Genomic DNA, 56,768 nt, shown 5'->3' with positions numbered 1-56,768 from the left:
TGCCGCGGCCGGCCTCGCCGCCGGGGGCGTCGCGTCCCTCGTGGAGTCGCTCTGGTTCGCCGACGGCCGGCGGACCTGGCGCCGGCCCTTCCGGGACCTGGCGCGGTGGCGCGTCGAGCGGCGGCGCGGTGAGTGGACGGCACGGCACCGCGCCTACCGGCACAAGTACGACGAGGAGGTGGACGCGGTCCGCTACGGCCGGCCGCGCGACCCCGACGGCCTGGACGCCGCCTACCAGAAGCTGGTCCGTATCGCCCACGAGTGGCCGGACCGGCCGACGTGGATCGGTGACCGGATCAACGCCGTGGTCGTCCGCGTGCAGCGTGACCACGGACTCGATCTGACGCTGGCCTGGCCGTACCTGTTCGTCGTCGTCCCCGAGGCGACGCGCACGGAGATCGTCGCCGCCCGGGCCGGCCTGTCCGGCGCCGCGCGGCTGGCGGCGTGGAGCGTTCTCTACGCCCTGGTCGGCATCCTGTCGTGGCCGTTCCTTCTCCTCGCGGCCTGTGTCGCCACCGCCGCGTGGCGCCGCGGCAGGACGGCCGCGACGGTCTACGCCCGCCTCCTCGACGTGGCCGTGCGCCTGCACGCCACCGAACTCGCCGACCACGTCGGCGTCCAGCACGCAGGCGCCCTCGACACCGCCACCGGGAGCGCGCTCACCGACGCCCTGACACCGTCGCTGCCGCCCGCCGGCCCGTGAGGGGGCGCCGGCCGGGGCCGGAAGGTGAGGGGTGCGCGGGCTGTCGAGGAGTGTGTGCGGGGTGCGGGGGCTGTCGGGGAGTGTGCCGGGTGCGCCGGGCCGCTCCCCGTCCTCGTGGGGCCCTCGTGGGGCCCTCGTGGGGTCCTCGTGGGGTCCTCGTGGGGTCCTCGTGGGGAGGATCGGACGGGGAGCGGCCCGGGCGGTCAGATCGCGTCGAGGTCGCGCCCGCCGGTCTCCGGCAGGGCGAGGACGCAGAGCAGCGACAGCAGGGCCATGCCGCTCATGAACCAGCCGCCCACCACGGGGCTGTAGTTCTCGGCGAGCGCCGTCACGATCAGCGGGGCCGCGGCTCCGCCGAGCACGCCGCCGAGGTTGTACGAGAATCCGGCACCCGAGTAGCGCATGCGCGTGCCGAACAGTTCGGGCATGTAGGCGCCCGCGGGACCGTAGATGATGCCCATGCAGAGCAGGGCGCCGCTCAGCGCGATCGCGATGAGGACGTAGTTCTCCGTGTCCAGCAGCGGGAAGAGGACCGCGCCGGGCAGCGTGCCGAGGGGCTCGCCGGGACCGGCGATGGCCACGTCCTCGATGCCGGTGTCCGCCCGGCCGCACCAGTCGGGACCGGGCTCCAGGAGGTCGGCGAGACGGCGTACCACGTCGCCCAGGGAGGCGCCGCCCGGCACGGGCGGGAGGGAGACACCGAGAGGCATGTCGTGCACCCGAGCAGGGTACGTGCGACGCCTTGGGGAGGAGGCGGTCGAGGCGGAGGCCGCCCGTCCGGTCTCACGCGCCGTGGTGGACGAACGGCGCCCACAGCTCGGGACTGCCCGGGTAGCGGTGGCGCAGGGCGAGCACCGCGTGGTGCAGGGCGTGCGGGACGCGGGCCGGGACCAGCCGCCCGTCCTCGGCCGCGTGGGCGTAGAAGGCGTCCGCCACCCGGGCCGAGGCCAGGTCCGGGACGCTCCACAGGCTGCCGACGACCTGCGGGTACCCGGCGACCTGGAAGCCGGAGGCCAGGTGCACCGACTCGTCGGCGAGGGAGATCCTCGTCTCGCTGGTGCCGCACGCCGACAGATAGGCGAGCGCCGCGCCCCGCAGATCCAGCCCGGCCACCGCCGCGACCGTCAGGGGAACGCCGTCGGCGTCGGCCAGCAGAACGCCGTTGCCCGCCGGGGACACCGTGTCGCCCGCCCCGTGGCAGGCGAAGTGGGCCACCGTGTGCCGGGGCAGCGCGGCCAGCACCGACGCCCGCTCCGCCTCCGCCGCACACAGCAGCCGCGCCCCGCGCAGCCGGCGGGCCACCCCCTCCGCCTCCCGGACCGCACCGGGCAGCGGGCCCACGTACGCCGAGCGAGGCTCCGGCACGGCGACGACCAGCGCGCCGCCGTCCGCCGCGGACACCCGGGAGCGGGCGTACGCCAGGGCCCGCAGGGTCGGTGTGTACGACGACACCACCCGGTCCAGGACGCCGACGGCGCGCTCCGTGCCGTACCGGCCGGCCGCGTGCAGCGGCAGCAGCGCCAGCGCGCCCGTCGGGCACCACCACAGGCGGGAGCCCGGGGCCGGAGCGAGGGCGGTGAGCACCGGCTCGGCGACCGCCTCCCACAGCCACGCCAGGAGCGCGAGCAGATCCCGGCGGTCCAGCGGCTCGCCCCTGCCGAGCGGCTCCCGCAGACGGGCCGCCCACCTCTGTGCGGCGCCCGGCGTCAGCGCGGGCAGCGGGACCACGGTCACCCCGTCGGCGTCGGCGTCGGCGTCGGTGCCCCGGCCGGCGGGTGCGGCTCCGACGACCAGGGCGTGTCCGCCGGCCGGTCCCTCGACGACCATCACGACCGGTCCGCCCGCCGCCGACGCCACCAGCTCCGGCAGCGCGGGCGGGCGCAGGAAGTCCGCGAGGCCGGGGACGTGCCGGATCCGCTCCAGCAGGTCCTCCCAGCGGGCGGCCAGGACGCGGCGCTGCTCGCCCTCCGCCAGGACGGACAGCCGGTCGTCCGGCGGACCGTGCGCCCACCGCGGCGGTACGGCGAGCAGTTCCCGCAGCCGCGCGAACTCCGCCGCCAGGGGCGCGGGCAGCGCCGCCGGGCCGTCGCGGGCCTCGATGGCCTCGCCCAGCAGCACACCCCGGGTGCGTTCCAGCAGTTCCACCGCGCGCCCGGGCCGTCCCGCCGCGAGCGCCGCCGCCACCGCCTGCTGCGGAAGACCGGCGTGCCGCTCCAGACCGCGCTCCCTGCCACTGCGGGCCAGGTGCCGGGGCGCGACGTACGGCAGCAGGCCGACCGCCTGTTCCACGGCGTCCAGCGCCTCGGCGGGACGGCCGGCGGCCAGCCACAGGGCACACAGGGCCCGGGCGCACTCCAGACGGTCCTGGGGGAGGGAGGCGGTGGCGGCGGCGCCCGCCGCGAGGACCTCGGCCGCCTCGGCCCAGGGAGTGGGCGCCTCGGCCCGGGGTGAGGGCGACTCGGCCCGGGGTGAGGGCGACTCGGCCCGGGGTGAGGGCGACTCGGCACCGACCGGGCGACCGTCCAGGGCCGGCCCGTCCGCCAGGGCCAGCGCCGTGCCCAGCGTCAGCGCGACCCCCGCGTGCTCAGCCCGCTCCCGGGGAACGGCCCGCAGCGCGCGCCGGGCCAGGGACACCGCCTCGGCCGCCGCCTCCCTGGCCGCGGCTCCCGAGACGCCCGGCGCGCCGGCCAGCAGGACCAGGGTCCAGGCGAGTTCGCCGGTGCGCCGGCCCCGGTCGGGGGAGTCCTCGGGAGTGCCGGCCAGGGCGCGGCGGGCCGCCGCCACCAGTTCCGTACGCAGGCCGAGGTCGCCGCCCGTCACCCCGTCCAGGTCGCGCAGCGCCGAGCAGAGTGTGCCCAGGTACAGCGGGAGGCGGGGGTCGTCGCCGGCCAGACGCACCGCCTCCCGGGCGGTCGCCACGGCCTCGTCCAGGTACGCGCGGTCGTGGTCGAGCCAGTGGCGGGCGCGCAGCGTGCCGCTCAGGTTGTTCAGCCAGGGCACGCGCTGCGCACCGGACTCCGGGCCCTCCTTGAGTGCCGCCCGGGCGGCCCGCACCGCGTCGTCCAGCAGACCCGGCTCCTGGGTGTGGTCGTAGAGCGTGACCAGCGCCTCCACGAGCACCGAGCGGCAGGCCCCGCGTTCCGGACGGGCCGACGGCAGCGCGTCCAGGGCCTCCTCCACGTCGCGCACCGCCGCTCTCAGCGTCTCGGTGTCTCCGGTCAGCCGGAAGAGGGCCAGGCGGTGGGAGGACAGGGTGCGCAGATGGCCGGGCCGGTCCAGGTGGCCGGGCGCGGTGGCGGCGACGGCCTCGGCGGAGACGGCCACCGCCCGGCGGGCCCACGCGGCGTCCCCGGTGCGTGCGGCCAGGTGGCCCAAGGTTGCGGAGGTGATGTTGAGGTAGGCGGGACGGCGCGGATCGTCGGGCGCGACGCGTTCCAGGGCCCGTTCCTCCAGGGCCAGCGCCTCGTGCGCGTCCGCGAGGTCGCCGCGGGCCAGGTACCGGGTGAGGAGGGCGCCGGCCGCGGACACCTGGTGCAGCGGGTCGCCGAGGGCGCCGGCCGCCGCCCGGCCCAGCGCGCAGGCCTCCTCCAGCGCGTCGAGGTCGCGGGTGGCCTCGTACCGGGCCCGCAGGTGACCGGCGAGGTTGTGCTGGTGGCGGGGGCGCAGCGGATCGTCCGGCGCGAGGCAGGCGAGCGCCTCCCGCTCGGCCGCGACGGCCGCGTCGAGGGCGGCCGGGTCGCGGCGGAACTGGTGGACGCGGTGCAGCACCAGGGCGAGGTTGGACAGACAGCCCGCCCGCGCCGGATGGCCCGGCGGAGTCAGCCGCACCGCCCGCCTGCCGTGCTCCTCCGCCTCGCTGAGCAGCGCGAGGTCCGTCGTCGTCTCGAACAGGGCGACGAGCGCGCCGCACTGGTTGCGGTGGACTTCGACGGGATCGGGATGCCGGCCGTCCAGCAGCGCGTCCCGTCCCAGCGCCACCGCCTCCTGGAGTGCCTCCGTCCGGCCGGACAGCCGCCACCGGTGGTACAGGTGCGAGGACAGCCGGCCTTCCAGCGCCGCCCGCAGCCCCGGCTCCGCCAGGGGCAGTGCCAACGCCTCCCGCACGTCGGCGATCGCCTCCTCCAGCGCCGCCGCACCCCCGACGCCACGGTCGAAACGCTCCCGCGCGGCGAAGGCGCGCCGGGCGAGGGAGAGGGCCCGGGCGAGGGAGGCGCCCGGACGACCGGAAGCCTCCGCCGGTCCGGGGGCGCCCGGGGCGGGGCCGCCCGGGGCGAGAGGGCCCGGCGCGGGAGTCCCGCCCGCGAGCCCGCCTTCGTCCGAGCCGGAGGCCCTGCCTCGACCTGGGCTGGGCCCCCGGCCCAAGCCCGAGCGGGACGCCCGGCCTTCGGCCGAGTGGGACGCCCGGCCTTCGGCCGAGTGGGACGCCCGGCCTTCGGCCGAGTGGGACGCCCGGCCTTCGTCCGAGCGGGACGCCCGGCCCTCGCCCGAGCCGGACGCCCCCTGAGGGGGCGCCGGCGCGATGGCGGTCTCCGGTGACGGCGGCCTCTCGGCCGGGGGCGGCTCCCCGTGACTCATCCGTGCCCCCGGCCCGGCACCCGTCCCCGCTCCCGCCTCGCCGGCGCCCCCCGTCTCAAGCGGAACCCCCCGTCTCCCCGGCGCGCAGAACCGCCTCCAGCAGCCGGCCGGTGTCCTCGGGCAGGAGCTGCTCCGCCTTGGCGGCGAGGGCCGCCGGGCCGGTGCCGAGGTGTTCGATGCGGCGGTGGATGTCGCGGCGGACGGCGTCCAGGGGGCCCGGGGCCTTGCCGGCGGCGGTGGACAGGGCCGCGTGCCAGGCCGTGAGGGCGAGGGCGACGCCCCGGACGCCGAGGGGGTCGTAGGTGACGGCCACCTCGCGTACGCCGACCGTCTCGTCCCAGTGGTCGGTGCGCACGTACCGCTGGTCGTAGCCCGTCACCACCTGCCGTTTCTTCTTCTTGTAGCCGACGAGGACCTCCTCGCTGACCCAGCGCTCGGCGACGAACCCGTCGCCGCCCAGCCAGTTGCCGATGCCGTCCAGGAACTCGTCGAAGTCGCCGGGCGACACCTTCACCTTGCGGCGGCGCGTCTCGTAGACCGGCCGGCTGTAGTCGGTCTCCTTGACCCAGTCGTAGCGCGGCACGTCCTCGTAGACGTCCTTCGAGCGCCGCTCGATGATCGGCTCGGTGGCCACCTTCCGCAGGCCGGCGAGCTCCTTGGCGGTGAGCGCCTCGAAGCGCTTCAGCCAGGGGCCGTGGTTGCGGCGGCCGCCGCCCGCGAGGCGGCCCGCGTACTCCACGAGCCGCCGGGCCGCCGCCACGGGCACCTCGCCGGCCGTGGCGTCCGACGCGGGCGTGACCGACGCGACCTGCGCGGCGAACCGGACCACGGCCTGCTGCACCTCCCGGCGGTACAGGCGCGGCGCCCGTTCGTGCTGGTAGGTGACGATCTCGGTCAGCGCGGTGTTCCCGCCGAGGCAGTCGCGGGCCGCGGACAGCAGCTCCGCCAGCCCCGCCCCGGAACGGCAGTCCATGGGCACGATCCGCGAGGTGTCCAGCCGCCGGCCCGCCTCCTGGTGCCAGCGCGCCAGGGCGGCGTGCGCGTCCTCCAGGTTCTGCGGGGTGGCGAGCCGCCTGCCGCCCTCGTCGTGGAAGAGGTTCAGCACGAACAGGACGCGCTCACTGCCGATCGCGCGCAGCAGGTCCACGATGTACGGCTCCTCGGCCCGGCCGACGCCCCGGTGCGGGGCGCAGAGGTACAGCACGAGGTCGGGGCGGAGCAGGTCGGGCGGGAGACCGGCGGCGGGGTGGGTGTCGTCGGCGACCTGCCGGCGCTCCTCGTACCGCAGGACCCGCAGCGCGTCCACGGTCGGCCACTGCGGTGCCTGCGGCAGACCCAGCGCCGTCCGGTTGAAGTTCTCCAGCCGGTCGTCGCCGGCCACGCCGGGCAGGTCGACGTAGGTGAGCCCGCGGGGGAAGCGCAGGACGTGGGCGGCGTCGGTGCAGTCCTGGAAGCCGGTCGAGCGCAGCAGGTCGTCGGAGCCGACCAGGAGGTTGCCGAGCGTGGACTTGCCGCTGCCGGTCCGGCCGGTGGACACCAGCCGGGGCAGCCGGCCCGCGGTGGTGGCGCGGGCCGTGCCCAGCCGCTTCTGGATGAGGGCGGCGCGCACGTCGCCGAGGGAGGGCTCGTCGAGGGTGAGCAGCGTCTGCCCCCTCGTGCGGGCGCTCATGACGTGGCCAGGAGGCGGTCGAGCAGCACGGCGATCTCCTCCTCCGCGTCGTGGCCCTTGCGCAGCAGCTTCGACAGCTGCGGCTCCGCCCGGTCCAGGACGATCGCGATCCGCTGCCGCTCCCGTTCCACGTACGTGTCGATGCCGTCCCGTCCGTCCTCGGCGAGGCAGTACGCCTCGACGCCCGTGCCGACCGACAGCAGCAGTTCGATCACCGGGAGGCCGCCCTTGAGCGCCTTGGTGCCGATGACGCGCTCGGTGACGTCCACGACCTCCTCGACGGTGGCGAGCACCTTCTCCTGGTAGCCGACGACCTTCTGGCGGATCTCGGTGACCGGGACCTCGACCTCCTCGTGGACGGTGCTCGTGGTCCGGTGCACGGAGTTGCGCCGGGCCCGCTCGCGCAGCGCGTCGTGCTTCTCCCAGCCGCCGCCGCCGAGGGCGTTGTCGATCTGGTCGACGGTGGCCTTGGCGTGCTCCTTCAGCGTGTTCAGGAAGCCGGTGCCGGTGACGTTCTCGACCTCGCGGGTGATCTTCTTCTTCTCCTTGCGGGTCGTCTCCACGAGGTCGAACTGCGGTTCCTTGGTGACGATGTCCCGCTTGCGTGTCGTGAGGTCCTTGGTGACGACCTTCTCGGACTGCTTCTCCCGCACCGACCGCGCCTCACGGTCGACCAGGTCCGCGAGCGCGTCCCGGAGGGCGGCCGCCGCGGCCCCGGCCTCGAAGGTGAGCACCCCGAACTGGCTGACGCCCTTGGCGGCGACCGCCACCAGGTCCTGGTTCCCGGCCTGCTGGTCCACGGTGTTGAGCGCCAGCCGGGCCGCGATCCGGTTGACCGTACGGCGGTAGTGCAGGCTGCGTTCCCGGCGGGCGTGCTCCTTGAGGTCGCCGTCCAGGACGGCCTGCATGCCGCCGAGCTTCTCAGGGGCGATCACCTGGCACAGCGCCCGGGTCAGGTCGTGGACGCCCGTGCCGCTCAGGGCGTCGAACTGGACGAACCGGGGCTCGACCGAGGTGCCGAAGACGTCCTGGTAGACCGACGTGATCTGCCGGCGCACGTTGAGCACGTCGACGTCCCGGGTGGCGCTCTCCCACGTGTTGAGGGCGACGACGACCTTGTCGCCGTACCGCTCCAGCATGTCCCTCAGGTAGTCCTGGTCGGGGCGGAGGAACAGGCGCTGGGGCACCACGAGGTAGACGATGACGTCCGGCGGGTACTTCTCGCCGAACTCCCGGTCGCGGTCGGCCGCCGCGACCTCCGTGCGCAGCACGCCGACCACCTTCTCGCCCTCCAGGGAGGCGTCCGTGAAGTCGAGCAGTTCGAACGACTCCGCCTTCCTGCCCCGTATCTGTTCGAGGCCGAGGGCGAGCCGGGCGAAGTTCTCGTACTGCTCGTCGCCGCCCGCGCCGGGGGTGTCGAAGTACCACAGGTCGCTGCGGAGCCTGAGCATGCCGATGTAGTCGGTGCAGTCCTGGTAGCCGGTCGAGCGCATCGCCCGCTCGCCGAACAGGAGGTTGCCGAGGGAGGTCTTGCCGGCGCCGGTCTGGCCCACGGCGAACTGGTAGACCGGCAGGCCGAACAGCCGGTCGTGGGACTGGATCTCCTCCACCACGCCGCGGCCTTCGAGGTCGCCGAGCGTCACGGCCCGCAGCAGTCCGGGCCGGTCCTGGAAGAGGGCTCTGAGCAGTTCCAGCGTGGTGTCCGGCGAGGGCCGCCGGCTGGTGTCGTCGCTCTGTGTTTCTGTCATGCCCCGACTTCACCCCCGCCGCCGCTTCCGACGACACCACCCCGGTGCTTCCCCGTGCTTCCCGCCGCTTCCGTGCGCTTCCCCTCCGCTTCCCGGGCGGTGCGCGGGTGGGGCCTGCCGGGCCGGACGGTCACGGGCCGGCCCCGGGCGGGCGGCGGTCGTAGGCGGTGAGGGCGGTGAAGTCGCCCGCGGTGAGCCAGTCCTGGCCGTCCGTGTCGACCGGACAGCCCGCCAGCCGCAGCCGGCTCGCGACCTTGGCGCGGAAGCCGGGCGCCCCCGACATCTGGACGAAGTTGCGCCCGCCGAGGTCGCTCACCGGCCGTTGGTCGCCGACGACCACGATGACCGTCCGGTCGGGGTGGGTCACCAGGGCCATGCCCAGTTCGAGCAGCACGTTCGGACGGGCCTGCAACGACCAGCGGGACTCGTGCGCCGCCTCCTGCGCCTCGTGCAGGTCGGGGTGGAGCCGGACGACGTCCTCGGGGGTCATCAGCACCACCACGGCCTGGGTGTACGGCATGGCCCGCGCGATCACCTCGCCCAGGAACGGGGACGCGCTGCCGGTGAGGGCGACCAGGTCCTCCCATTCGAGCGGGCACAGGCCGAGCGCGCGCAGGAAGACGAAGAACGCGTCGCGGGCCGGGGCGTCCCGGCCGTGGACGACGAAGACGTTGCGGGAACGGTCGCCGCCGGGCGCGCCCCCGGGTCCGCTGCCGGGTCCGCCGCCGGGCCCGGAGAGGGGCGCGGCGGGCCCGGAAGCGGGGGCCGCAGGCCCGGGGGCCGGGCCGGCTGCCGGTTCGGCCGCCGCTCCGCGCCCCGCGACGCCGTCCTTCGCGGAACGGTCTGTCGTGGTGCGGTCTGCCGTTGCACGGTCTGTCGTGGGGCGTTCTGCCCTTGCACGGTCTGCCCTTGCACGGTCTGTCGTGGAGCGGTCAGTCGTGGGGCGGTCAGTCGTGGGGCGGTCTGCCGTGAGGCCGTCCGTCGTGACGCCGTCCGGCGCGGCTTCCGCTAGGGGTGGGGCCGGGGGCGGCGGCGTGACGGGCCCGGGGGCCGGGGGAGGGTGGGCCGCGGTCAGTTCCCCGGCGCCGTCGACGGCGAGGCCGAGGTACGCCAGGTCGTCGTCGAGCCGTTCCAGGAAGGAACGGGCGAGGTCGGCGTCGTCGGCGAACGGGGTGCCGGGGGCGGCCGGCCGGGGCAGGTCGACGGCCCGGCGCAGGTTGTCGGCGGCGATGTCCACGGTACGGCGCAGGGCGCGCAGGTCGTTGAGGAAGAGCAGCGAGTCGAGCCTGCGCAACCGCAGCAGTCCGGCCGTCGCGCGGTCGCCGGCGCCGAGCCGGCGCAGTTCCGTGCCCAGCGTCTCCAGGGCGGCCCGCAGCTCCCGGGCCTGGTTGTCGCGCTGCCACACCCGCAGTTGGTAGCGGAGTTTGGCGGCGTGCAGCAGATAGCGGGCGAACGGGGGCAGGGCGGTGTCGCCCCGGGACCACAGCCAGGCGCTCGCCGCCGGATCGTCGTCGGGGGCGACGGCCACCAGGAAGCGGCGCAGGGCGCGTCCGTCGCCGTCGTCCCCGGTCTCCCACAGGGCCAGGCCGCAGGGGTGGGGGATGCCGCGCCGCCAGGCGGGGGAGGCGCGGACCGCCTCGGCGGGCAGCAGGCGGTGCAGCCGTGCGTACAGGGGCGGGGCGCAGGTGCGGACCTCCTCGGCGGAGGGGACGCGCGCCAGGTAGAGGCGGGCCTGGCCCAGCAGGTGCGGGGCGTGCCGGTCGGTGAGGGCGGACCACGCGCGGTTCGGGGCCCGCCAGCGTTCGCCCTCCTCGCCCCAGGCGGGCCCGGTGGGCCCGGCGGGCCGGTCGGACGCCAGGGACACCGACAGGTTGAGGACGTCCTGGTGGAGGCGGAGGACGGCCTGGCAGTCCGTGCCGGGGCGTTCCTGCGCGGCCAGTGCCCGCTCCGCGCCGAGCGGCAGTGCGCCGAGGTCGGCCGGCGGCACGGGCGGCAGTCCGGTCGCCGCGATCGGCTCGGTCATGCCGAAGAGCAGGCGGCAGCCGTTCCACAGGGCGTGCAGGGCGCGGTGGGCGGCGGGCGCGCCGGGGCCCTCGGCGGGGGCGTAGAGGTGGACGACCAGGTGCTGGTCGAGGAGTCCGGCCGGCCCGGTCACGGGCGTCCGCCGGTCCGCTGCCCGCCGCGGGGGCCGTCGTCCCGCGGACGGCCGTCCTCGTCCGCCATTGCGCCGGGGCCGCCCGACAGGGTGTGGATCAGATGGTTCAGTCGCTCCCGGACCGGCGGGGGTGCCGGTGTGGGGGCGGACTCCCGGGCGGAGCCGCGGTGGGTGTCGCCGATGCGGGTGATGCGGACGGGCCCGGCCAGCTCCAGGTCCACGGTGGCCTGGTCGAAGCGGTGCGCGTCGCCCGCGCGCAGGGCGCCCGCGGCCGTGTCGAGCAGGCGGGCCAGCCGCTCCCACCGGTCGGGTGGCAACCGCCACAGCCGGACGTCCCGGAGCACCACGAGGGCCGCCTCGCGCAGTTCGGGGGGCAGCTCACGCAGCGGCTCACTCATCGGCGTACCGTCCGGTGCCGTCCAGGCCTTCGACGAACCGGGCCACGTCCCAGATGCGGATCCGTTCCAGGGACGAGGTGCGGACGACGATGCGCAGTTCGGGCGCGACCGGGGTGCTGCGCGACGCCCGCAGGAAGGTCTCCACGATCATCCGCATGGACTCCTCGTCGCCGAGCCCGTCGATCCGGGCGAGCCGGGAGCCGACGAGCGGGACGGCCACCGGTTTGTACAGGCCGTGCACGGTCACCGACTCCCACAGCCGCTCCAGCGCGGCGCGCAGCTGGTCCTTCGTGCCGCGGGTGACGAGGTCGTTGCCCTGGCGGCAGTAGACGGTGGCGAAGATCCGTCTGCCGGGCAGCGGCAGCGGTACGACCGTGCCGACCGGGTAGCGCACGCGTTTGCCGCGCGGCTTGTCGCGGACGTTCTCCACCCCGGCGGGGGCCACCCCGCGCAGTGCCTTGCGCAGCCGGCGGTCCAGGTCCTCGCGGCTGCCGCCGTACACCCGGTGCAGCAGCTGGCCCTGCACGCTGTCCCGGCTGATGACGACGTCCTCGTCGGTCGAGGTGTCGAAGGTGTCGCCGAACCCGACGACGACATTGGCGTCGTCCTGGTCGAACAGGTCGCCCCGCTTGACCACGATCGTGGTGCGCAGCGGCCGGATCTCGTGGCGCAGCACCTCGTCGCCGTGCCGGGCCCGCAGGCTCTCCCGCAGGGCGCGCAGCGTGCGGGCGGCCTCCGGGTCGCCGGGCGCCTCCCGGGCCAGTGACTCGGCGATCGGCAGGGCCAGGTGCAGTTGCCCCAACTCGGCGTGCACGCGTACCAGTTCGCGGCGGGCCGTGTCGTACAGGTCGGTGAGCCTGCGGACCACGGGCCGGGCGAAGGGGGAGGTGGCCACCTCCTCGAACGGGGTGCCCCGCCACAGCCGCAGCGCCTCGTTCAGCATCGCCGCCGCGTGGCCGGGCGCGGCGTGGGTGGCCTGGTTCACCAGCCGTTCGAACTCCAGGCGGTCCAGCTGGTTCTGGTCCAGCACGAGCCGGTACGCCGACACCGGGTCCCGCCCGGTGAGGGACTGCTCGGTGCGCAGCAGGCCGGCCTGGTCGCCGGGGCGTCCGGCCGCCATGGCACGGCGCAGTTCGTGGACCCGTTTCTGCACCTCGGTGCGGTGCAGGCGGGTGATGCGCAACCCGGGCGGGGCTCCCCACAGTTCCTCGTAGAGCCGCCCGGCCGGAATGGTGTCGCCGTCGGCGGCGACGAGACGCAGCAGGAGTTTCACGGCCTGCGGCGAGAGGCGGACGCGCGCACCGTCGAGTTCGAGACACGCGGAGCCGAGGACCTTCACACGAATGCGCACCACATGGTCTCCAGGTGGCCGGTCTGCCTGCCCGTCCCCCAGACGCGGGCAGGGACGGAAGTCTATAACCTGCCAATGGCACAAATGGGGTTCCTTTGGCGGATCGATCGACAGAACGTGCGTTCCCGTCACAAGAGACACAGCCGCGACAAGAGACACAGTCGTCACCCCGCGCCGGAGCACAGGTGTCAGCAGGGCTTGCGCCACACCCCGAGTTCCGGCTTCTTCTGCATCGACGACAGTCTCAGCCGCCGCGCCTCGGGGCAGAAGGCGGCCGTCGGCTCGGCGTACTCCACGTGGAAGACCGCCTTGCCGGCCTCGATGAACGGGGTGAGCCGCCCGCACTCGTCGTACTGCGCGCACTCCTCGTTGACCGCGAAGTCGAAGTCGGCCAGCAGCTGCGGGATCTGGGGGAGGTCGTTCTTCAGGCCCACCGCCATCCCGCGCTCGTGGGCGAGAGCGGCGATCATGCGGTTGTAGCGGAGCTGGTCGCCGGCGGTGAGCGGGAAGCCGGTGTCGTTGCCGTAGCCCTCCACCAGGTCGGGCTCGACCGCGTCGAAGCCCTTGTCGCGGCACATGTCGAAGCGCCGTTCCATGAGCGGGCGCAGCACGGAGATCCGCCGGATGTCCAGCCAGCGCTCGCCCTCCCAGCCGTTGGGTCCGCCGAGCACCGAGCGGGGGAAGGCGTCGGCGTCGGGCCGGAAGTCCTCCCAGGCGCCCACGTTGACGTAGCAGATGACCTTGCGCCCGTCGCGGTGCAGACGGGCGACGTCGGCCGCGGAGTTCTCGAAGCCGTCGATGTCGTAGACGGGCACGTCGGCCGACGGGTCGACCGCGCCGTCGAGCTGCCACTGCCAGGCCAGACCGGGGCGAGGCTGCCAGCGGGCCTGCGCCGTGCCGCGCCCGTCGGCGGACCCGCGCGAGCCGTCCGAGGCCTCCGAGGCCTCCGAGGCGTCCGAGGCGTTCGGGCCGTCCGGGGCGTCCCGGCCGTCCGTGCCGGAACAGCCGGTCAGGGTCCAGGCCGCGAGCGCGGCCAGCAGTGTCACGTACGCCAGTGCCTTGCTTCTCATCGCTCCGTCCCGTTCAGTGCGGGCGTCAACGCGGCCCAGGGGTTGGGGAGTTGCCCGGTCACCGGCCCGCAGACCGCCGCGCCCCGCTCGTGCGCGGTGCGCACGGCGAGCGGGACGAGCGCCCGCGGGACTCCGTAGACCAGGTGGCACAGCCGGCCGGGCGGATGGCGGGCGGTCCACGCCGGCCGGCTGAACGCCGAGACGTACGTCGACCAGGGGCCCTCGAAGGTGACGGTCAGGTCGGCGAGGCGGGCGTACCCGGGCGCCGGGTGCACCCCCGGGTTCAGCACCACCGTCCCGGCCCCGAGCCGGCGCACCGCCCGCACCAGCCGGCGGCACGCGGGCAGCCCCTCGGCCGTCGCCGTGACCCGGTCGAGGAAGCAGCCGTCGGCCGCGTACCACTCCCGGTGCCGGCGGACGTCCTCGGTCACCTCGGCCCGGCCGCGCACCCCGTAGTCGGTGTCGACGTAGCCCAGCAGCCGCCCCCCGGCCGCCCGCAGCGCCGCGGCCGCCGCGGTGAACGCCGGGTCGGGGCGCTCGCCCGGCCCGTTCGCCGGGTTGAGGACGACGCCGTAGGTGTCCGCGGCGGCGGTGATCAGCCGGTGCCAGGCGCCCGGGTCCTCGGCCGGGTGGACGTAGAGCGGGACCAGCAGGTTCAACGGTCGCCCTCCCACAGGGCGGCCAGCGCCTCCTCGAGGGTGTGCGCGGGCCGCCAGCCGAGGGCCGCCTCGGCGGCGGTGATGTCGGAGCACTGCCACGACACCTCCGCCGACCGGGCCGAGCCCGCCGGACCCCCGGCGTCCTCCTCGATCCGTCCCCGGAACCCGGCCCGCCGGGCCAGCCCGTGGACCAGCTCGCGCACCGGGACGGCCCGGCCCCCGCCGACGTTGAGGACCGGCGGCAGCGGACCCGGCGCGGTGACCGCGAGGGCGACGGCCCGCGCCACGTCCCGTACGTCGACGAAGTCGCGGTACGCGGACAGGTCCCCGAGCCGCAGCACCGCGTCCGGGTCCGGCCCGGCGGCCCGCAGCAGCCGCCGGGTCCGCCCGGGCAGGCCGGTGGACGGCGCCCCCGGCCCCACCGGGTTGCCCACCCGCAGCACCACCGCGTCCAGGCCGGACGCGGTCACCGCGGCCGTGCCGGCGAGCTTGGTCGCGCCGTACGGGCCGGCCGGCCGGGTGGCCGCCGACTCCGTCACCGCGAGGCCGGGCGCGCCGGGGCCGTACTCGGCGGCCGAGCCCAGGTGGACCAGGCGGGCCGCGGGAGCCGCCTCGCGCAGTGCGGCACACAGCACCGCGGGGCCGCGGGCGTTGACCTCCGCGAGGGTCACGGCGTCGCCGCCGGTCGCCCCCGCGCAGTTGACGACGGAGTCGGGGGCCGCCGACGCCAGCGCCTTCGCCAGCCGTTCGGGGCGGACGGTGGCGAGGTCGACGGGGAACGCGGCGGCGGACGAGCGGCCGGCGCCGAGGACCGTCACACCCGGCAGGGCGCTCAGCCGCCCGGCGACATGGGCGCCCAGATAGCCGGTGTGACCGAGGACGAGGATGCGCATGCGGTGCTCAGGCTCCCTTGAGCAGTAGCGACTTGCGGGTGGTGAACTCGGCGTTGGCCCGGTCGTAGTCGTCCGGGCGGCCGATGTCCAGCCAGTAGCCGTCGAACTCGTAGGCGTGCGGCGGTCTGCGCTCCCGCAGCAGGTCGAGGACCAGCTCGTCGAAGCCGAGCGGCAGCCCCGGCGTGTACGCCTCCAGCGTCGCGCGGGACAGGCCGTAGACGCCCATCGAGACCCGGTAGTCCATGCTCGGCTTCTCGGTGAACGCGACGACCTTGCTGTCGTCGGTGGTCAGCACCCCGAAGTCGATGCTCACGGTGCGGGCGTACGTGGCGATGGTCAGCGGCGCGCCCGACTCCCGGTGCCGGCGCAGCACGTCGGCGTAGTCGAGGTCGGTGAGGACGTCGCCGTTCATCACCAGGAACGTCTCCGGCAGCCGGTCGCGCAGGTTCAGCAGCGGGCCCATGGTGCCCAGCGGGCTCTCCTCGGTGGCGTAGTCGACGGCCATGCCCCACTGGGAGCCGTCGCCGACGTAGGCGCGGATGATCTCGCCGAGGTGGCCGATGGCGAGGGTGCAGCTGGTGAAGCCGGCCGAGGCGAGCTGGCGCAGCACGATCTCCAGGATGGCGTGCTGGTCGCCGATGGGCACGAGCGGCTTGGGCAGCGCGGTGGTGTACGGGCGCAGCCGTACGCCCTTGCCTCCCGCCAGGATCACTGCGTGCATGGGGCTCCTCCTTCGTGGATGTGCTTCGGACCGGCCGGACGGACCGGACGGGAGTCAGATGTTGTAGATGCCGGTCTTGTAGCGGGCCAGGTTGGCCGGGTCGCGGAAGAACTCCACGGTGCGGGCGAGCCCTTCCTCCAGGGTGTGCGCGGGCTGCCAGCCGGTGGCGGCTGCCAGCCGGCTCGCGTCCGCGACCAGCCGCATCACCTCGGAGTTCGCGGGCCGGATACGGGTGGCGTCCTCCCGCACGTCGAGGGCGGTGCCCATCACCTTGCCGATCAGCGCGACCAGGTCCCCCACGGAGATCTCGCCACCGGTACCGGCGTTGAAGGTGCGCCCGACGACCCGTTCCGCGGGCGCGGTGCCCACCGCGAGGAACGCCCGCGCGGTGTCCTCGACGAAGGTGAAGTCACGGGTGGGACGCAGGTCGCCCAGGGTGATCGCGCGCTCCCCGGCGGCGACCTGGCCGATGACGGTGGGGATGACCGCCCGCATCGACTGGCGCGGCCCGAAGGTGTTGAACGGCCGCAGCGTCACCACCGGCGTGCCGAAGCTGGCGTGGTAGCTGTCGGCCAGCCGGTCCCCGCCCGCCTTCGACGCGGCGTACGGCGACTGGGTGTTGATCGGGTGGTCCTCGGTGATCGGCACGGTCTGCGCGGTGCCGTACGTCTCGCTCGTGGACGTGTGCACCAGCCGGGGCGTACCGAGGGCGCGGACCGCCTCCAGCACGTTGAGGGTGCCGGTGACGTTGGTGTCCACGTAGCTGTGCGGTGCCTGGTAGGAGTACGGGATCGCGATCAGCGCGGCCAGGTGGTAGGCGGTGTCGGCGCCTTCCAGCAGGCCCCGGACCGAGCCGGGGTCGCGGACGTCGCCGAGGACGACCTCCACCTGGTCCAGGACGTCCGGGTGCAACGTCTCCAGCCAGCCGTAGGAGGAGAAGGAGTTGTACTGGGCCATGGCCCTGACCCGGTGGCCGGAGGCGACCAGCGCCTCGGTGAGATGGGAGCCGATGAAACCCTCGGCTCCGGTGACGGCGGCGAGCGGTGCGGAGGTCAACGCGGTGGTCCTTTCGGTCGGTGGAGGGGAGGAGCGGGGTGGCGGTGCGGGGTCGGGCCCCGGGAGGGGGCAGGGGCCGGGCGGTGCGGATCGGTGCGGCGGCTGTGGTGGTGTCAGGCGTGCGCGGCCGGGCGGCCCAGCAGCCGCAGCGCGCACGCCGCCAGACAGAGCGCCGCGGCACCGCAGCCGAGCGGGAGCACGGCCGGGCCCGGTGGGAGGTGCCAGAGGGTGACCGCCCCGGCGCCGCCCGCCGCGGCGAGACAGATGCCGGCCGACGGCCAGGCCGCCCCGAACGCCTGGAGCAGCAGCGCGGTCCACAGGGCCGCCGCCAGAGGCAGTACGACGGCCGGTTCGGCGCCGGTGAGCAGGGCCGCCGGCAGCAGCGGCAGGACGTAGGCGGTCAGACACAGGCCGAGGACGCCGGCCGAACGCAGCCGGAACCCCGCCGGAGTGACGGTGGCGCGCAGCGCGGCCACCGACAGCCCCCGGTAGCGGTACAGCAGCCACTCCGCCGGTCCCATGCTCACCGTCAGCACGATCACCGCGTACGGCTCCCGCTCTCCCGCCAGCAGCACCAGCACTCCCGCCGCCAGCCCGAACAGGCCGTACGGCAGCGACCGCAGCACAGGCGGCCGGCCGGCGCCGGGCACGGCGGGCGCGGCGAGCGCGCCCCGCAGGGCGTGGCCGGTGACGGCGAGGACGGCGAGCAGCGCCAGCAGCGGGAGCCCCGCCCGCAGCCACGGTCCCGGCTCCGCCCAGGGCAGCACGGCGGCACCGGCGACCAGCGGAGCGAGCGCGGCCGCCAGCAGTCGTTCCCGGCCCAGGACGAGCAGTACGCCCGCCGCCGCGAGGTACGCCGACTGCGCGGCCGCCACCAGCGTCACCGGCCCGCCCCCGGCGGGCAGCGCGGAGGCCGCCGTGGCCACCACGGCCCCCACCGGCGCGCCCACCAGGAGGGTGCGGCCCGCCTCCCGGGGCCCGGTAGCCCTCCGCAGATGGGCGCGGTGGCCCAGCGCCTGCCCCCACGCCCAGGACACCAGCCCCGCCACGACGAGCACGGCGGTGTGCCGGCCGGCGTCCCACAGCGGCGCCGTGAGCAGGTAGGCGAGGCCCGGCAGCGCGAACAGCACACCCCGCAGCAGACAGCGCACGGTGTCCGGGCGCCACGGGTCGGCCGCCGGCGGAGGATCGGGGAACGTGCGCGGAACCCGCTCGTACAGCGCGGCGGCGAGCGAGAACAGGTCCGGGTGGCCGTACCGCTCCTTGATCACCGAGCCCGGCAGGCCCTCCGCCTCCAGCAGCGCGGCCACCTCGTAGGGGTGGACGGCGGGCCCGACGCGGTCGGCGAGTTCGGCGGCGAGGGCGCTGACCGCCTCCTCGTCCGGTCCGGTGCCCGGCAGCCGGATGGCGAGCGTGGTGTCGTCCAGGGCCCACCGCGGGCGGCGGCGCGGCGGGCGGGTCCCGGCGAGGCGGAGCGCGAGCGTGTCCCGTTCGGCGCCGCCGGGTTCGAGGGAGATCGGGCCGCTCATCCGGCGAGGCTCCCCGTGACCGTCGGGACCGCTCGTTCGACGCGGGCGTCGTCCGCCGTCACGCCCCGCCCCACCGTGGGCAGCTCCTGGTAGACGGACCGGAACGTGTCGACGGTCTGCCGCAGGGTGAACTGCTCGATCACCCGCAGCCGCGCCCCCTCGCCCATCGCCCGCCGCCGCCCCGGGTCGGCGAGCAGCTCCAGCGCCGCCGCGGCCATCGCCGCCGGATCGCGCGGCGGGACCACCAGCCCGGTGTCGCCGACGGCCTCCCGCACCCCGCCCACGTCGGTGGAGACGGTCGCCCGGCCGCACGACATGGCCTCGATGAGGGTGAACGGGAAGCCCTCGCTGATGCTGGAGAGCATCACGACGTTGCCGGCCGCGTAGGCGTCCTTGATGTCGTCGACGCGGCCCTCGAAGGTGACGGCGTCCGCGTGACCCAGCTCGGCGGCCAGCGCCTCGCACCGCTCCCGGTAGGCCTCGCCGCCGCGCGGTGTCCCGCCGAACAGCCGCAGCCGGGCGTCGGGACGATCGGCCCGCACGAGGGAGAAGGCACGGATCAGGGTCTCCAGGTCCTTGATCGGGTCGACCCGGCCCGCCCAGCTGAGGGTGGGCGCCTCCGGCTCGGGCCCGGCCGGCGGGAACGCGGCGGGATCCACGCCGTTGTAGACCGTGCGGATCGACTCCGGGGCGGCACCGCCCTGTTCCTCCCACAGCCGGTTGTAGCGGTTGCCGGGAGTGATCAGGGCGGCCCGGCGGTACGTCTCCTCGGCCAGCAGCCGGAAGAAGCCGAGGACGACCGCCTTCACCGGCCAGCGGTAGGGGGCGGTGCGGTAGCCGAGGTAGCGCTCGCGCAGATAGACGCCGTGCTCGGTCAGCAGCAGCGGGACGCCGTGCCGTTCCAGGGCGGCGAGGCCCGGCAGGACGGCGACCCCGCCGCTGACCGCGTGGGCGACTCCGGTCTCCGGCGGCGGCGCCGCCAGCGGGCGCAGCGCGTGCTCCAGCAGGGCGGTCGCGGTCAGCGCGTCGTGCACGGTCGGCCGGGCCTCGCGCACGGCGAGCCCGGGCCGGTTCCAGACGGCGGTCAGCTGGGCGATCGCCCGGTCGCCGCGCAGGAAGGCGCTGAGCCCGCCGTCGGCGGCCGACCGGGCCATCGTGTACAGGGCGGGCCCGAAGCCGTCCTCGGCGCGCGGGTCGACGAGCGCGGTGAGGAACTCCTCGTAGGCGGTGGCGAGTCGCTCGCGCGGGCGGCCGCGGGGCGGGCGGCCCTCGGGCGGAGCGCCCCACATCGGGACGGAGAGCACCCGTGAGACGTGCGCGGGCAGCTCCCACACCAGGGGTTCGCGGCCCGTGCCGGTGACCGCGATGACGTCGAAGCCGACGTCGGGCATGCCCTGCACGAGCTGGTCGCACCAGACGCTCACACCGCCGTGACTGTGCGGGTAGGTGCCTTCGGTGAGCAGGGTGACGCGCGTTGCGCCGGGGCGCCGCGCGCCGTGGGGATCGTGCATCGATGTGCTCCACGGCCGAGGTGTGGGGTGGTTGGTGTGGGGTGGTCCGCGCCGGGCCGGTCGGCCGACGGCGGTCGGCCCCTGCGGGGAACCGTTTCGCCTGTGTGGTCCCGGCCGTGGGTGTGGGCCGGTTGGCCGGTTGGCCGGTTGGCCGGTGGGGTCCGTGGGCGGCCGTCTGCTGTGCAGCTCCCAGCCCGTAGATCCGCGCGCCAGCCCGAAGAACCTGTCCGTAGACCCGTCCGCCGACCGGCCCTTGGACCCGTCCGCCGACCGGTCTCAAGACCCGTCCGCCGACCGGTCCTTGGACCCGTCCGCCGACCGGTCTCAAGACCCGTCCGCCGACAGGTCCGTAGACCCGTCCGCCGCCCAGCCCCTGGGCCGGTTGGCCGGCGTGTCCGTGGACCGGCCTGCCGGCGGAGAGGCGGACCGGATCGCGGACCGGCGTACCGACCGGCGTACCGACCGGCGTACCGACCGGCGTACCGACCGGCTTGCGCCCCGGCTCCCGGGCGCGTCCGGGAGCCGGGGCGCCGCCGCCTCAGTCGCGCGCGGTGTACGGCACCTGCCGGGTCGCGCCCGCCGGGACGCGGGTGTCCGGCGCGGGCGCGGTGACCTCCGCCGACGTGGTGGCGGCGGCCGACGCGGTGCCGGCGGCCGGTTCGTCGGCGGCGGCGTCGGCGGCGGCCGGCAGGGCGAACGTGAGCGGGGTGCCGCCGGCCGGCGTCCACCCGGACACCGCGCCCGCGTAGGCCTGGCCGAAGGCGGCGCCCGCCAGGGTCGTGCCGGTGGGCAGGGTCGCGGTGAGCGCGAGCCCGTCCGGGGCCTCCACGGTCACGGTGTCGCCGACGCGGTAGGCGGTCACCTGCCCGGCGTCCAGGGCGGCCCGCCAGGCGGCGCGGCGCTGGAGTTCGGTGCCGATGTCCTTCATCCGCAGGTTCACCACAGGGGTGTCGTCGGCGAACAGCGCCGCGTAGCCGTCGAGGACGCCGCTGAGCACGGGGTAGGCGATCCGGTCCTCGGCCAGGTTCGACTGGTGGATGAAGTGCGGCTTCGGGTCGTTGGCGAGGACGTGGCCGAGGGCGATCCGGGTCTCCAGCGGCACGATGTGCCCGGTGTAGCCGGTGGCCGGGTCGAGCGGGGCCGCCAGACAGGTCGTGGTGGCCGGGTTGTCCTCGCAGATGCCGCTGCCGCCCTGGGCGCGGCTGGTGTAGATCCAGTTGTACTCGTCGACCTGCTCGGCGGCGCGCCCCGCGTTGTAGAAGACGTTCACCGGGTAGCGCGGGACGGTGGTGGCGGGGCCCACCGCGCGCTGGGCGGGCTCACGGGAGTTGTCCGAGCCGAGCCAGGCGATGCCGTTGTCGCCGAGGGCGAGCGCCAGGTTGGGGTTGTCCTCGGTCTGCTGCGGCAGCACCTTCATGCCGGAGTGCTCTCCGGTGACCAGCTCGTCGTCCTCCAGCGGCAGTCCGGCCGTCTCGCCCCAGACCCGGTTGGTGGCGATCTCGTCGGAGATCTCGGCGCGGCTCACCCACTGGACGGCTCCGCCGGCGTCGGTGGCGCACCGCCAGGGCACCACCGTCGTGTCCTGCACGCAGCCGAGGAAGGCGTGCGTGTAGGTGTGGTTGATCCAGCGGAACTGCTCCCGGTCGGTGATCAGTTCGTCGGCGAGCAGGTCGACGCCGCCGTTGTCCTCCCGGTGGTCGACGCTGCCGGCGCCGTTGTAGGCGAAGTCGAGGGTGAAACCGTGCTCGTTCTGCCAGGAGACGGCCTGGTCGACGTCCTCGGGGGTCATCCGGATCGGGTCGGGGGTGGCGTTCGGGTCGGTGCAGTCGACGTCGCCGGGCGTGCAGTTGAGGGTGGTGTTCCAGCGGTCGTCGGCGGCGAACACGTCGTCGACGTGCACGGCGAAGTAGTTGCGCGAGGCGCCCAGGTGCACGCCCTGCGTCGCCCACTCGACGATGCCGCGGGCCAGCAGCCGGAACTGCTGCTGGTACTGGTTGTAGACGAAGGTGACGACCAGCTCGCGCCGCCCGTCGTGCCGGTACTCGCCCACCAGTGAGCCCCGCGTCGTCCCGCCGGGGATCGGGGCGTCCACGTACGAGGTGAAGTCGGCGCCGGCCGCGGGCGTCGACAGGTACGCGTAACTCTCGCCCACGGCGGGGTCGTTGTCCTCGAAGGGCACCGCCCCGTCCAGGTAGCCGAAGGGGCCCGCCTTCCCGGCGGCCGTGACCGACGCCTCGGTCCCGTCGACGCTGCCGGAGTAGCCGCCGTACACGGGATACTGCAGACCCGCTTCCGGACGCGCGTAGGTGTAGGCGTCGACCTGGGGTACGGCGTACGTCCGCTCGTAGTCCGCGAGCGCCGCCATCTCGGCGGAACCGGCCGCGAACGGGTTGTCGTTGGGCAGCACGACCGCCTGGAACTTGGCCCGCGGCCGGCCGTCCACCGTGTCCGCGAGGAACCCGGCGTCGATCACGGTCCGGTCGGACCGGGTCAGGTCGATCTCGGTGTACGGCGTTCCCGCCGCGTCGAGTTCCGCCGCGATCGCGTCGGTCGACGGGCCGCCGTCGCTCACCACCAGCACCCGCAGGTCGACGCGGGGTGCGGTGGTGTCGGCGTGGGCCGCGCCGGCCGGCAGGCCCAGCGCGGCGATGAGTACGCCCGCCGTCAGCACGGCGGTGCGTATGGTCCGCTTCATGCGGTGAAGTCCCCCTCCCGGGCAGGGGTGGGCACGGCTCCCGTGGAGCGGACGCACCCCCTTGCGCGACCCCGGCGTCCCCCTCAGAAGCCGGTCGTCGACGCATCCGTCGCGTCACATGGTGATGTCTGTGTGTAGCTTTTGCGGTCATGCTGCGAAACATGACGGAAAAGCGCAGGTGTCCATCAGGGCGCTTTTGGAACGGAATTGAGCGTTCGGCCGCCCGTCGGGGCGAGGGGTGCGTGACGGGCGCGAGTGGTTCGTGTGCAGGTCCGGGCCGTGCGCGGCGCACCGGCGGGTCGGTCGGGTCCGCCGGGTGCGGTGCCAGTGGTCCACACCGCGGTGCTGACTGATCAAGGACTGCTTTCGAGTCACCCGGGCGCTGTGACCCGGGCGTTGTCGCCCGGGCGTCGTCCCCCCGGGCGCTCTCGGCCCGCGGGCTGTCGGCCCGCGCGCTCTCGGTCCGCGCTGTGTCGGCCCGGACCCCGTGAGGCCGTCAGGCGCAGAGCACGCGGGTCTCGGGGGTGTACACCGGACCGCCGCTGACGCTCGTGCTGTCGCTGAACTCGGCGTAGAAGTACGAGTAGAAGCCGACGTTGCCGTTGCAGCCGGAGTCGGCGGCGATCTGGAGCGTCAGCGTCACGGTGCGGCTCTGGCCGGGCGGGACGGTGGTGCCGTAGTTGGGGCCGAGGTCGGCGGGCCCGGTCCCGGAGCAGGGGGTGGAGCCGGCGGCCGTGGCCAGGGCGCAGCCGGTGAAGGAGTACTTCAGGTCGGGGCGCTGGGTGGTCAGCCAGGTCGGGTCGATCGTCTGGTACACGAACCAGATGTCGTAGGTCTTGTTGTTGGTGATCGTCATCGACAGGTTCACCGTGCCGCCGGGCGTGGTGGTCGCGGTGTCGGTGGCGAACGTCAGCTCGGCCGGCGCGGGGTCCGCGCTCGCGCTGGGGGCCAGGCCGAACACGGCCAGTACGACGGCGAGGACGGCGCTGAGGCCGAGGCGTCTCATCAGTGGTGATCGCATGGGCCGGGAGGCTAGGCAGGCGGCACGCCCGTCGTCTGCACCTCCGGTCGCCTCCACGGCGCGGATCGGCTGGAAGTGCGCGGCATGTGAGGAACGTGTGAAGGGTCCTTTCCCGCGTGGTTACGGGGCATGCGGGGCGGACGGCCGGAAAGGCGGCGCCCCGGCGGTATTGGCGCGTACCGGACCGGTGGGCCGCCCCCGTGGACGCGCCGGCCCCCGGGACATCTCGGCCATCCGCCGATTTCTGGCCCACCCTGCCCCCGACCGGTCCCCACCCTGCCCCGCCCTGCCCCCACCCTGCCCCCGACCGGTCCCCGCCCCCGGCCCGGCTCCCCGCCCGGCCCACCGTCCTGCTCCCCTCGCCCGGGCCAAGCCCGACCCCCCGCCCGGCCCACCCCGCACCCCCCGTACCGCCGCCCGTCACATCGGCGCCATGCGGCCCTTCCCTGGCGTTGTGCGCCCCTGGAACACTCCTTGCGCGCGCACTCCGTCACGGCACCGGCCGGCCGTCGCCCTCCCCCTGGTACGAGAGGTCTCTCACCCATGCCCGAAGTCAACCGGCGCCGCTTCCTCCAGATCGCGGGTGCCACCACGGCCTTCAGCGCGCTCGCGAGCAGCATCGAGCGCGCCGCCGCCCTGCCCGCGAACCACCGCACCGGGTCGATCGAGGACGTCGAGCACATCGTCGTCCTCATGCAGGAGAACCGTTCCTTCGACCACTACTTCGGTACGTTGCGGGGTGTGCGCGGCTTCGGTGACCCGCATCCGGTCACGCTGCCGAGCGGCAAACCGGTGTGGTACCAGTCGGACGGCACCAAGGAGGTGCTGCCCTTCCACCCCACCGCCGACGACCTCGGCATGCAGTTCCTGGAGGGCCTGCCCCACAGCTGGCCCGACGGCCAGGCCGCCTACAACGGGGGCCGGTACGACCGTTGGGTGCCGGCGAAGGGCACCACGACCATGGCGTACCTCACCCGTGAGGACATCCCGTTCCACTTCGCCCTGGCGGACGCGTTCACGATCTGCGACGCCTACCACTGCTCGTTCATCGGCTCCACCGACCCCAACCGGTACTACCTGTGGTCCGGCCACACCGGCAACGACGGCCTGGGCGGCGGACCGGTCCTCGGCAACGACGAGCTCGGCTACGACTGGACGACGTACCCCGAGCGCCTGGAGCGGGCGGGCGTCTCCTGGAAGATCTACCAGGACATCGGCGACGGGCTCGACGCGCGGGGCTCCTGGGGCTGGATCCAGGACGCCTACCGCGGCAACTACGGCGACAACTCGCTGCTGTACTTCAACGCGTACCGCGACGCGCAGCCCGGCGACCCGCTGTACGACAAGGCCCGCACCGGCACCGACGTCAAGAACGGCGACGGCTACTTCGACCGGCTGCGGGCGGACGTCCGGGCCGGCACGCTGCCGCAGGTCTCCTGGATCGCCGCCCCCGAGGCGTTCTCCGAGCACTCCAACTGGCCCTCGAACTACGGCGCCTGGTACATCTCCCAGGTGCTGGACGCGCTCACCTCCGACCCCGAGGTGTGGGCGAAGACCGCCCTGTTCATCACCTACGACGAGAACGACGGCTTCTTCGACCACCTGGTGCCGCCGCTCCCGCCGGAGTCCGGGGCCGGGGGCAGGTCCACGGTCGACGTCTCGCTGGACCTCTTCGCGGGCAGCGCGACCCACACGGCCGGCCGCTACGGGCTCGGCCCGCGTGTGCCGATGCTCGTCGTCTCCCCGTGGAGCAAGGGCGGTTACGTCTGCTCCGAGACGCTCGACCACACCTCGGTCATCCGGTTCATGGAGCGCCGCTTCGGGGTGCGCGAGCCGAACATCTCGCCCTGGCGGCGCACCGTCTGCGGCGACCTCACCGCGGCATTCGACTTCGCCCGCACCGACGCCCGGCCGGTCACGCTGCCCGACACCGGCGGCTACGAGCCCCAAGACCGCGAGCGCCACCCCGACTACCGTCCCGTCCCACCCGCCGAGGGCGCCCTTCCCCGTCAGGAGCGCGGCCTGCGGCCCACCCGCCCGCTCGGGTACGCACCCGCCGTGGACGGATCGTCCGACGCCGCCACGGGGGCGCTCACGCTCACCTTCGCCTCCGGCCCCAGGGCCGGTGCCGCCTTCCTCGTCACCTCCGGCAACCGCACGGACGGGCCGTGGACGTACACCACCGAGGCCGGCAAGAAGATCTCCGACACCTGGGACCCGGCCGGCTCCGACGGTACCCACGACCTCACCGTGCACGGCCCGAACGGCTTCCTGCGGGTCTTCCAGGGCGCAGCGAAGCAGGCCGGATGCGAGGTGGTCGCCCGGCACGTCGGCGACGGGCTGGAGCTGACCTTCACCAACCGGGGCTCCGGCACCGCCGCCTTGACGGTGGCGGACGGCTACGGCGGCCGTACGACGACCGTCCGGGTGCGGGTCGGGGCGGTCCTCAAGCGCACCGTCGACCTGAGCGCGAGCCGGCGCTGGTACGACCTCACGGTCACCTCGGACGCGGATCCGGCCTTCCTGCGCCGGTTCGCCGGACACGTCGAGAACGGCCGGCCCGGCGTCAGCGACCCCGCCATCGCCACGGAATGAGGGCAATGCGCTGGTAAAGGCCGGGTGAACACCGCATCGTGGGGACTGGTCAGGTCCTGGTGGGCTCGGGATAGTGTGCCCCGGTGACCACGCATTCGAACACACCTGCAGGTTGGTATCCGGACCCCCACGGAGCGGTGCGGACCCTGCGGTACTGGGACGGCACCCAGTGGACCGAGCACACCCACGCCGACCAGCAGGCGCCGGCGCCGGGGCAGCCCCCGGCCCAGGTGCCCGCACAGCCCGCCGGGCCCGACCCGCGCGTGCAGCGCCAGGTGCAGCAGCAGGCCGGCGTCGCCGCGAGCGGCGCCGGCGGCGGCACGCTCTTCAGCGAGCCGGTGCTGGTGGTGAACCAGAAGGCCAAGCTGATCGAGCTCACCAACGAGTACACGGTCATGGACCAGCAGGGCAACCAGCTCGGCTCGGTCGTCCAGGTCGGGCAGAGCGCGCTGCGCAAGGTCCTGCGCTTCGTCGCCAGCGTCGACCAGTTCCTGACGCACAGGCTGGAGATCCGCGACGCCCACGGGCAGCCGGTGCTGCTGCTGACCCGGCCCGCGAAGGTCTTCAAGTCGCGGGTGATCGTCACCCGCCCCGACGGTCAGCCGGTCGGCGAGATCGTCCAGCAGAACGTCTTCGGGAAGATCAACTTCGCGATGACCGCGAACGGGCAGCAGGTCGGCGCCATCAAGGCCGAGAACTGGCGGGCCTGGAACTTCGCGATCGTCGACCACGCGGACAACGAGGTCGCCCGGATCACCAAGACCTGGGAGGGCCTCGCCAAGACGCTCTTCACGACCGCCGACAACTACGTCCTGCAGATCCACTACCAGCTGCCCGAGCCGCTGCTGAGCCTGGTCGTCGCCACGGCGCTCACCGTGGACACCGCGCTCAAGCAGGACTCGCGCGGTTTCGGCTGACGGAGCCCGCCGCCCCGCCCCGCTTCAGGCGTCGGCCGCCGGCCCGGCCGCCGACTCCTGAAGCGGGGCGGGGCGCCCCGGCCCGCCCGTCCGCCGGGGCAGCAGCCCGGGTTCGGGCGAGGCCGTGCGCGGCTCCAGTGCCAGCACCGCCGCCACCGGGTGCTCCTCCCCACCGACCAGCGCCGCCTCCGGCGCCGGCGCCGCGGCCACCGGGTGCTTCTCTCCACCGACCAGCGCCGCCTCCGGCGCCGGCGCCGCGGCCACCGGGTGCTCCGCCCTGCCGGCCTGTCCCGGATCCCGCGTGAGCACCGCCGCCACCTGGTGCTCCTCCCCGCCGGCCGGCTCCGGCTCCGGCGTGAGCATGGCCGCCGTCGGGTGCTCCGCCCTGCTGGCCGGCGTCGGTACCGAGGCCACCGGGTGCTCCGCACCGTCGGCCGGTCCCGGCTCCGGCGTGAGTACCACCGCCACTGGGTGCTCCGCCCCGCCGACCGGTGCCGGCTCCGGCGCCGCCCGGGACAGCAGCACCACGCCCCACCCGGCGAGGGCCGCCCCCGCCAGCGCCAGCGGCACGCCCGTCGCCCCGCCCCGGAGCCGTTCGCCCAGCAGCGCGAGGCCGATGACCGCGGCGGCCACCGGGTTCGCCAGGGTGACCACGGCGAGCGGGGCGCCGAGGCCGCCCCGGTAGGCGGTCTGCGACAGCAGCAGCCCGGCCGTCGCGAACGCGGCGACCAGCAGCGCCACCCCCACCACCTGCACGCTGAGCAGCGGGTCCGACCGGTCAGTGGCGGCCACCGTGACGGTCTGGGTGAGCGCCGAGGCGACGCCGGAGGCGAACCCGGACGCGGTCGCGTGCCGCAGCTCGGGGCGGGTGCCCGGCCGCGCCAGCAGCCCGATGAGCGCGGCCGTGGACCCCGCCACCGTGATCGCCTCACCCACGCCGAGCACGTCCTCGGGCGCCGGCCCGGACGCCGCGGCGAGGATCGCCGCCAGCCCCAGCAGGGTGAGCGCGGTGCCCCGCCACTCGGCCGTGCCGACCCGCCGCCCCGCGACCCTGGCCCCCAGCGGCACGGCCGCGACCAGGGTGAGCGCGCCGAGCGGCTGCACCACGGTGAGCGGACCGTACTTGAGGGCCACCACGTGCAGCAGCGCGGCACCTCCGTTGAGCCCCGCCGACGCCCACCAGGCGACACTGCCCAGCAGCCGCGGCAGGCCCGTGCCCGGGGAGCGGGCGGCCAGCCGCTCCTGGGCGACGGCCGCGCCCGCGTAGGCGACGGCCGACAGCAGTGACAGCACGACGGCGACGAGGGCGGCGCTCATCGTCCCGCCCCCACGAGCACCCGCTCCTCGGCCGGGACGGGCCGCCGCTGCCGGCATCCGGCCGTGGTGCCGGCGCGTCGGGGCGCGCGCACCGCCGCGAGCGCGACGCCCGCCAGGGCCGCGGCCACCAGCGCGTCGAGCCAGTAGTGGTTCGCGGTGCCCACGATCACGAACAGGGTGATCAGGGGGTGCAGCAGCCACAGCCACCGCAGGGGCGACCGGGTGGCGGCGATCAACCCCAGCGCGACCAGCAGCGCCCAGCCGAAGTGCAGCGAGGGCATCGCCGCGAACTGGTTCGCCAGGTGGTCGGTCTGGGGCGGCCCGTACACCGACGGGCCGTACACCCGCGCGGTGTCGACCAGGCCGGCCGCCGTGAGCATCCGCGGCGGGGCGAGCGGGAAGAGGAGGTGGAGCACCAGGGCGGCGGCGGTGACGGCGGCCAGCGTCCGCCGCGCCCGGACGTAGTGCGCCGGGCGCCGCAGGTACAGCCAGAGCAGGAAGGCGGCGGTGGCGGGGAAGTGGACGGTCGCGTAGTAGGTGTTCGCGGCGCGGGCCAGGGTGTCGCCGTGCAGCAGAAGGGACTGCACCGCGCCCTCGCCGGGCAGGTGGAGCCACCGTTCGGCGTCCCACACGCGGTGGGCGTTGCGGAAGGCCGCGGCGGTGTGGCCCGCGGCCAGTTGCCGTCCCGCCTTGTAGACGAGGAAGAGCCCTGCGACGAGCAGCAGCTCCCGGACCACGGGAGGCCGTGCCGGCGCGGCCGGCTCCGCGTCCCCAGGCTCGGTGCGGACGTTCATCCCCCGGCCCCTTCGATGACGGTGGTGCGTGTGGAGGTGCGGCGTGGACCCAAGACCCGTGTATGCACCATCGATACGATCTCGTACCGATACGCCAGTGTACCGATACGCCTCGGTACCGGTACACTGGCGTATCGATTGCGTAGGACACACTGGAGTCGGGCCCCCGGAGGCCCGCGCACACCGCCGACGGCAACGGCGGCAGCGGACGACAGTGATGACAGCAACCACAGCGATGACAGCAACGACAGCAACGACAGCAACGACAGTCACGAGGGGACACAGCGATGACGTCGCAGGCCGCGGACGGACCGGAGCCGGTCACCGCCTCGCGCCGCTCCAAGCTCACGCCCGAGCGTGAGCAGGAGTTCTTCGACGCCGTCCTCGAACAGATCCGCGAGTGCGGCTACGAGGCCGTCACCATGGAGGGGGTCGCCAGCAGCACGCGGTGCAGCAAGTCCACCCTCTACCGGCAGTGGCGGACCAAGCCGCAGTTCGTGGTGGCCGCGCTGCGCTCCCGGCGCCGCTCCCGGCTGACCGGCATCGACACCGGGACGCTCGCCGGGGACCTGCGCGAGGCCGCGCGGGCCGCGGCCCGCTGGTCCATGGCCGACACCAAGCTGCTCCAGGCACTCGGTCACGCGGTCACCCAGGACCAGGAACTCGCCCGGGCCCTGCGCGAGGCACTCGTCGACCCGGAGATCGCCGCCCTGCGGGAGATCCTGCGGCGCGGCGTCGAGCGCGGCGAGGTCCCGGCCGGCCACCCGGCGCTGGAGTTCGTCCCGGCCCAGATGTTCGGCGTCGTCCGCGCCCGTCCCGTCGTGGACGGCACCTACGCCGACGAGGAGTACCTGCTGCGCTTCGTGGAGGCCGTCATGCTGCCGGCGCTCGGCCTCGCGCCATGACCCAGGCCGCCGTCCGCGGGATGACCGGACGGTGACCTGCTCGCGCCGCACCGTGGGGACGGGGGCGGCGCGCACCCCCCGGCCGGGTGGGGTTCCCCTTGAGCGGAGGGGCGCCCCACCCGGCCGACCTGTGTCCGGGGCGGCTCAGACGTCCTGTCCGCTGCCGCTGCCGCCGCCCGAGGCCACCTCGATGCCCTTGGTGACGGTGTCGATGACCGACACCGACTGGTCGGCGTCCACGCCGAAGCGCAGCACCACCAGCCGCTCGGTGTCCGCGGGCGCCGGGAACACCAGCGACTCGACGTAGCCGTCGGCGCCCTTGCTGGTGACCGCCTTCCAGCGGACCATGTAGCCCTTCTGCCCGGCCACGGTGACCGCCTTGGAGGCCAGCACCTGGTGCGAGGTGATCTCGCCGTAGGTGGTGCCGCCGTAGGACTCCTCGGCGTTGGCCGCGATGTCCGCCTTCGCGACCTCCTCCGCCGTGTCCCCCTCGGTGCCCAGCGCCTCGGCGGGCGCCGAGTACAGGCCCCCCTTGGTGCACGTCTTCGACGTGTCGCCGGGGCACTCGTAGGAGGAGTCGGAGGTGATCTGCGCTCCCACGCTCAGCTCCTGCCCGGTCCAGCCGTCCGGGATCGGGATGCTGATGCCGTTGAGCGCGTCCGTCACCGAGCCGCTCTTGATCTCGGGCGCCTCGGACTCCTCCGGCGCGGGGGAGGACCCGCCCGACCCGCCGGACCCGCCCGAGTCGCCGAACGGCCCGCCCTGGCCGCCGTCCTGCCCGCCGGAGCCGCCCGACCCGCCCGGACCGTCCTGGCCGCCGGGGCCCTGCGCGGTCCCCGTGCCGCCGGAACCGCCGTCGTCCTTGGTCAGCGCGTACACGCCGATCCCGATGCTCGCCAGGACCGCCACGGCCGCCGCGACGGCGATGCCGGTGCGCAGCCCGCGCCGTCCGCCCTGGCCGGTCGGTGCCCCGGGATACGGCGGATAGGCCGGATACACCTGGCCGGGCCCGGCGGCCGGCTCCTGCGCCGACGGACCCCATGCGGCGGCCGAGCCCGCGGGGCGGGTCCGGTCCGTCCACGCCCCGCCGTCCCACCAGCGCTCGGTGGCGGGACCGTCACTTGTCTGCCCGGGGTCGGGGTACCACCCGGGAGGAGTCACCTGCGTCATGCCCCCACCGTATGAGGCGTCGGTGAAAGTCGTATGAGAGGGATGGGTATTTGTACGACCACACTGTCCGGCACCCCGTGCCGCTGTGGCGTGAAACCGACGTCAATTCGCCGCGCGCCGTACGCCGTTGACGTCCACGCGCCCCCTCCGCAGGCCCGCGGGGGCGTCCCGGGCCGCACCCCGTCACCCGGCGGGGCAACAGCTGAGCGGACCGCCCTCCGCACCGGCCCCCGGAGGGCTACGCTCAAGGTCTGTACGCCGTTCGGGCGACTTGGGGAGGTAGCAGGATGACGGAGGTACGGCCGGCGGCGGCCGCCTCGGCTTCCCTGTGGGAGCGCGACGAGGAGGTCGCCGCCCTCGAGCGGGCGGTCGGGACACTCTGCTCCGACCGGTCCTCCTCGGGCCGTGTGCACCTGCTGCGCGGCGATGCCGGGCTGGGGAAGACCACGCTGTTGGCCGAGACACGCCGTATCGCCGAGGCCCGGGGCTGCACGGTCTGGTCGGCGCGCGGCGGCGAGACCCTCAGGTCCGTCCCCTTCAACGTGGTACGGCAGCTGCTCCAGCCCGCGCTGCTGTCCCTGCACCCCGAGGAGGCCCGCGAGTACCTCGGCGACTGGTACGACATCGCCGGCCCCGCCCTCGGCATCGCGGAACCCGTCGCCGGCCAGGCCGACCCGCAGGGCGTGTGCGACGGCCTGGTCGCCGCGGTGACCAGGCTGGCCCGGCGGGACTGGCCCCTCGTCCTGCTGGTGGACGACGCGCACTGGGCCGACCAGGAGACCCTGCGCTGGCTCGCCGCCTTCGTCGACCGCCTCGACGAGCTCTCCGTCCTCGTCGTCGTGGCCCGCAGGCCCGGCGGGGTCAAGGGGGACAGCGCCCGCCACCTCGCCGCCGTCGCCGCCGTCGCCGGATCCTCCGTCACCAGCCTCAGCGCCCTCACCCCCGACGCGGTCGCCGGACTGACCCGCGCCACCGTGGGCGCGCACGCCGACGACCCGTTCTGCCGCGAGGTCTGGGCCGTCACCGGCGGCAACCCCTACGACACCGTCGAACTCCTCGCCAAGGTCCAGGACGGCGCGATGGAGCCGAGCGAGTCCTCGGCCACCGAACTGCGCCCCCTCAACCGCGCGGCCCGCGGCGGCGGCCTCGTCGACCGCCTGGAGGAACTGGGCGTCGACGCCACCCGGTTCGCCATGGCCGCCGCCATCCTCGGCGCCGACATCTCCGTGGGTGAGGCGGCCAAGCTCGCCGGCATGAACCGCGACGACGCCGAGCGCTGCGCCGACCTGCTGCGCAGCGCCCGCATCCTCACCGACCCCGACCCCGCGGTGGGCCCCGTCGCCGAGGCCGGCGGACTGGAGTTCGTCCACCCGCTGATCGCCACCGCCGTCTACAACTCCATCCCCGAAAGCCTGTGCAGGGCCATGCACGGGATCGCCGCGAAGGTCGTCCTGGACGCCGGCCGGGGTGTCGCGGCCGCCTCCCGCCACCTCCTCCAGGTCCATCCGGACGACGACGAGGAACTCGTCGAGCAGTTGCGGGAGGCCGCCCGCGAACACGTCGCCGTCGGCGCCCCCGAAGCGGCCCGCCGCTGCCTGGAGCGCGCCCTGGAGGAACCGCCCGGGCCCGACGTCCACGCGCACGTGCTCTACGAACTCGGCTGCGCCACCCTCCTCACCGCGCCCGCCAGGACCATCGGCCATCTGCGGGAGGCGCTCGCCGCCCCCGGCCTCGACGGCGGCCTGCGCGTCGACGCCGTCTACCGCCTCTCCCAGGCGCTCCTGCACAACGACCAGTTGGAGGAGGCCGTGCGCACGGTCGAGGCGGAGGCCGCCCGGCAGCCGCCGGGACCGGCCCGGATGCGGCTCCAGGCCGTGCAGTTCATGTGGGAGGGCATCCACGCCGGGGAGACCACGTCACCGGGCCGCTCGCAGAAGCTCGCCGCGCTCGCCTCCACCTGCACCGGCCGCGACAACGCCGAGCGCGCCCTGCTCATCCTGCGCGGCTTCGACGCCATGACCCACGGCGAGAACGCCGAGGTCGTCGTCGAGCTCTGCGACCGCGCCCTCGTCAACGGACGCCTGGCACCCGGCCTCGGCTGGACCGACACCGAGTGGGGCATCGAGCTGCTGATGATGCTCGCCAGCTCCTACGTCTACACCGACCGCCTCGACCGCGCCGAGGCCCTCTTCAACGAGGCCCTGCGCGCCTACGAGTCCGCCGGCTGGAGCGGCGGCCACCTCGCCCTCGCCCACGCCTACCTCGGTCTGGGCCTGCGCCGCCGCGGCCGGCTGAAGGAGGCCGAGGAGTCCCTCCGGGAGGCGCTGCGCCTGGCCGAACGCGTCGGGCGCGGGCTGCCCCTGTACTGGTCCGCGACCTGCAACCTCGTCGACACGCTGCTCGCCCGCGGCCATGTCGAGGAGGCCTGGCGGATCGCCGACCAGTACGGCTTCGCCCCGCCGTACCCGTCCACGATCGTCCTGCCCGACCCCCGCTCGGTGCGCGGCCGGCTGCTGCTCGCCGTCGGCCGCACCCAGGAGGGCGTCAACGAACTGGAGGAGGCGGAGAAGGCGGCGGCCGTCCGCGGGCACCTCAACCCCGTGATGGTCCCCTGGGCAGGCGACCTCGCCCGGGCCCTCGCCACCGAGGACCCGGCCCGCGCGGCCCGGCTCGCCTCCGACGCGCGCCGCCAGGCCGAGCGCTTCGGGACCGACACCGCCATCGGCGAGGCCCTGCGCTGCGCCGCCGCCCTGGAGACCGGTCAGCGCGCCGTCCGGCTCACCGCCCAGGCGGTCGCCTACCTGGAGTCCTCGCCCTGCCAGTACGAACACGCGGCCGCCCGCATCGAGCACGGCATCGCGGCCCGCTCCGTGGCCGAACTCAACCGCGGCCTGACCCTCGCCCGCACCTGCGGCGCCGACGGCCTGACGACCCGGGCCCGACAGGCCCTGGACGCCTTCGGAGCACCCCAGGTGGGCCTCGTACCGGGACAGGCACGCGGACGCGAGTAGGAGCGGGGCCCACCGGCGGGCGGTGGGCCGCGCCGACCAGCGGGTCACCGCCGCCCACCGGACACTGCCCCACATTCAGCCTCTACGAGCAGGCAGCAGCCGCGCTGCCGGCCGCACCGGCCCAGCGCCGATCGCCCCAGCGGATCGGGAACCGGCACATCCGCCAGTCGTCGAAGGCGCCGCCTTCGACGCACACACCGAGACGCTCGCGCGCAGGCATCCCCCAGAGCGCGGCACCATGCCGCCCGCGAGCACGAACGCCTTGCACACAATCCCTTTGAGACGATCGGACAGCATCTCTAAGGTGCGGGCGTGACCATCGAGCTGCCCTTTCGTCCGCTCCCCATCGACCAGCAAGACGTTCGCTACGCCTACGGGCCCGATTCGGGTGTACAGCCGGGCGTCCCCGCCGGCTCGACCGTGGAGTTCGACTGGTGCGAGAGCACGGTCTACCCGGGCACCACGAGGCGGTACTGGGTTCATGTGCCCGCGCAATACGACCCCTCCGAACCCGCGGCGCTGATGGTGTTCCAAGACGGATGGTGGTACCTGGACCCGGACGGGCAGGTCCGCGGAGCCATCGTGTTGGACAACCTCATCCACCGTGGCGAGATCCCGGTCACCATCGGCGTCTTCGTCGACCCCGGCGTCCTCAGGAACGCCGAACAACCGAAGAACCGCAACGCCGAGTACGACGCGTTCGACGACCGCTACGTCACCTTTCTCCTGACTGAGATCATCCCCCAGGTCACACGCCGCTACTCGATCGTGGAGGACGCCGACCAGTGGGGCATCTGCGGTGGCAGCAGCGGCGGCAACTGCGCCTTCACGGCTGCCTGGATGCGCCCGGACAAGTTCCGGCGAGTCATCTGCTACCTCTCGAGCTTCACGCAGATGCCGAACGGAAACCCGTACCCTGCCCTCATCCCCAACGCCCCCCGCAAACCGCTGCGCATCTTCATGCAAGCGGGCCACCGCGACCTCAACTGGAACGGGCCCGAAAGGAACTGGCTCGCCGGCAATCTGCGTGTGGCAGCCGCTCTCGCGGAAGCGGGCTACGACTTCCGTCTCGTCCTCGGCGACGGTGGCCATAGCCCCAACCACGGCGGAGTCCTCCTCCCCGATGCGCTCCGCTGGCTATGGCGCTCAGCCACGGCCTGACGAAACCTGCCCGCTGTGACAGCCGGAAAGGGCGGGCGAGTGCAGTGGCTACTCGACCAGATGCCGGTGCGCCTTGCTCCAGTCGATCCTGTTCTCGAGTTCGGTCAGGAGCCCCTCGGCGGCCCAGGTGGCCTGAGGCTCGTGCCCTTGCTCGGCCAGCCGGCGTACAAGGTCGGCACTGTGCATCTGTCTGGCGATGACGGCGTCGACGATGCCCACGGTCGAGTCGAGGCCGTACACGCTGCAGAAGTCTTCCAGCCGCGAACGGCGGTCGGGCGGAGCCGGGTACTGCAGCCAGCGCAGACACTCGGCGTCGTCGCGGAACGGCGCGACGTACTCCAGCGCATAGGCCACGTCGTGCAAGCGTGGTGCCGGGCGGGCGAAATCCCAGTCGATGATGCCCACCGGCCGGTTCCCCTGCCAGACGACATTCCAGGGGCCGAAATCCCCATGGCAGACGACGCCGTCGCCTGGGCTCCCTTCGTCCGTGGACCAGGTCGCGCCCTGCGGAGGTGAAAAGCTCTGGCAGGCATCGTGGTAGTCGCGCAACAGCCGGGCGAAGTTCCTCAGGCCTGGCCGGTCTACGACCCTGGCCCAGCCCGACGGGCCCGAATCACCCTCGATGAAGGTGAGAACCTCACGACCCTCGTCGTCGATTCCCAGCGGCCTCGGCGCGTAGGCGAAGCCGACCTTCTCCAGGTGCCGCAGCAACGCGTGGACGGTGGGTGTCCACGGCTGGACGGGCCTGCGGACCGTATTACCGATCCGCACCACCCGACGATGGGCGCCGTCCTGCATCACTTCCTCGCTCGACACGTGGTTCATGCTACGCAGTCACTGAAGGCGCGGCCCCTCGATGGAAGGCGGTGATGGACCGCCTGCCCGGTTTCTGCGTCACCCCGCCCGCCTGAGGCCGTGCAGGCGGGCGATGCCGAGCATGGCGGGGTGGACGCCGTCGCCTGTCAGGCGGCAGTCGCGGAGGATCTTCCACCCTTTCATGCGGGCGAAGGTGTGCTCGACACGGGCGCGGACCCTGCGGTGCAAGGCGTTGTGCCCTCGGGCCCAGTCGGCCTGAGCCCGGGCACGCCCGGGCCGAAGCGCCTCAGCCCTGCTCCTCCTCCGCCAGCACCCGCTGGGCCGTCGCGAAGGCCGAGTTCGCCGCCGGGACCCCGCAGTAGACGGCCGTCTGGAGCAGGACGGCGCCGATCTCCTCGGGGGAGAGGCCGTTGCGGCGGGCGGCGCGGACGTGCATGGCCAGTTCGTCGTAGTGGCCGTGCGCCACCAGCGCGGTCAGCGTGATCATGCTGCGTTCGCGGCGGCTGAGGGTCGGGTCGGTCCAGATCTCGCCCCAGGCGTAGCGCGAGATGAAGTCCTGGAACCGGGCGGTGAACGGCGTCTGCCGGGCCTGCGCCCGGTCCACGTGCGCGTCGCCGAGCACCTGCCGCCGTACCTCCATGCCCCGCTTCGCCCCGCCGGCGGCCCCGTCGAAGTGGGCGCGCAGCGCGGTCAGCACGGCTTCGGGGCGCTCCGCGGGCGCGAGGTGCGAGGCGCCCGGGATCTCCGTGAGCGCGGAGCCCGGGACCGCGTCCGCGATCTCCCGCAGGTGCGCGGGCGGCGTCGCGGGGTCCTCCCGGCCGGCGACCAGCAGGGTGGGCACCGAGATCTCCGCCAGCCGCTCCCGCAGGTCGAACGCGGCCAGCGCGTCGCAGCAGGCGGCGTACGCGTCGGGGTCGGCGTCGCGGTGGTCGGCGACCAGTTCCGGCACGGTGAAACCGGGCGTGAACCAGCGGGCGTCCGCGCTCTCCGCCAGGCCGGCCAGGCCCTCGCGCCGGACCAGCGCGGCCCGCTCCTGCCACGGCCCGGCCCCGTTGAAGTGGGCGGACGAGCAGATCACGGCGAGCGACGCCACCCGCTCGGGGTGGTGCAGCGCCAGGTGCAGTCCGACCGCGCCGCCCAGCGACACCCCGGCGTAGGCGAACCGCTCCAGGCCGAGGGAGTCGGCGAGATCCAGCACCAGGCCGGCCAGGTCGGCGACGGTGGCGCCGGGGCCGATCAGGCCGGCGTCGGAGCCCCCGTGCCCGGGGAGGTCCCAGCGGACCACCCGGTGGGTGACGGACAGCTCGGGCGCGACCTTGTCCCACAGGGCGTACGAGGTGCCCAGGGAGGGCCCGAGCAGCAGCGGGGGAGCGGAAGCGGGCCCCTCGGCACGGTGGTTGAGCAGCTTCTCGGTCAACGTCGCTCCAGCGCACGGTCGGTGAGGGCTCCGGCGGAGCCGGTGTAACGGGCGGGGTCGGTGAGGTCGTCGAGGTCGACGTCCTTCAACTCGGGCTCCTCCGCGAGGAGCTCGGCCAGCGAGCGGCCTTCCGTGTAGGTGCGCGGCGCGAGCCGGGTGAGGAGCTCCTTGGCGCGGGCGCGGCCGAGCACGGCCGACAGCTCGGCGGACAGCCGCTCGGAGACGATCAGCCCGTGGGTGAGGCCGAGGTGCGCGCGCATGGCGTCCGCGTTCACCCGCAGGCCCTCCGTCAGTTCGGCGGCGTCCCGGGCGGCCCCGCCCACCAGCCGCAGCAGGTCCCGCAGCGGCTCCCACTCGGCGTGCCAGGCCCCGGCCGGCCGTTCGTCCTCGGCCGCCAGCGACCCGTACAGCGTGGCCGCGAGCTGCGGGGCGCGCCGGGCGGCGGCCGCGATCAGCGTGGACCGCACCGGGTTGGCCTTGTGCGGCATCGCCGACGAGCCGCCTCCGCTGCCCTCCGCGACCTCGGCGGTCTCGGTGCGGGCGAGGGTGAGGACGTCGGCCGCGAGCTTCCCCAGCGCGCCGGCGGTGAAGGCCAGGCATCCGGCGAGGTCGGCGATCGGCGTGCGCAGGGTGTGCCACGGCAACCGCGGGGCACGCAGGCCCAGTTCACGGGCGTACGCGGCGGGCAGCGCGGTCGCGTCGGCGGCGCCGTACGCCGTGAAGGCGGCCAGCGTCCCGGCGGCGCCGCCGAGTTGGGCGGGCAGCGCGTCCCGTACGGCCGTCACGCGGTCCCGCGCGTCCAGCACCAGCGACCGCCAGCCGGCCGCCTTCAGCCCGAAGGTCGTCGGGACGGCGTGCTGGGTGAGCGTGCGCCCCGGCATCGCCGTGTCCCGGTGCTCGGCGGCGAGCCGCGCCAGTGCGCGCTGGGTGCGGTCGAGGTCGGCCAGGACGAGGTCCAGGGCGCGCACGGCGACCAGCATGGTCGCCGTGTCCATGATGTCCTGGCTGGTGGCCCCCCGGTGGACGTACGGCCCGTACTCCGGGCCGGTCGCCTTCGTGAGGTCCGCGACCAGGGGGATCACCGGGTTCCCGCCGCCGCGGGCGCGCTCCGCCAGCGACCGTACGTCGTAGGCGTCCGCGCCGGCGGCCTCGGTGACCGCCGCCGCGGCCTCGGCGGGGGCCAGGCCCAGGGAGGCCTGGGCGCGGGTCAGCGCGGCCTCCGCGTCGAGCAGCGCCCGCAGGAAGGCGCCGTCGCTCGTCGCGGAGGCGGCGGGGGCGCCGGTCCACCCGGGGGCGAGCAGACCGGCGTCGGAGGGGGCATCGGGGACAGCGGGTGTCACTGGAACTCCAGGAAGACCGTCTCGCCTTCGCCCTGAAGGCGGATGTCGAAACGGTAGGTGCCGTTGCCCTCGTCCCGCGCGATCAGCGTGTCGCGCCGGTCGCCCACCTGGGTGAGCAGCGGGTCGGCCGCGAGCGCGGTGTCGTCGCCCGGCAGGTAGATGCGGGTGAACAGGTGCACCAGCAGTCCGCGCGCGAAGACGCACACGCTGAGGTAGGGGGCGCTGTGCCCGCGCGCGCCGGGGCGCAGCGTCCGGGCGTACCAGTGGCCGTTCGCGTCGGTCTGGATGCGGCCGAAACCGGTGAACTCCACGCCGTTGCGGCCCAGGAAGCCGCCGGACGACGGGTCGCGGCGCATCGAGCCGTCGGCCGTCGGCAGGTTGCCCTCCGGGTCGGGACCCCACAGCTCCACCAGGGCGTCCGGCAGCCCGTTGCCCTCACCGTCGTACACGTATCCGTGCACGGTGATCGTGTCCGCGTGCCCGTGGGGCGCGATGTCCTCGCCGCCGCGGAACGGCAGGGCGTGGCCGTAGAAGGGGCCGACCGTGTGCGACGCGGTGGGCAGCACGGTCTCGGGACGGCTCGTGTCGATCTTCGTCATGGCAGGTCAGCGTCCCTCTTCGATCCAGGTGGCGTTCGGGCCGTCGAGCACGATGTCCCAGTGGTAGCCCATGGAGAACTCCGGCACCGACAGGTTGTGGTCGTACGTCGCCACGAGCCGCTGCCGGGCCGCGTCGTCCGTCACCGACTGGATGATCGGGTCGTACGGGAACAGCGGGTCGCTCGGGAAGTACATCTGCGTCACGAGGCGCTGGGTGAAGGCCGTGCCGAAGAGCGAGAAGTGGATGTGCGCCGGCCGCCAGGCGTTCACGTGCTGGCGCCACGGGTACGGGCCCGGCTGGATGGTGGTGAAGCGGTAGGAGCCGTCGTCGCCGCTGAGGGTGCGGCCCACGCCGGTGAAGTTCGGGTCCAGCGGCGCGTCGTGCTGCTCGCGCTGGTGGGCGTACCGGCCCGCCGAGTTGGCCTGCCAGATCTCGATCAGCTGGCCCCGGATCGGGCGGCCGTCGCGGTCGAGCAGCCGGCCGGAGACGGTGATGCGCTCGCCGATCGGCTCGCCGGTGTGCTGCCGGGTCAGGTCGTTGTCGATCTCGGTGATGTCGCGCTCGCCGAAGGCGGGGGAGGCCAGCTCCACCAGCTCCGGGTCCTTGTTCACGTCGATCGCGACCAGCGGCTGTTTCGGGTGGCGCAGCACCGAGGAGCGGTAGGGGGCGTAGTCGCGGCGCGGCTGGTGCTCGACGGGGGCGCCGTCGGCGACCCGCTTCTCGTACGCGGCGTGCTCGGCCGCGATCTCCAGGTCGATGTCCGCTTGCGTGAGAGTCATGGCGATTCCTAGCGTTCGAGGACGAGGGCGAGGCCCTGGCCCACGCCGATGCAGAGGGTGGCGACGCCGATGCCGCTTCCGCGGCGGGCGAGCTGGTGGGCGACCGTGCCGGCGAGGCGGGCGCCGGACGCGCCGAGCGGGTGGCCGAGGGCGATCGCTCCGCCCTGCGGGTTGAGGATCCCGGGGTCGAACTCGGGCCACTCGGCCACACAGCCCAGCACCTGGGCGGCGAAGGCCTCGTTCAGCTCCAGCACCGACAGGTCACCGAAGCCCTTGCCGGCCTTGGCCAGCGCGCGGTTGACCGCCTCGACGGGGGCGAGCCCGAAGTACTGCGGGTCGATTCCCGACACGCCCGTGGCGCGGACGCGGGCGAGCGGCTCGCGCCCGGTGGCCGCCAGGCCCTCCTCGTCGACCAGCAGCAGGGCCGCGGCACCGTCGTTGAGGGGCGAGGCGTTGCCGGCCGTCACCGTGCCGTTCTCCGTGCGGAAGGACGGCTTCAGCCTGGCCATCGCCTCCAGGGAGGCGTCCGCGCGGACGCTCTCGTCGGCGGCGACGACCTGCGGGTCGCCCTTGCGCCGCGGGATCGTCACCGGCGCCAGCTCGGCGTCGAACAGGCCCTGCGCCTGCGCGGCGGCCGCCTTGCGGTGCGAGGCGAGCGCGAACTCGTCCTGCTGCTCGCGGCTGATCTTGTGCTTCTCGGCGATGAGTTCGGCCGACTCGCCCAGCGGGATCGTCCACTGGGGGTCCATCTTCGGGTTGACCATGCGCCAGCCGAGCGTGGTCGAGTACAGCTCGGTGTGGCCGGCCGGGAACGGCCGGTCGGACTTGGGCAGCACGTAGGGGGCGCGGGTCATCGACTCCACACCGCCGGCCACGGCGATCGAGGCGTCCCCGACGGCGATGGCGCGGGCCGCCTGGACGACCGCCTCCAGGCCGGAGGCGCACAGCCGGTTGACCGTCACGCCGGGCACGGAGGTCGGCAGGCCCGCGAGGAGGGCGGCCATGCGGCCGACGTTGCGGTTCTCCTCGCCGGCGCCGTTGGCGTTGCCGAAGTAGACGTCCTCGATGCGGGAGGGGTCCAGCTCGGGGGTGCGGGCCAGGAGTTCGCGGATGGCGTGCGCGCCGAGGTCGTCGGGGCGCACCGGGGCCAGGGCGCCGTTGTAGCGGCCGATCGGGGTGCGGACCGCGTCGACGATGTAGACGTCCTTCACTGCACTTCCTCCGTCAGGGTCACCTTGGCGTCGGTCTTCGCGACGATCTCGTCGGCGCTCACCCCGGGCGCGGTCTCGACGAGGACCAGCCCGTTCTCCGTGACGTCGAGGACGCCGAGGTCGGTGATGATCCGGTTCACGCAGCCCTTGCCGGTCAGGGGCAGCGCGCACTCGGTGACGATCTTCGGGCTGCCGTCCTTGGCGGTGTGCGTCATGACGACGATGACCGTGCGGGCGCCGTGGACCAGGTCCATCGCCCCGCCGATACCGGTGATCATCTTGCCGGGGATCGCCCAGTTGGCCAGGTCGCCGGTCTCGGACACCTGCATCGCGCCGAGCACGGCGACGTCGATGTGCCCGCCGCGGATCATGCCGAACGACAGCGCCGAGTCGAAGAAGGAGGCGCCCGGCAGGACCGTCACGGTCTCCTTGCCGGCGTTGATCAGGTCCGGGTCGACCTGCTCCTCGGTGGGGTAGGGGCCGGTGCCCAGGATGCCGTTCTCCGACTCCAGGATCACCTCCACGTCCGCCGGGAGGTAGTTCGGGATCAGCGTCGGCAGACCGATGCCCAGGTTGACGTACTGACCGTCCTGGAGTTCGCGGGCCGCGCGGGCCGCCATCTCTTCCCGTGTCCACGCCATGGTCAGGCCACCGTTCCCTCTGCCGGCGCGGAGACCGTGCGCCGCTCGATCTTCTTGTCCGCCGCCTGCTCCGGGGTCAGCGCGATCACGCGCTGCACGAAGATCCCCGGCAGGTGCACCGCGTCCGGCTCGATCTCGCCGGGCTCGACGAGCTCCTCGACCTCGGCGATCGTCACCCGTCCGGCCATCGCCGCGAGCGGGTTGAAGTTGCGGGAGGACTTGTTGAACACCAGGTTGCCGTGCCGGTCGCCCTTGGCGGCCCGGACCAGCGCGAAGTCGGTGCGGATACCCCGCTCCAGCACGTACTCGGTGCCGTCGAACTCCCGCACCTCCTTCGGCGGCGAGGCGAGCGCGACGCCGCCCTGCCCGTCGTAGCGCCACGGCAGACCGCCGTCGGCGACCTGCGTGCCCACCCCGGCCGGGGTGAAGAAGGCGGGGATGCCGGCGCCGCCGGCCCGCAGCCGCTCGGCGAGCGTGCCCTGCGGGATCAGCTCGACCTCCAGCTCACCCGCGAGGTACTGGCGGGCGAACTCCTTGTTCGCGCCGATGTAGGAGCCGGTCACCCGGGCGATCCGCCCGGCGGCCAGCAGCACCGCCAGCCCCGACTCCATCGCCCCGCAGTTGTTGGAGACGACGCTCAGAGAGCCGACCCCGCGCTCGTACAGCGCCTGGATCAGTACGTTCGGGACACCGCTCAACCCGAAGCCGCCCACCGCGAGCGACGCACCCTCCGGCACATCGGCCACAGCCTCCAGGGCCGTGGCGACCACCTTGTCCATCCGTGAAGCCCCATCCGTCCGAGCGCCCGAGTCGTAAATTAATCAGGGCACTGATTATTTCAGCGAGGTGTCCTTCACGCTGCCATCGGGGGAGCGAAGCGTCAAGACCTCGGTGAAAGTGCAGGTCAGATCACATTGGCCGTCCCAAGGCGGGTCCGGCTGCCGCACGGTATCGTTCAGTGCACCAACGAATACGATCTCGGGAGCGCACATGGCCGCGGTGGATCTCTCCTCCCACCCCGGGCACCTGGCCCGCCGGTTGCAGCAGGCGCACTACCTGCTGTGGAACACCATGGTTTCCGAGGAGATCACCTCACCGCAGTTCGCGGTGCTGAACGCGCTCGTCGCCGAACCCGGCCTGGACCAGCGCACCGTGGGCGAGCGGGTGGGCCTGGACCGCTCCACCATCGCCGAGGTGATCAGCCGGCTCGGCCGGCGCGGACTGCTCGACAAGGTCCGCGACCCGCAGGACGGCCGCCGCTTCCTGCTGCGCCTCACCGACGAGGGGCTGCGCGTCCACCGCAAGCTGAGCGTGCGCACGGCCCGGATGAACCAGGTCTTCCTGGCCCCGCTCTCCGCCGAGGAGCAGATCGTCTTCTTCGAACTCATCCGACGGGTCTCGGACGCGACCGAAGGGCTCCGCAATCCCGTGGAACCCGTCGTCACGCCCTCCTGACCTGCGGCGCCCCGGCGGACGCGTACCGGGTCCGGCCATCGCGCGGTTCGGGGCACCGCCGCCGGGTACCCGGGCGGAACCCAGGACCAGGCCCCCCGACACGGCGGGACCGACCCCGAAACTCGGTGGAGGGAGCGCGGCACGATGAAGGCAGTGACCTGGCAGGGGAAGCGGGACGTACGGGTGGAGACCGTGCCCGACCCGAAGATCCAGGAACCGACGGACGCCGTCATCCGCGTCACGTCCACCGGACTGTGCGGTTCCGACCTGCATCTCTACGAGGTGCTCACCCCGTTCATGACCCCCGGCGACATCCTCGGACACGAACCGATGGGCATCGTCGAGGAGGTCGGCCCCGCCGTCCCCGACCTGAAGGCCGGTGACCGGGTCGTGGTGCCCTTCCAGATCGCCTGCGGCGGCTGCTGGATGTGCCTGAACGCCCTGCCCACGCAGTGCGAGACCACCCAGGTCACCGGCGAGGGCATGGGCGCCGCCCTGTTCGGCTACACCCGCCTGTACGGCGCGGTGCCCGGCGGCCAGGCCGAGTACCTGCGCGTCCCGCAGGCCCAGTTCGGGCCCATCAAGGTCCCCGAGGGGCCGCCCGACGACCGCTTCGTCTACCTCTCCGACGTCCTGCCCACCGCGTGGCAGGCGGTCTCCTACGCCGACATCCCCGAGGGCGGCACCGTGGCCGTGCTCGGCCTCGGACCCATCGGAGACATGGCCTGCCGGGTCGCCCAGGTGCGCGGCGCCGGGCGGGTCATCGGCGTGGACCTGGTCGGCGACCGGCTGCGCCGGGCCCGCGCGCGGGGCGTGGAGACGTACGACCTGCGCAACTTCGACAGCGAGAAGGAACTGGTCGCCGCGATCCGCGACGAGACCGACGGCCGCGGCCCCGACGCCGTGATCGACGCCGTCGGCACCGAGGCCCACGGCAGCGCCGCGGCACGTCTCGTCCAGAACGCCTCCGCCCTGCTGCCGCGCAAGCTCAGCGGCCCCCTCGCGGAGCGGTTCAGCGTCGACCGGCTCGCCGCCCTCCACACCGCCATCGAACTGGTGCGGCGCGGCGGGACGCTCTCCCTGGTCGGCGTCTACGGCGGCATGGCCGACCCGATGCCCATGCTCACCCTGTTCGACAAGCAGATCCAGATCCGGATGGGCCAGGCCAACGTGCGCCGCTGGAGCGACGACATCATCCCGTACCTCACGGAAGAGGACCCCCTCGGCGTCGACGACTTCGCCACCCACCGGCTGCCGCTGTCGGAGGCTCCCAAGGCGTACGAGATGTTCCAGCGGAAGCGGGACGGCGCGGTGAAGATCCTCATGACGCCGTGAGGACGCCGTCGTGAGGACGCCGCCGTGAGGACGCGGCTGTGAGGACGCCGCTGTGAGGCGCGCACCCGGAGGTCCTCTGGCGGCCTCCTCTGGCGGCCCCCGGGTGCGCGCCTCGGAACGCGTCTCAGGAGGGCGAACGCGTCTCAGGAGGGCGGTGTCCGGGGCGGTGTGCCGAGGATCTCCGCCAGGTCGTAGCGCACCGGCTCCTCCAGCTGCGCGTACGTGCAGCTCCGCGGTGTCCGGTCCGGGCGCCAGCGGCGGAAGCGGGCCGTGTGCCGGAAGCGCGCGCCGTTCTCCATGTGGTCGTAGGCCACCTCGGCCACCCGCTCCGGTGCCAGCGGCACCCAGGACAGGTCCTTCTTGCCCGACCAGCGGCTCGGCGCGCCGGGCAGCCGGGCCGTCTCGTGGGCGGCCTCGTCCGACCAGGCCGCCCACGGATGGGCCGCGGCGTCCGCCAGGCGCAGCGGTTCCAGCTCCTCGACCAGCTCCGCCCGGCGCTTCATCGAGAACGCGGCGGAGACCCCGACGTGCTGGAGGACGCCCCGGTCGTCGTACAGGCCCAGCAGCAGCGAGCCCACCACCGGGCCGCTCCTGTGCAGCCGGTAGCCGGCGACGACCACGTCCGCCGTGCGCTCGTGCTTGACCTTGAACATGGCCCGCTCGTCCTGGAGGTACCGCAGGGTGAGCGGCTTGGCGACCACCCCGTCCAGGCCCGCGCCCTCGTACTCCTCGAACCACTGCCGCGCCACCTCGACGTCCAGGGTCGCCGGCGCCACGTGGACGGGCGGCGTCACCCCCTCCAGCGCCCTGGTCAGCAGCGCCCGCCGGTCGCTCAGCGGCACGTCCAGCAGCGACTGGTCGGCCAGCGCCAGCAGATCGAACGCGACGAAGGAGGCGGGGATCCGCTCGGCGAGCGTGCGCACCCGCGAGTCCGCCGGATGGATGCGCTCGGTGAGCGCGTCGAAGTCCAGCCGTCCCTCCCGCGCGATCACGATCTCGCCGTCCAGTACGCACCGCTCGGGCACCCGCGCCAGGAGAGCCGCGACGAGCTCCGGGAAGTACCTGGTCAACGGCTTGCCCGTACGGCTGCCCAGCTCGACGTCCATCCCGTCGCGGAACACGATCGCCCGGAACCCGTCCCACTTCGCCTCGTACTGCATGCCGGGCGGGATCGCCGTCACCGACTTGGCGAGCATGGGCTTCACGGGAGGCATGACGGGCAGATCCATGCTCCGATTCTGCTCGGTCGATGCGGGTATCGCCCGGTATGCGTGCTGTGCGAGGTACGCCTACCGTGGCTCGCATGGGTGACGCGGTGGAACTGGAGGCGGGCGGCCGGACCGTACGGCTGTCCAGCCCGGACAAGGTCTTCTTCCCGGAGCGCGGTTTCACCAAGCTCGACCTCGCCCGCTACTACCAGGCGGTCGCCCCGGGCATCCTGCGCGCCCTGCGCGACCGCCCCACCACCCTGGAGCGCTACCCGGACGGTGTGACCGGCGAGTCCTTCTTCCAGAAGCGGGCCCCGAAGGGCATGCCCGACTGGATCCCGACCGCGCACATCGCCTTCCCCAGCGGCCGCACCGCCGACGAGATGTGCCCGACCGAGGAGGCGGCCGTGCTGTGGGCCGCGCAGTACGGCACCCTCACCTTCCACCCCTGGCCCGTCCGCCGCACCGACGTCGACCGCCCCGACGAACTCCGCATCGACCTCGACCCGCAGCCCGGCACCGACTACGACGACGCCGTGCGCGCCGCCCACGCACTGCGCGAGGTGCTCGACGAGTTCGGCGGGCTGCGCGGCTGGCCCAAGACCTCCGGCGGCCGCGGCCTGCACGTCTTCGTGCCGATCGAGCCGCGCTGGACGTTCACCCAGGTCCGGCGTGCCGCCATCGCCGTCGGCCGGGAGATGGAACGCCGCATGCCGGACCGGGTCACCATCAAGTGGTGGAAGGAGGAACGCGGCGAACGCATCTTCATCGACTACAACCAGACCGCCCGCGACCGCACCATCGCCTCCGCCTACTCCGTCCGCCCCCGCCCGCACGCCCCCGTCTCCGCCCCCCTGCGCTGGGAGGAGGTCGGCCGGGCCCACCCCCGCGACTTCGACATCGCGACCATGCCGGCACGGTACGCCGAACTGGGCGACGTGCACGCCGACATGGACGACCACGCCTACTCCCTCGACGCGCTCCTCGACCTCGCCGCCCAGGACGAACGCGACCACGGACTCGGCGACCTGCCGTACCCGCCCGAGTATCCGAAGATGCCGGGCGAACCCCGACGGGTGCAGCCGAGCCGCGCGAAGAAGGACCGGCCGCCGGCCCTCTGACGCTCCCGACGTCCCGACGTCCCGACGTCCCGGTCCCGCACGAGGGCCGCGCCCTCCGGGACGCACGGGCACCGGGGATCATGGGGACATGACCCTTGTCCTGACCCGCGGTGACCTGGAGACGGTGCTGGACCCCGAGGCCTGCCTGGCCGCCCTGGACGAGGGCTTTCGCCACGCGGACGGGGAGAACCGGCCGCCGGGCCGCCGGATCCGCACCGACCTGCCCTTCCCCGGTACGGCGACGGCGCTCATCCCGGGGCTGCTGCCCGGTATCGAGGCGTACACCGTCAAGGTCAACGCCAAGTTCCCCGGGGCCCGGCCCGCCCTGCGCGGGGTGATCTGCCTGCACGGCGGACGGGACGGCGAACTGCTCGCCCTCCTCGACTCCGCCACGGTCACCGCCTGGCGGACCGGCCTCGCGGCGGCCCTCGGCACCCACGTCCTGACCGGGCGGGCCGACGGCACCGTCGGGGTGGTCGGCGCGGGCGCCCAGGCGGAGCTGGTGCTGCGCGGACTGGCCGTCCTGCGCGGGCGGCGCGCGCTCGTCGTCCACGACACGGACGCCGGCCGGGCCGCCGCGTTCGCCGCCCGGCACGGCGGACGGACCGCGGAGTCGGCCGCGCGGGTGGCCGCGGCCGCCGACGTCGTCCTGCTGGCGACCTGGTCGCGCACACCGCTGCTGCGCCTGGCGGACACCCGCCCCGGGCAGCACGTCACCAGCCTCGGCGCCGACGAGCCCGGCAAGCGGGAACTCGCCCGCGACCTGCTGGAGGCCGCGCTGCTCGTCGTCGACGACCGCGGACCGGCGGCGGAGATGGGCGTGCTGGCCTCCGCCGGTCTGCCCCCCGAGGCCGCTGCCGCCACCCTCGGCGAGATCCTGCGCGGCGACCACCCCGGGCGCACGGCCCCCGCCACCCGCACCGTGTACGCCCCCGTCGGCCTGCCCTGGCAGGACCTGGCACTCGCCTGGCTCGCGTACGAGCGGGCCGAACGGGCGGGCGTCGGACGGCGGATCGACCTGCTGGCCTGAGGACCGGCCGGCGTCCCGGTCAGCCGACGCCTACACGGAGCAGCCAGTGGGCGCGGCCGAAGGCGTCGACGGTGCTGTGCAGGACGGTGCGGTCCCGGTACGGGCGGGGCAGCCGCGCGTACCGGGTCAGGAGGTCAGCGGCCATGGGCCTTCCGTGTCGCCATGCGGTGATCCTCGCCGGGCCGGCGCCGCGGCGCAAGCCGCTTTCCGGGCGGCGGGGAGCGCTCTCAGCGCGCTCCGGCCCGCGCCCTGCCGCGCGACTATCCTGTCCCCCAGCCGCCGAGGAGGAGCCCCGCAGTGACCGAGACAGCGCCGCGTCCCACGCTGGAGGCCGTGGCCGCGCGGGCCGGGGTCTCCCGGGCCACGGTCTCACGGGTCGTCAACGGCGGGGACGGTGTGCGCAAGCCCCTCGCCGAGCGGGTCCGGCAGGCGGTGGAGGAACTCGGGTACGTCCCCAACCAGGCAGCCCGCAGCCTGGTGACGAAGCGGCACGACGCCGTCGCCGTGGTCATCGCCGAACCGGAGACCCGGGTCTTCGCCGACCCCTTCTTCGCGCTGCAACTACGCGGCATCAGCAAGGAACTGACGGCCCACGACAACCAGCTCGTGCTGCTGCTCACCGAGGGCCGCGACGACCATGCCCGGGTCGCCCGCTACCTGGCCGGCGGCCATGTCGACGGCGCCCTCGTCTTCTCGCTGCACCTCGACGATCCGCTGCCCGGGCTGATCCAGGGCGCCGGCGTGCCGACGGTGTTCGGCGGCCGCCCCGGCTGGAGCGACGGCACCCGCGACGTGGTGTACGTCGACAGCGACAACCGCGGCGGCGCCCGCGCCGCCGTCCGCCACCTGGCCGGCCTGGGGCGCGGCCGGATCGCCCACCTCACCGGTCCCCTCGACCAGACCTCCGCGGCGGACCGGCTGGAAGGGTTCCGGGACGTCGTGGGCGACACCGATCCACGGCTCGTCGTGGAGAGCGACTTCACCTTCGGCGGCGGTGAGCGGGCGATGCGGGAACTCCTCGGCCGCCGCCCCGACGTCGACGCCGTGTTCGCCGCCAACGACCTCACCGCCTCGGGTGCCCTGCGCGTCCTGCGCGAACGCGGACTGCGCGTGCCCGAGGACGTCGCCGTGGTCGGCTTCGACGACATGCTGCCCGTCGCCGAACAGACCGACCCGCCGCTGACGACGGTCCGTCAGGACATCGAGGGGATGGGCCGGATCATGGTCCGCCTCCTGCGCCGCGGCCTCGACCCCCGCACGCACCACGCCGGACCGGACGACGGGTCCGACGCCGACGCCTCACCGTCCGGTGTGGTCCTGCCGACCACACTGGTGCGCCGCGCCTCGGCCTGACCGCCGCCGGGCCCGAATCCCGCGCCGCGCTCACCTCTGCCGCGGCGCGGTCCTGATCACCGCGAAGCGGGCCCCGTCCGGGTCGGCGAGACGGGCGATCCGGCCGACGCCCTCGATGTCCGTGGCGGCCAGCCGCACCGCGCCCCCCAGCTCCCGCGCCGTCCCCACCACCGCGTCCACGTCCATGACCTCGAAGTACGGCAGCCAGTACGCCCCCGACCCCGCCTCCGTGGGATCGTCGGCCGGCGGGACGACCCCGCCGAACGCGTCGTCCTCCCCGGCGCCCGCCGGACCGACTTGGGTGTAGGTGCCGCCGGGGAGGGACACGGCCGAGGTCTCAAGGCCCAGGGCGGCGTGGTAGAAGGCGGCGGCCGCGGCCTCGTCCGGCGTGTGCAGCTCGACCCAGCACAGCGCGCCCGGCGCTCCCGCCACCTCCAGGCCCTCCAGCCGCGCCGGCTGCCAGACGCCGAACGGCGCGCCCGCCGGGTCGGCGAGGATCGCCATGGTGCCCTGGTCCCTCACCTCCATCGGCGGGAAGACCACTTCGCCGTGCGCCTGTTCGGCCGCCCCGCACGTGGCCTCCGCGTCCGGTGACCGGAAGTACACCGTCCAGGACGGCGTGCCCTGCTCGGGCGTGGTCTGCATGCCGCCCGCCGCGATGCCGCCGCCCAGCCGGAAGAAGCCGTAGCCCCCGGCGTCCGGCCCCGCCGACTCGAACCGCCAGCCGAGGAGGGCGCCGTAGAAGGCGGAGGCGCGCCCGATGTCGGTCGCACCGATGTCGATCCAGTTCGGAGCGCCGTTGACGAAACGGGTGGTGAGCATCTTCGCCCTCCTCGTCGAAGTCCCGCCGATGCACTGCCGAGTCTCGCACCGCCCACCGACAAACGCCGCCGGAGCCCGACGGCGGAGCCCGACGGCGGGAGGGCGGGTGGGGGCGCCGGCGGGCGGGCCGGAGACGATCCGGGGGACTCACCGGCGGGGGCGCCGCCGTGCCCCGGTCGCCCGGTCGCGCCCGGCGCGGGCGCCGCAACCTCTTCGTTCGCCGCACTCCCGCGCGCCGCCGTGCGCCGCGGCCCGTGGCGGGGGCACCATCAGGGCGCCGGAGGCCCTGCCGCGCCGCGTATAGCCGGCGTTGATCGAACGTTTTTCGCCGCTCGCCACGATGCTCGCCATGTACACCGACACCACATCGACGCCCGATCTCACCTGGCAGCGGGAGGCGCTGTGCGCGCAGACCGGAGCGGACTTCTTCTTCCCGGAGCCCGGCAGCTCGGTGCGGGAGGCCAAGCGCATCTGCGCCCTGTGCGACATGCGCCCCGCCTGCCTCGAGTACGCCCTGGCCAACGACGAGCGCTTCGGCGTCTGGGGCGGCCTGTCCGAGAAGGAACGGTTGCAGCTGCGGCGCGCCTCGTACTGAGCCCGCGAGAGCCGAGCGACCACATCGCGGGGGTGTGGTCAGGAGCCGGCTACGCGGGCCGTGCGGCTGCGGTGCAAGGCGGCATGGTGCAGCGGACCGCGGACCGCGGACTGCGGACTGCGGACTGCGGACCGTGGACCGTGGACTGCGGACCGTGGACTGCTGACCGCGGACTGCGGACCGGAAACCGGGGACCGCGCGCCGTGAACCCGGACCGCGGAACGCGGACGGCCCGCACCGGGAGATCCGCTCCCTGTGCGAGCCGTTCGCCGTGCGGCGGCGCAGAGCCGTGTGTCAGCCGGCGGCGCGGGCCGCCATGCGCGCCTTGCGCGCCGCCAGCTTCTCGTCGAACTTCAGGGCCTCGGCGTCCAGACCGCCCATGAACAGGCCGAGTTCCTCCTGCGCCTTCTGCCCCTCGGGGCCGAGGCCGTCGATCTCCATGACCTTCAGGTGGCGCAGCACGGGCTGGAGGACGTCGTCGTGGTGGATCCGCAGGTTGTAGACCTCGCCGATCGCCATCTGCGCCGCGGCCCGCTCGAAGCCGGGGATGCCGTGGCCGGGCATCCGGAAGTCGACCACGACGTCCCGCACGGCCTGCATGGTCAGGTCGGGCGCGAGTTCGAACGCCGCCTTGAGCAGGTTGCGGTAGAAGACCATGTGCAGGTTCTCGTCGGTGGCGATGCGGGCCAGCATGCGGTCGCAGACCGGGTCGCCCGACTGGTGGCCGGTGTTGCGGTGCGAGATGCGGGTGGCGAGCTCCTGGAAGGCGACGTAGGCGACCGAGTGCAGCATCGAGTGCCGGTTGTCGGACTCGAAGCCCTCGCTCATGTGGGCCATCCGGAACTGCTCCAGCTTGTCCGGGTCCACGGCGCGCGAGGCGAGCAGGTAGTCGCGCATCACGATGCCGTGGCGGCCCTCCTCCGCCGTCCAGCGGTGCACCCAGGTGCCCCAGGCGCCGTCCCGGCCGAACAGGGTGGCGATCTCGTGGTGGTAGCTGGGGAGGTTGTCCTCCGTCAGCAGGTTCACCACGAGGGCGATCCGGCCGACCTCGGTGACCTTCGACTGCTCCTTGTCCCAGGCCTCGCCGTCCTCGAAGAAGCCGGGGAAGTTGCGGGCGTCGCTCCACGGCACGTACTCGTGCGGCATCCAGTCCTTGGCGACCTGCAGGTGCCGGTTCAGCTCTTTCTCGACCACTTCCTCCAAGGCGTACAGCAGCCGGGCGTCGGTCCAGACGGAGGGGCTGCCGAGGTGCGGGGAGGCGATCGTCACGGGTACTCCAGGGGACGTGATGCAGAGCGGAAACCGTCCGGCGGTACGCCGGAACTTACGGGATCGTAGGCTACGAAGCCGTAGGTTACGAAGCCGTAGGTTAAGTACGCCGTAAAGATCGCTGATCAGCCGCTCTCCGGCAGGCCCCGCCGGGCGTGTCCGGGCATGCCGAACGGCCCCGGATCCGCAGGTCCCGGGGCCACCGCGGCGATCCGGCCGGCCGGTCAGGCGTACAGCTCCCGCAGGCGCACCGAGAGGCACGTCACACAGCCCTCGAGCTTCTCGAACTCGCTGATGTCGACCACGACGGGCTCGTACCCGAGGTCGGCCAGCAGGGCGGCCGTCCGCGGCGCGCTCGCCGCCATCAGCACCTTGGGGCCGCCCAGCAGCACCACATGGGCGCCGGCCTCCTCGGGCACCGGCAGGAAGCGCGGGAACAGCGACGGCCGGTCCACCTTCGGGATGTGGCCGATCACCGTGCCGTCCGGCAGCGCGGTCACCGCCGACTTCAGATGCAGCACCTTGCTCACCGGTACGGCCACGACACGCGCCCCCAGCGGTTCGAAGGCCTCCCGCACCTGCTGGACGCCGGCCGCGTCGGTCCGGCCGCCGCGGCCGACGTAGACCGTGTCGCCGACCTTCAGCACGTCACCGCCGTCCAGGGTGCCCGGCTCCCAGATCCAGTTCACCGAGCAGCCCAGCCGGGCCACGGCCTCCTCGACGCCGGCGGTCTCCGCACGCCGGGACTGCGCGCCGGACCGCGTGATCAGGGCGACGTTCCGGTACATGACGACCGTGTCCTCCACGAACACGGCGTCCGGGCAGTCGTCGGCCGGGTCTACCTCGACGGTCTCCCAGCCGTGCGTCCGCAGGGCCTCGGCGTACGCCTCCCACTGCTCCTCGGCGAGCCCGACGTCGACCTTCTCCCGCTCGAGGTGCGTCACCAGGCCTTCGGCGAGGCGCGGGCCGGGGCGGCGGATGAGGGCCTTCTTGCTGGGCACGTCCGGAATCTTTCGCATCGGTGGTGGTCAGGGCCGTCCCTGACCGGCGCCCCTGACGCGGCGCCGGTCAGCCATCATGCAGGGCCGGTCCACCGGGGCCAAACCCCCGTTACCGGCCTGTGCCCCTCCTGAGACCCGCGGGCCTACGCGGGATCCGCCAGCTCCCGCGCGGACGTCTCCCGCAGTTCCCCGTCCAGCAGCAGCCAGCGGGTGATGCCGATCGACTGCAGGAACGGCAGGTCGTGACTGGCCACGAGCAGCGCTCCCTCGTACGAGGCGAGGGCCGTGGTGAGCTGGCGCACGCTCGACATGTCGAGGTTGTTCGTCGGCTCGTCCAGCATCAGCAGCTGGGGTGCCGGCTCGGCGAGCATCAGGGCGGCCAGGGTGGCCCTGAACCGCTCCCCGCCGGAGAGCGTCGCCGCCTTCCGGTCGGCGCGCGCGCCGCGGAACAGGAAGCGGGCCAGCCGGGCGCGGATCCGGTTGACGGTGGCGCCGGGCGCGAACCGGGCCACGTTCTCGGCGACCGTCAGCTCGCCGTCCAGGACGTCCAGGCGCTGCGGCAGGAACCGCAGCGGCACGTGCGTGCTCACCTCGCCCGCCACCGGCGCCAGCTCCCCGGCGATGGTCCGCAGCAGGGTGGTCTTGCCCGCCCCGTTGCGCCCGACCAGCGCGACCCGCTCGGGCCCGCGCAGGTCGAAGCCGCCCGCCACGCGCGCACCGTGGGCCAGGCGCAGGTCCCGGAGCGTGAGCACGTCGCGTCCGGCAGGTACGGTCGTGTAGGGCAGGTCGACGCGGATCTCGTCGTCGTCGCGTACGGCGTCCACGGCCTCGTCGAGCCGCTCCCTGGCCTCGGCGAGCCTCTCCTCGTGCAGGATGCGGTGCTTGCCCGCGGACTCCTGGGCCGCGCGTTTGCGCGCCCCCATGACGATCTTCGGTTCGCGCTTGCTGTCCGCCATCTTCTGGCCGTACCGCTTGCGGCGGGCCAGTTTGACCTGGGCGTCGGCCAGTTCGCGTCGCTGTTTGCGCAGGTCGGCCTCCGCGACGCGCACCATCCGCTCGGCGGCCTCCTGTCCGGTGGCGAGGGCCTCCTCGTAGGCGGAGAAGTTGCCGCCGTACCAGGTGACCTCGCCGGCGTGCAGATCGGCGATCTGGTCGACGAGCTCCAGCAGTCCGCGGTCGTGGCTGACCACGATCAGCACGCCCGGCCAGGACGCCACGGCCGTGTACAGCCGGCGGCGGGCGTACAGGTCGAGGTTGTTGGTGGGTTCGTCGAGGAGCAGGACGTCCGGGCGGCGCAGCAGCAGCGCGGCCAGGCGCAGCAGCACCGACTCGCCGCCCGACACCTCGCCGATGGTGCGGTCCAGGTCGACGTGGCCGAGTCCGAGCTCGCCGAGGGCTGCCAGGGCGCGCTCCTCGACGTCCCAGTCGTCGCCGACGGTCTCGAAGTGCTCCTCGGACACGTCACCGCCCTCGATCGCGTGCAGCGCGGCCCGCTGCGCGGCGATGCCGAGGGCTTCGTCGACGCGGAGGGAGGTGTCGAGGGTGACGTTCTGCGGCAGGTACCCGACCTCGCCGGCCACGCGGACGGCACCGTGGGCGGGGGCGAGTTCCCCGGCGATCAGCTTCAACAGGGTGGACTTGCCGGAGCCGTTGGCTCCGACGAGTCCGGTGCGGCCGGGGCCGAAGGCGACGTCGAGCCCCTCGAAGACGGCGGTGCCGTCCGGCCAGGCGAAGGAGAGGGAGGAACAGGTGGCGGAACTGGACAAGTGGGCCTCGCGGTTGCGTGTGCGGTCAGGGCAACGCGTATCGAGACACCGGGGGGCGACCACTGCGAGAGCGGGTTGCGCGGGCATGCGCGGAGCCCTGTTGCGCAAGGACGGCTCGGACGGCCGAGGTCGCACGCGACGCCCACCCCGTCGAGGGGGTGGCGCGGTGTCTCAGGACCTCAGACGAGCAACGTCCTACTCCGATCGGCGGCAACAGAAGCGTTTCCCACCGTAGGAGCGGGTGCGACGGCGGTCAACGCATTATTCACGCGTCCCGCATCAGCTCCGCCAGGTCGTGGTCGAGGTCGAGGTGGAGGTGCTCCAGGCCGGCCGGCACCAGGTCGCTCGTGGCCCGCAGGAAGCGCCGGATCTCCGACGAGTGCACATGGACGACCGCGGTGCCCTCCGGCGCGCGGAACTCCAGGACCGTGCGGTCGTAGCCGTAGGGGCGGACGTGGACGTCGCCGTGTCCCTCGGCGTCGTGCAGACCGGCGGCGAGCAGATCGCGGGCGAAGGTCCAGCAGACGTCCACGCCCTCCAGGGTGGCCGGGGCCGGAAAGGTCATGCGGACCGCGAAGGGATCGCGTCGGTCGTAGCGCAGGGTGGCGGGGATGTTCGGCATCCGGGGCGCGGCGGCGACCAGGCGGGCCTCGACGGGCTGCTCGATGACGGTGGACAACGCCTTGCTCCCTCGTGACGGCGGGACGAACTTCCGGGACGGTGGGCCGGACACTGGAAGAGACGCCGGAACCGGCCGATCCGTGCGCACGGAATGCGAGTGACCTCGGTCACCGCCTTTCATGCACGGGAGTGACCGACTTCTCCTCCCGCGCCCGCCAGGGCGGTTGAGGCCGGTGGGGCGGAGTGCGAGACATCCCGGTGGGCGACCGGTGACGCCGGCGGGGATTTCCGAGGACCGAGGCCGGTCGGTGCGCCGTTTCGGGGTACCCGTCCCGTCGGGAGCAGGCGAAAGGAGTGAGCGCACATGCCACGCGGTTCCAGTCCCAAGCGGGAGCGCCAGTACGAGCACATCAAGAAGAGTGCGCAGGACCGGGGGGAGAGCACCGACCGGGCGGAGGAGATCGCTGCCCGCACGGTGAACAAGGAACGCGCCCGTTCCGGTGAGTCGAAGACCGCCGGCCGCACCTCCACGCACGACATGTCGTCCGGCAAGCGCGGTGGCCAGCGGTCCGGCAAGGGCTCGCAGGGGCCCACGTACGACCAGCTGTACGAGGAGGCCAAGCGGCGCGACATCCACGGCCGTTCGGACATGAACAAGAGCCAGCTCCAGCGGGCCCTGGGCAAGGACTGACCCGGCCGCCCGGCCGCCCGGCCGCCCGCCGCCCGGCCGCCCGGCGGCACGTTCGCGGGCCGGCCCGGGGAGC

General features: G+C 74.2%; 46 protein-coding genes and 2 pseudogenes (1 of these 48 running past the window's edge). 13 read left to right on the top strand and 35 right to left on the bottom strand.

The features are described from left to right. Positions 1 to 703, top strand: the 3' portion of a protein-coding gene (locus ACFV9M_RS15475) for a hypothetical protein (protein ID WP_385073887.1). 233 nt of this gene lie to the left of the window's left edge; 703 of the gene's 936 nt are visible here — the last part of the coding sequence; the start codon falls outside the window, past its left edge; its stop codon occupies positions 701 to 703. A 203-nt stretch (positions 704 to 906) separates the two neighbouring features. Here ACFV9M_RS15475 and ACFV9M_RS15470 read toward each other — a convergent pair whose 3' ends face one another. From ACFV9M_RS15470 to ACFV9M_RS15395, 16 genes are all read right to left on the bottom strand, one after another. Further along, the gene (locus ACFV9M_RS15470) at positions 907 to 1,413 is read right to left on the bottom strand and encodes an MFS transporter (protein WP_385073930.1); all 507 of its coding nucleotides are present in this window, start codon (positions 1,411 to 1,413) and stop codon (positions 907 to 909) included. A 73-nt stretch (positions 1,414 to 1,486) separates the two neighbouring features. After that, on the bottom strand, positions 1,487 to 5,065 hold the full coding sequence (locus tag ACFV9M_RS15465) for a CHAT domain-containing protein (RefSeq protein ID WP_385073890.1): 3,579 nt from the start codon (positions 5,063 to 5,065) through the stop codon (positions 1,487 to 1,489). 268 nt (positions 5,066 to 5,333) lie between these two features. After that, positions 5,334 to 6,947 carry a hypothetical protein gene (locus tag ACFV9M_RS15460; protein WP_385073893.1) on the bottom strand — a complete coding sequence of 538 codons (1,614 nt, stop codon included), beginning with the start codon at positions 6,945 to 6,947 and terminating at the stop codon, positions 5,334 to 5,336. Continuing rightward, the gene (locus ACFV9M_RS15455; protein ID WP_385073896.1) at positions 6,944 to 8,695 is read right to left on the bottom strand and encodes a hypothetical protein; all 1,752 of its coding nucleotides are present in this window, start codon (positions 8,693 to 8,695) and stop codon (positions 6,944 to 6,946) included. Before ACFV9M_RS15455 ends, ACFV9M_RS15460 begins: the two co-directional genes overlap by 4 nt. A 130-nt stretch (positions 8,696 to 8,825) precedes the next feature. Beyond that, positions 8,826 to 10,850: a CATRA conflict system CASPASE/TPR repeat-associated protein gene (locus ACFV9M_RS15450; RefSeq protein ID WP_385073898.1), complete on the bottom strand. Its 2,025-nt coding sequence runs from the start codon at positions 10,848 to 10,850 to the stop codon at positions 8,826 to 8,828. Next, positions 10,847 to 11,248 carry a CATRA system-associated protein gene (locus tag ACFV9M_RS15445; RefSeq protein ID WP_385073901.1) on the bottom strand — a complete coding sequence of 134 codons (402 nt, stop codon included), beginning with the start codon at positions 11,246 to 11,248 and terminating at the stop codon, positions 10,847 to 10,849. Before ACFV9M_RS15445 ends, ACFV9M_RS15450 begins: the two co-directional genes overlap by 4 nt. Beyond that, entirely contained in the window at positions 11,241 to 12,599 is a 1,359-nt protein-coding gene (locus tag ACFV9M_RS15440) for a macro domain-containing protein (RefSeq protein ID WP_385073903.1), read from the bottom strand. The genes ACFV9M_RS15445 and ACFV9M_RS15440 overlap by 8 nt, the downstream gene beginning before the upstream one ends. A gap of 188 nt (positions 12,600 to 12,787) precedes the next feature. After that, the gene (locus tag ACFV9M_RS15435) at positions 12,788 to 13,669 is read right to left on the bottom strand and encodes an endo alpha-1,4 polygalactosaminidase (protein ID WP_385073906.1); all 882 of its coding nucleotides are present in this window, start codon (positions 13,667 to 13,669) and stop codon (positions 12,788 to 12,790) included. Continuing rightward, positions 13,666 to 14,328 carry a spherulation-specific family 4 protein gene (locus tag ACFV9M_RS15430; protein ID WP_385073909.1) on the bottom strand — a complete coding sequence of 221 codons (663 nt, stop codon included), beginning with the start codon at positions 14,326 to 14,328 and terminating at the stop codon, positions 13,666 to 13,668. Before ACFV9M_RS15430 ends, ACFV9M_RS15435 begins: the two co-directional genes overlap by 4 nt. After that, the gene (locus ACFV9M_RS15425; RefSeq protein ID WP_385073912.1) at positions 14,325 to 15,221 is read right to left on the bottom strand and encodes an NAD-dependent epimerase/dehydratase family protein; all 897 of its coding nucleotides are present in this window, start codon (positions 15,219 to 15,221) and stop codon (positions 14,325 to 14,327) included. The genes ACFV9M_RS15430 and ACFV9M_RS15425 overlap by 4 nt, the downstream gene beginning before the upstream one ends. Positions 15,222 to 15,228: 7 nt before the next feature. Beyond that, on the bottom strand, positions 15,229 to 15,942 hold the full coding sequence (locus ACFV9M_RS15420; RefSeq protein ID WP_385073915.1) for an NDP-sugar synthase: 714 nt from the start codon (positions 15,940 to 15,942) through the stop codon (positions 15,229 to 15,231). A 54-nt stretch (positions 15,943 to 15,996) separates the two neighbouring features. Next, positions 15,997 to 16,998, bottom strand: coding sequence for a GDP-mannose 4,6-dehydratase (locus ACFV9M_RS15415; RefSeq protein ID WP_385073918.1), 1,002 nt, complete (start codon positions 16,996 to 16,998; stop codon positions 15,997 to 15,999). 113 nt (positions 16,999 to 17,111) lie between these two features. Beyond that, complete coding sequence (locus ACFV9M_RS15410) at positions 17,112 to 18,527, bottom strand: hypothetical protein (RefSeq protein WP_385073921.1); 1,416 nt, start codon at positions 18,525 to 18,527, stop codon at positions 17,112 to 17,114. Next, complete coding sequence (gene pelF, locus ACFV9M_RS15405; RefSeq protein WP_385073924.1) at positions 18,524 to 20,038, bottom strand: GT4 family glycosyltransferase PelF; 1,515 nt, start codon at positions 20,036 to 20,038, stop codon at positions 18,524 to 18,526. Before pelF ends, ACFV9M_RS15410 begins: the two co-directional genes overlap by 4 nt. A 538-nt stretch (positions 20,039 to 20,576) precedes the next feature. After that, positions 20,577 to 22,733: a hypothetical protein gene (locus tag ACFV9M_RS15400; RefSeq protein ID WP_385075307.1), complete on the bottom strand. Its 2,157-nt coding sequence runs from the start codon at positions 22,731 to 22,733 to the stop codon at positions 20,577 to 20,579. A 496-nt stretch (positions 22,734 to 23,229) separates the two neighbouring features. After that, positions 23,230 to 23,754, bottom strand: coding sequence for a hypothetical protein (locus ACFV9M_RS15395; RefSeq protein ID WP_385075310.1), 525 nt, complete (start codon positions 23,752 to 23,754; stop codon positions 23,230 to 23,232). Between the two features lie 543 nt (positions 23,755 to 24,297). On the opposite strand from ACFV9M_RS15395, the gene ACFV9M_RS15390 reads away from it, so the two are divergent. Then, complete coding sequence (locus ACFV9M_RS15390) at positions 24,298 to 26,349, top strand: phosphocholine-specific phospholipase C (RefSeq protein WP_385075313.1); 2,052 nt, start codon at positions 24,298 to 24,300, stop codon at positions 26,347 to 26,349. An 83-nt stretch (positions 26,350 to 26,432) separates the two neighbouring features. Continuing rightward, complete coding sequence (locus tag ACFV9M_RS15385) at positions 26,433 to 27,266, top strand: phospholipid scramblase-related protein (RefSeq protein ID WP_385075315.1); 834 nt, start codon at positions 26,433 to 26,435, stop codon at positions 27,264 to 27,266. A gap of 393 nt (positions 27,267 to 27,659) precedes the next feature. On the opposite strand, the pseudogene ACFV9M_RS15380 reads toward ACFV9M_RS15385, so the two are convergent. Then, positions 27,660 to 28,583 (bottom strand): annotated as a pseudogene (locus ACFV9M_RS15380) (hypothetical protein); the annotation flags it as partial. Further along, positions 28,580 to 29,377 carry a phosphatase PAP2 family protein gene (locus ACFV9M_RS15375; protein ID WP_385075318.1) on the bottom strand — a complete coding sequence of 266 codons (798 nt, stop codon included), beginning with the start codon at positions 29,375 to 29,377 and terminating at the stop codon, positions 28,580 to 28,582. The pseudogene ACFV9M_RS15380 and the gene ACFV9M_RS15375, both read right to left, overlap by 4 nt. Before the next feature lie 287 nt (positions 29,378 to 29,664). Between ACFV9M_RS15375 and ACFV9M_RS15370 the strand changes: the two genes are divergently transcribed. Next, a complete protein-coding gene (locus ACFV9M_RS15370; RefSeq protein ID WP_385075321.1) occupies positions 29,665 to 30,282 on the top strand; it encodes a TetR/AcrR family transcriptional regulator C-terminal ligand-binding domain-containing protein in 618 nt (205 codons plus the stop codon). A gap of 144 nt (positions 30,283 to 30,426) precedes the next feature. Here ACFV9M_RS15370 and ACFV9M_RS15365 read toward each other — a convergent pair whose 3' ends face one another. After that, positions 30,427 to 31,452, bottom strand: a complete 1,026-nt coding sequence (locus ACFV9M_RS15365; protein ID WP_385075322.1) for a DUF2510 domain-containing protein — start codon at positions 31,450 to 31,452, stop codon at positions 30,427 to 30,429. 287 nt (positions 31,453 to 31,739) lie between these two features. Between ACFV9M_RS15365 and ACFV9M_RS15360 the strand changes: the two genes are divergently transcribed. Continuing rightward, positions 31,740 to 34,463, top strand: a complete 2,724-nt coding sequence (locus tag ACFV9M_RS15360) for an ATP-binding protein (RefSeq protein ID WP_385075325.1) — start codon at positions 31,740 to 31,742, stop codon at positions 34,461 to 34,463. A 312-nt stretch (positions 34,464 to 34,775) separates the two neighbouring features. Then, entirely contained in the window at positions 34,776 to 35,624 is an 849-nt protein-coding gene (locus tag ACFV9M_RS15355) for an alpha/beta hydrolase (RefSeq protein ID WP_385075328.1), read from the top strand. Positions 35,625 to 35,672: 48 nt separating this feature from the next. Here the strand turns inward: ACFV9M_RS15355 and ACFV9M_RS15350 are convergent, their stop codons facing one another. From ACFV9M_RS15350 to ACFV9M_RS15310, 9 genes and pseudogenes are all read right to left on the bottom strand, one after another. Beyond that, on the bottom strand, positions 35,673 to 36,440 hold the full coding sequence (locus ACFV9M_RS15350; RefSeq protein ID WP_385075331.1) for an aminoglycoside phosphotransferase family protein: 768 nt from the start codon (positions 36,438 to 36,440) through the stop codon (positions 35,673 to 35,675). Positions 36,441 to 36,518: 78 nt separating this feature from the next. Continuing rightward, positions 36,519 to 36,743: pseudogene (locus tag ACFV9M_RS15345) on the bottom strand (transposase); the annotation flags it as partial. Then, entirely contained in the window at positions 36,727 to 37,857 is a 1,131-nt protein-coding gene (gene pcaD / locus ACFV9M_RS15340) for a 3-oxoadipate enol-lactonase (protein WP_385075333.1), read from the bottom strand. The gene pcaD and the pseudogene ACFV9M_RS15345, both read right to left, overlap by 17 nt. Beyond that, entirely contained in the window at positions 37,854 to 39,197 is a 1,344-nt protein-coding gene (pcaB, locus tag ACFV9M_RS15335; protein ID WP_385075336.1) for a 3-carboxy-cis,cis-muconate cycloisomerase, read from the bottom strand. The genes pcaD and pcaB overlap by 4 nt, the downstream gene beginning before the upstream one ends. Then, positions 39,194 to 39,796: a protocatechuate 3,4-dioxygenase subunit alpha gene (gene pcaG, locus ACFV9M_RS15330; protein ID WP_385075339.1), complete on the bottom strand. Its 603-nt coding sequence runs from the start codon at positions 39,794 to 39,796 to the stop codon at positions 39,194 to 39,196. Before pcaG ends, pcaB begins: the two co-directional genes overlap by 4 nt. 6 nt (positions 39,797 to 39,802) lie before the next feature. Further along, positions 39,803 to 40,576 (bottom strand): protocatechuate 3,4-dioxygenase subunit beta, encoded by a 774-nt coding sequence (gene pcaH, locus ACFV9M_RS15325; RefSeq protein WP_385075342.1) that lies wholly within the window; start codon positions 40,574 to 40,576, stop codon positions 39,803 to 39,805. 8 nt (positions 40,577 to 40,584) lie between these two features. After that, positions 40,585 to 41,787, bottom strand: coding sequence for a thiolase family protein (locus ACFV9M_RS15320; RefSeq protein ID WP_385075345.1), 1,203 nt, complete (start codon positions 41,785 to 41,787; stop codon positions 40,585 to 40,587). Continuing rightward, on the bottom strand, positions 41,784 to 42,428 hold the full coding sequence (locus ACFV9M_RS15315; protein ID WP_385075348.1) for a CoA transferase subunit B: 645 nt from the start codon (positions 42,426 to 42,428) through the stop codon (positions 41,784 to 41,786). Before ACFV9M_RS15315 ends, ACFV9M_RS15320 begins: the two co-directional genes overlap by 4 nt. A 2-nt stretch (positions 42,429 to 42,430) precedes the next feature. Continuing rightward, the gene (locus ACFV9M_RS15310; RefSeq protein ID WP_385075349.1) at positions 42,431 to 43,207 is read right to left on the bottom strand and encodes a CoA transferase subunit A; all 777 of its coding nucleotides are present in this window, start codon (positions 43,205 to 43,207) and stop codon (positions 42,431 to 42,433) included. A 211-nt stretch (positions 43,208 to 43,418) separates the two neighbouring features. On the opposite strand from ACFV9M_RS15310, the gene ACFV9M_RS15305 reads away from it, so the two are divergent. Both ACFV9M_RS15305 and ACFV9M_RS15300 read left to right on the top strand, forming a co-directional pair. Continuing rightward, a complete protein-coding gene (locus tag ACFV9M_RS15305) occupies positions 43,419 to 43,883 on the top strand; it encodes a MarR family winged helix-turn-helix transcriptional regulator (RefSeq protein WP_385075352.1) in 465 nt (154 codons plus the stop codon). Between the two features lie 144 nt (positions 43,884 to 44,027). Further along, complete coding sequence (locus ACFV9M_RS15300) at positions 44,028 to 45,218, top strand: zinc-dependent alcohol dehydrogenase (protein ID WP_385075355.1); 1,191 nt, start codon at positions 44,028 to 44,030, stop codon at positions 45,216 to 45,218. 143 nt (positions 45,219 to 45,361) lie between these two features. On the opposite strand, the gene ACFV9M_RS15295 is transcribed toward ACFV9M_RS15300, so the two are convergent. Beyond that, positions 45,362 to 46,447, bottom strand: coding sequence for an ATP-dependent DNA ligase (locus ACFV9M_RS15295; protein ID WP_385075358.1), 1,086 nt, complete (start codon positions 46,445 to 46,447; stop codon positions 45,362 to 45,364). 74 nt (positions 46,448 to 46,521) lie between these two features. Here ACFV9M_RS15295 and ligD point away from each other — a divergent pair, with 74 nt between their 5' ends. After that, positions 46,522 to 47,547, top strand: a complete 1,026-nt coding sequence (ligD, locus tag ACFV9M_RS15290; protein ID WP_385075361.1) for a non-homologous end-joining DNA ligase — start codon at positions 46,522 to 46,524, stop codon at positions 47,545 to 47,547. A gap of 88 nt (positions 47,548 to 47,635) precedes the next feature. Beyond that, entirely contained in the window at positions 47,636 to 48,577 is a 942-nt protein-coding gene (locus ACFV9M_RS15285; protein WP_385075364.1) for an ornithine cyclodeaminase family protein, read from the top strand. A gap of 19 nt (positions 48,578 to 48,596) precedes the next feature. Here ACFV9M_RS15285 and ACFV9M_RS15280 read toward each other — a convergent pair whose 3' ends face one another. Beyond that, entirely contained in the window at positions 48,597 to 48,722 is a 126-nt protein-coding gene (locus ACFV9M_RS15280; RefSeq protein WP_385075366.1) for a hypothetical protein, read from the bottom strand. Between the two features lie 152 nt (positions 48,723 to 48,874). Between ACFV9M_RS15280 and ACFV9M_RS15275 the strand changes: the two genes are divergently transcribed. Continuing rightward, entirely contained in the window at positions 48,875 to 49,930 is a 1,056-nt protein-coding gene (locus tag ACFV9M_RS15275; protein WP_385075368.1) for a LacI family DNA-binding transcriptional regulator, read from the top strand. A gap of 30 nt (positions 49,931 to 49,960) precedes the next feature. Here ACFV9M_RS15275 and ACFV9M_RS15270 read toward each other — a convergent pair whose 3' ends face one another. Continuing rightward, positions 49,961 to 50,752, bottom strand: a complete 792-nt coding sequence (locus ACFV9M_RS15270; protein WP_385075371.1) for a VOC family protein — start codon at positions 50,750 to 50,752, stop codon at positions 49,961 to 49,963. A 349-nt stretch (positions 50,753 to 51,101) separates the two neighbouring features. Between ACFV9M_RS15270 and ACFV9M_RS15265 the strand changes: the two genes are divergently transcribed. Continuing rightward, a complete protein-coding gene (locus ACFV9M_RS15265) occupies positions 51,102 to 51,347 on the top strand; it encodes a WhiB family transcriptional regulator (protein ID WP_385075374.1) in 246 nt (81 codons plus the stop codon). Positions 51,348 to 51,641: 294 nt separating this feature from the next. Here ACFV9M_RS15265 and ACFV9M_RS15260 read toward each other — a convergent pair whose 3' ends face one another. From ACFV9M_RS15260 to ACFV9M_RS15245, 4 genes are all read right to left on the bottom strand, one after another. Then, entirely contained in the window at positions 51,642 to 52,616 is a 975-nt protein-coding gene (locus ACFV9M_RS15260; RefSeq protein WP_385075376.1) for an acyl-ACP desaturase, read from the bottom strand. A 224-nt stretch (positions 52,617 to 52,840) separates the two neighbouring features. After that, positions 52,841 to 53,617: a dimethylargininase gene (gene ddaH / locus ACFV9M_RS15255; protein ID WP_385075379.1), complete on the bottom strand. Its 777-nt coding sequence runs from the start codon at positions 53,615 to 53,617 to the stop codon at positions 52,841 to 52,843. A 143-nt stretch (positions 53,618 to 53,760) separates the two neighbouring features. Further along, complete coding sequence (locus tag ACFV9M_RS15250; RefSeq protein ID WP_385075382.1) at positions 53,761 to 55,383, bottom strand: ABC-F family ATP-binding cassette domain-containing protein; 1,623 nt, start codon at positions 55,381 to 55,383, stop codon at positions 53,761 to 53,763. 265 nt (positions 55,384 to 55,648) lie between these two features. Next, positions 55,649 to 56,062: an SsgA family sporulation/cell division regulator gene (locus ACFV9M_RS15245; protein WP_385075385.1), complete on the bottom strand. Its 414-nt coding sequence runs from the start codon at positions 56,060 to 56,062 to the stop codon at positions 55,649 to 55,651. 306 nt (positions 56,063 to 56,368) lie between these two features. On the opposite strand from ACFV9M_RS15245, the gene ACFV9M_RS15240 reads away from it, so the two are divergent. Next, entirely contained in the window at positions 56,369 to 56,695 is a 327-nt protein-coding gene (locus ACFV9M_RS15240) for a plasmid stabilization protein (RefSeq protein ID WP_385075388.1), read from the top strand. Positions 56,696 to 56,768 lie beyond the last annotated feature (73 nt).

It is taken from the genome of Streptomyces sp. NPDC059895, from assembly GCF_042731035.1.
In the GTDB taxonomy this organism is placed as follows: Bacteria; Actinomycetota; Actinomycetes; order Streptomycetales; family Streptomycetaceae; genus Streptomyces.
Note: the sequence above shows the minus strand (reverse complement) of the source record. Positions and strands in the feature narration are given on the sequence as shown.

What these genes read in the sequence shown, in the direction of transcription:
- ACFV9M_RS15470 (WP_385073930.1), bottom strand. Translation starts at nt 1,413, where the DNA reads ATGCCTCTCGGTGTCTCCCTCCCGCCCGTGCCGGGCGGCGCCTCCCTG.
- ACFV9M_RS15460 (WP_385073893.1), bottom strand. Translation starts at nt 6,947, where the DNA reads ATGAGCGCCCGCACGAGGGGGCAGACGCTGCTCACCCTCGACGAGCCC.
- ACFV9M_RS15455 (WP_385073896.1), bottom strand. Translation starts at nt 8,695, where the DNA reads ATGACAGAAACACAGAGCGACGACACCAGCCGGCGGCCCTCGCCGGAC.
- ACFV9M_RS15445 (WP_385073901.1), bottom strand. Translation starts at nt 11,248, where the DNA reads ATGAGTGAGCCGCTGCGTGAGCTGCCCCCCGAACTGCGCGAGGCGGCC.
- ACFV9M_RS15435 (WP_385073906.1), bottom strand. Translation starts at nt 13,669, where the DNA reads ATGAGAAGCAAGGCACTGGCGTACGTGACACTGCTGGCCGCGCTCGCG.
- ACFV9M_RS15425 (WP_385073912.1), bottom strand. Translation starts at nt 15,221, where the DNA reads ATGCGCATCCTCGTCCTCGGTCACACCGGCTATCTGGGCGCCCATGTC.
- ACFV9M_RS15420 (WP_385073915.1), bottom strand. Translation starts at nt 15,942, where the DNA reads ATGCACGCAGTGATCCTGGCGGGAGGCAAGGGCGTACGGCTGCGCCCG.
- ACFV9M_RS15410 (WP_385073921.1), bottom strand. Translation starts at nt 18,527, where the DNA reads ATGAGCGGCCCGATCTCCCTCGAACCCGGCGGCGCCGAACGGGACACG.
- pelF (WP_385073924.1), bottom strand. Translation starts at nt 20,038, where the DNA reads ATGCACGATCCCCACGGCGCGCGGCGCCCCGGCGCAACGCGCGTCACC.
- ACFV9M_RS15400 (WP_385075307.1), bottom strand. Translation starts at nt 22,733, where the DNA reads ATGAAGCGGACCATACGCACCGCCGTGCTGACGGCGGGCGTACTCATC.
- ACFV9M_RS15395 (WP_385075310.1), bottom strand. Translation starts at nt 23,754, where the DNA reads ATGCGATCACCACTGATGAGACGCCTCGGCCTCAGCGCCGTCCTCGCC.
- ACFV9M_RS15390 (WP_385075313.1), top strand. Translation starts at nt 24,298, where the DNA reads ATGCCCGAAGTCAACCGGCGCCGCTTCCTCCAGATCGCGGGTGCCACC.
- ACFV9M_RS15375 (WP_385075318.1), bottom strand. Translation starts at nt 29,377, where the DNA reads ATGAACGTCCGCACCGAGCCTGGGGACGCGGAGCCGGCCGCGCCGGCA.
- ACFV9M_RS15370 (WP_385075321.1), top strand. Translation starts at nt 29,665, where the DNA reads ATGACGTCGCAGGCCGCGGACGGACCGGAGCCGGTCACCGCCTCGCGC.
- ACFV9M_RS15365 (WP_385075322.1), bottom strand. Translation starts at nt 31,452, where the DNA reads ATGACGCAGGTGACTCCTCCCGGGTGGTACCCCGACCCCGGGCAGACA.
- ACFV9M_RS15360 (WP_385075325.1), top strand. Translation starts at nt 31,740, where the DNA reads ATGACGGAGGTACGGCCGGCGGCGGCCGCCTCGGCTTCCCTGTGGGAG.
- pcaG (WP_385075339.1), bottom strand. Translation starts at nt 39,796, where the DNA reads ATGACGAAGATCGACACGAGCCGTCCCGAGACCGTGCTGCCCACCGCG.
- pcaH (WP_385075342.1), bottom strand. Translation starts at nt 40,576, where the DNA reads ATGACTCTCACGCAAGCGGACATCGACCTGGAGATCGCGGCCGAGCAC.
- ACFV9M_RS15315 (WP_385075348.1), bottom strand. Translation starts at nt 42,428, where the DNA reads ATGGCGTGGACACGGGAAGAGATGGCGGCCCGCGCGGCCCGCGAACTC.
- ACFV9M_RS15310 (WP_385075349.1), bottom strand. Translation starts at nt 43,207, where the DNA reads ATGGACAAGGTGGTCGCCACGGCCCTGGAGGCTGTGGCCGATGTGCCG.
- ACFV9M_RS15305 (WP_385075352.1), top strand. Translation starts at nt 43,419, where the DNA reads ATGGCCGCGGTGGATCTCTCCTCCCACCCCGGGCACCTGGCCCGCCGG.
- ACFV9M_RS15300 (WP_385075355.1), top strand. Translation starts at nt 44,028, where the DNA reads ATGAAGGCAGTGACCTGGCAGGGGAAGCGGGACGTACGGGTGGAGACC.
- ACFV9M_RS15295 (WP_385075358.1), bottom strand. Translation starts at nt 46,447, where the DNA reads ATGGATCTGCCCGTCATGCCTCCCGTGAAGCCCATGCTCGCCAAGTCG.
- ligD (WP_385075361.1), top strand. Translation starts at nt 46,522, where the DNA reads ATGGGTGACGCGGTGGAACTGGAGGCGGGCGGCCGGACCGTACGGCTG.
- ACFV9M_RS15285 (WP_385075364.1), top strand. Translation starts at nt 47,636, where the DNA reads ATGACCCTTGTCCTGACCCGCGGTGACCTGGAGACGGTGCTGGACCCC.
- ACFV9M_RS15280 (WP_385075366.1), bottom strand. Translation starts at nt 48,722, where the DNA reads ATGGCCGCTGACCTCCTGACCCGGTACGCGCGGCTGCCCCGCCCGTAC.
- ACFV9M_RS15270 (WP_385075371.1), bottom strand. Translation starts at nt 50,752, where the DNA reads ATGCTCACCACCCGTTTCGTCAACGGCGCTCCGAACTGGATCGACATC.
- ACFV9M_RS15265 (WP_385075374.1), top strand. Translation starts at nt 51,102, where the DNA reads ATGTACACCGACACCACATCGACGCCCGATCTCACCTGGCAGCGGGAG.
- ACFV9M_RS15240 (WP_385075388.1), top strand. Translation starts at nt 56,369, where the DNA reads ATGCCACGCGGTTCCAGTCCCAAGCGGGAGCGCCAGTACGAGCACATC.